The 57,671-nt window shown below is 43.6% G+C and carries 44 protein-coding genes and 2 other RNA genes (2 of these 46 running past the window's edge); 20 read left to right on the top strand and 26 right to left on the bottom strand.

Annotated features, from left to right (window positions below; translation table 11 throughout):
- On the bottom strand, positions 1 to 90 hold the 5' portion of the coding sequence (locus tag H6541_08030) for a response regulator (protein MCB9015728.1). Its footprint begins 3,447 nt before the window's first position; the window shows 90 of its 3,537 coding nt (coding positions 1-90); the start codon lies at positions 88 to 90; the stop codon falls past the left edge of the window.
- A 128-nt stretch (positions 91 to 218) separates the two neighbouring features.
- Here H6541_08030 and ssrA point away from each other — a divergent pair.
- Positions 219 to 590: a transfer-messenger RNA gene (gene ssrA / locus H6541_08035) on the top strand.
- A 100-nt stretch (positions 591 to 690) separates the two neighbouring features.
- Positions 691 to 1,869 (top strand): SAM-dependent methyltransferase, encoded by a 1,179-nt coding sequence (locus H6541_08040; protein MCB9015729.1) that lies wholly within the window; start codon positions 691 to 693, stop codon positions 1,867 to 1,869.
- An 88-nt stretch (positions 1,870 to 1,957) separates the two neighbouring features.
- Here the strand turns inward: H6541_08040 and H6541_08045 are convergent, their stop codons facing one another.
- From H6541_08045 to H6541_08085, 9 genes are all read right to left on the bottom strand, one after another.
- Positions 1,958 to 2,659, bottom strand: coding sequence for a DUF5020 family protein (locus H6541_08045; protein ID MCB9015730.1), 702 nt, complete (start codon positions 2,657 to 2,659; stop codon positions 1,958 to 1,960).
- Between the two features lie 206 nt (positions 2,660 to 2,865).
- Positions 2,866 to 3,342 (bottom strand): hypothetical protein, encoded by a 477-nt coding sequence (locus tag H6541_08050; GenBank protein ID MCB9015731.1) that lies wholly within the window; start codon positions 3,340 to 3,342, stop codon positions 2,866 to 2,868.
- A complete protein-coding gene (locus H6541_08055; protein ID MCB9015732.1) occupies positions 3,339 to 3,563 on the bottom strand; it encodes a DUF3820 family protein in 225 nt (74 codons plus the stop codon). The genes H6541_08050 and H6541_08055 overlap by 4 nt, the downstream gene beginning before the upstream one ends.
- Before the next feature lie 80 nt (positions 3,564 to 3,643).
- Positions 3,644 to 4,192, bottom strand: a complete 549-nt coding sequence (locus H6541_08060) for a cysteine hydrolase (GenBank protein MCB9015733.1) — start codon at positions 4,190 to 4,192, stop codon at positions 3,644 to 3,646.
- Between the two features lie 67 nt (positions 4,193 to 4,259).
- Positions 4,260 to 5,693, bottom strand: coding sequence for a glycoside hydrolase family 125 protein (locus tag H6541_08065; protein MCB9015734.1), 1,434 nt, complete (start codon positions 5,691 to 5,693; stop codon positions 4,260 to 4,262).
- A gap of 36 nt (positions 5,694 to 5,729) precedes the next feature.
- Positions 5,730 to 7,595 (bottom strand): alpha-amylase family protein, encoded by a 1,866-nt coding sequence (locus H6541_08070; protein MCB9015735.1) that lies wholly within the window; start codon positions 7,593 to 7,595, stop codon positions 5,730 to 5,732.
- A gap of 278 nt (positions 7,596 to 7,873) precedes the next feature.
- Positions 7,874 to 9,928 (bottom strand): TonB-dependent receptor, encoded by a 2,055-nt coding sequence (locus tag H6541_08075; protein MCB9015736.1) that lies wholly within the window; start codon positions 9,926 to 9,928, stop codon positions 7,874 to 7,876.
- A gap of 168 nt (positions 9,929 to 10,096) precedes the next feature.
- Positions 10,097 to 11,344, bottom strand: coding sequence for a glyceraldehyde-3-phosphate dehydrogenase (locus H6541_08080; protein MCB9015737.1), 1,248 nt, complete (start codon positions 11,342 to 11,344; stop codon positions 10,097 to 10,099).
- A gap of 56 nt (positions 11,345 to 11,400) precedes the next feature.
- A complete protein-coding gene (locus H6541_08085; GenBank protein ID MCB9015738.1) occupies positions 11,401 to 15,498 on the bottom strand; it encodes a pyruvate phosphate dikinase in 4,098 nt (1,365 codons plus the stop codon).
- Positions 15,499 to 15,698: 200 nt separating this feature from the next.
- Here H6541_08085 and H6541_08090 point away from each other — a divergent pair, with 200 nt between their 5' ends.
- The 4 genes from H6541_08090 (at position 15,699) to H6541_08105 (ending at position 19,746) form a co-directional block, all read left to right on the top strand.
- A complete protein-coding gene (locus tag H6541_08090; protein MCB9015739.1) occupies positions 15,699 to 16,316 on the top strand; it encodes a DedA family protein in 618 nt (205 codons plus the stop codon).
- A gap of 185 nt (positions 16,317 to 16,501) precedes the next feature.
- Positions 16,502 to 17,161, top strand: a complete 660-nt coding sequence (locus tag H6541_08095) for an oxidoreductase (GenBank protein ID MCB9015740.1) — start codon at positions 16,502 to 16,504, stop codon at positions 17,159 to 17,161.
- A 3-nt stretch (positions 17,162 to 17,164) separates the two neighbouring features.
- Positions 17,165 to 18,229, top strand: coding sequence for a 23S rRNA (adenine(2503)-C(2))-methyltransferase RlmN (gene rlmN, locus H6541_08100; protein ID MCB9015741.1), 1,065 nt, complete (start codon positions 17,165 to 17,167; stop codon positions 18,227 to 18,229).
- Positions 18,230 to 18,408: 179 nt separating this feature from the next.
- The gene (locus H6541_08105; protein ID MCB9015742.1) at positions 18,409 to 19,746 is read left to right on the top strand and encodes an MATE family efflux transporter; all 1,338 of its coding nucleotides are present in this window, start codon (positions 18,409 to 18,411) and stop codon (positions 19,744 to 19,746) included.
- A 47-nt stretch (positions 19,747 to 19,793) separates the two neighbouring features.
- On the opposite strand, the gene H6541_08110 is transcribed toward H6541_08105, so the two are convergent.
- From H6541_08110 to H6541_08145, 8 genes are all read right to left on the bottom strand, one after another.
- Positions 19,794 to 20,219 carry a phage tail protein gene (locus H6541_08110; GenBank protein ID MCB9015743.1) on the bottom strand — a complete coding sequence of 142 codons (426 nt, stop codon included), beginning with the start codon at positions 20,217 to 20,219 and terminating at the stop codon, positions 19,794 to 19,796.
- Positions 20,220 to 20,278: 59 nt separating this feature from the next.
- A complete protein-coding gene (locus tag H6541_08115) occupies positions 20,279 to 21,187 on the bottom strand; it encodes a hypothetical protein (protein ID MCB9015744.1) in 909 nt (302 codons plus the stop codon).
- A 187-nt stretch (positions 21,188 to 21,374) separates the two neighbouring features.
- Entirely contained in the window at positions 21,375 to 22,730 is a 1,356-nt protein-coding gene (locus H6541_08120; GenBank protein MCB9015745.1) for a DEAD/DEAH box helicase, read from the bottom strand.
- Between the two features lie 392 nt (positions 22,731 to 23,122).
- Positions 23,123 to 23,857, bottom strand: coding sequence for a rubrerythrin family protein (locus tag H6541_08125; GenBank protein ID MCB9015746.1), 735 nt, complete (start codon positions 23,855 to 23,857; stop codon positions 23,123 to 23,125).
- Positions 23,858 to 23,958: 101 nt separating this feature from the next.
- Positions 23,959 to 25,335 carry a HAMP domain-containing histidine kinase gene (locus tag H6541_08130; GenBank protein MCB9015747.1) on the bottom strand — a complete coding sequence of 459 codons (1,377 nt, stop codon included), beginning with the start codon at positions 25,333 to 25,335 and terminating at the stop codon, positions 23,959 to 23,961.
- Positions 25,332 to 26,009, bottom strand: a complete 678-nt coding sequence (locus tag H6541_08135) for a response regulator transcription factor (GenBank protein ID MCB9015748.1) — start codon at positions 26,007 to 26,009, stop codon at positions 25,332 to 25,334. The genes H6541_08130 and H6541_08135 overlap by 4 nt, the downstream gene beginning before the upstream one ends.
- A gap of 42 nt (positions 26,010 to 26,051) precedes the next feature.
- Positions 26,052 to 26,522 carry a DUF2231 domain-containing protein gene (locus H6541_08140; protein ID MCB9015749.1) on the bottom strand — a complete coding sequence of 157 codons (471 nt, stop codon included), beginning with the start codon at positions 26,520 to 26,522 and terminating at the stop codon, positions 26,052 to 26,054.
- A 163-nt stretch (positions 26,523 to 26,685) separates the two neighbouring features.
- Entirely contained in the window at positions 26,686 to 27,582 is an 897-nt protein-coding gene (locus H6541_08145; GenBank protein ID MCB9015750.1) for a hypothetical protein, read from the bottom strand.
- Positions 27,583 to 27,806: 224 nt separating this feature from the next.
- Here H6541_08145 and H6541_08150 point away from each other — a divergent pair, with 224 nt between their 5' ends.
- Both H6541_08150 and H6541_08155 read left to right on the top strand, forming a co-directional pair.
- Positions 27,807 to 29,924, top strand: a complete 2,118-nt coding sequence (locus tag H6541_08150; GenBank protein ID MCB9015751.1) for a S9 family peptidase — start codon at positions 27,807 to 27,809, stop codon at positions 29,922 to 29,924.
- Positions 29,925 to 30,000: 76 nt separating this feature from the next.
- On the top strand, positions 30,001 to 31,206 hold the full coding sequence (locus H6541_08155) for a hypothetical protein (protein MCB9015752.1): 1,206 nt from the start codon (positions 30,001 to 30,003) through the stop codon (positions 31,204 to 31,206).
- Position 31,207: 1 nt separating this feature from the next.
- On the opposite strand, the gene H6541_08160 is transcribed toward H6541_08155, so the two are convergent.
- Positions 31,208 to 32,401: a cytochrome-c peroxidase gene (locus tag H6541_08160; GenBank protein MCB9015753.1), complete on the bottom strand. Its 1,194-nt coding sequence runs from the start codon at positions 32,399 to 32,401 to the stop codon at positions 31,208 to 31,210.
- 277 nt (positions 32,402 to 32,678) lie between these two features.
- On the opposite strand from H6541_08160, the gene H6541_08165 reads away from it, so the two are divergent.
- The 11 genes from H6541_08165 to H6541_08215 all read left to right on the top strand — a co-directional run bounded on the left by H6541_08165 (position 32,679) and on the right by H6541_08215 (position 47,158).
- On the top strand, positions 32,679 to 33,791 hold the full coding sequence (locus H6541_08165) for a DUF2027 domain-containing protein (protein ID MCB9015754.1): 1,113 nt from the start codon (positions 32,679 to 32,681) through the stop codon (positions 33,789 to 33,791).
- Between the two features lie 105 nt (positions 33,792 to 33,896).
- Positions 33,897 to 34,294: RNase P RNA component class A (gene rnpB, locus H6541_08170), an RNA gene on the top strand.
- Positions 34,295 to 34,775: 481 nt separating this feature from the next.
- Entirely contained in the window at positions 34,776 to 35,792 is a 1,017-nt protein-coding gene (locus tag H6541_08175) for a tetratricopeptide repeat protein (GenBank protein ID MCB9015755.1), read from the top strand.
- A gap of 159 nt (positions 35,793 to 35,951) precedes the next feature.
- A complete protein-coding gene (locus tag H6541_08180; GenBank protein ID MCB9015756.1) occupies positions 35,952 to 36,863 on the top strand; it encodes a metallophosphoesterase in 912 nt (303 codons plus the stop codon).
- Positions 36,856 to 37,035, top strand: a complete 180-nt coding sequence (locus H6541_08185; GenBank protein ID MCB9015757.1) for a hypothetical protein — start codon at positions 36,856 to 36,858, stop codon at positions 37,033 to 37,035. Before H6541_08180 ends, H6541_08185 begins: the two co-directional genes overlap by 8 nt.
- A 278-nt stretch (positions 37,036 to 37,313) precedes the next feature.
- Complete coding sequence (locus H6541_08190) at positions 37,314 to 38,162, top strand: FkbM family methyltransferase (protein ID MCB9015758.1); 849 nt, start codon at positions 37,314 to 37,316, stop codon at positions 38,160 to 38,162.
- 223 nt (positions 38,163 to 38,385) lie between these two features.
- A complete protein-coding gene (locus tag H6541_08195) occupies positions 38,386 to 39,315 on the top strand; it encodes a T9SS type A sorting domain-containing protein (GenBank protein ID MCB9015759.1) in 930 nt (309 codons plus the stop codon).
- Between the two features lie 203 nt (positions 39,316 to 39,518).
- Positions 39,519 to 42,581, top strand: coding sequence for a tetratricopeptide repeat protein (locus H6541_08200; GenBank protein ID MCB9015760.1), 3,063 nt, complete (start codon positions 39,519 to 39,521; stop codon positions 42,579 to 42,581).
- Positions 42,582 to 42,661: 80 nt separating this feature from the next.
- The gene (locus H6541_08205) at positions 42,662 to 44,350 is read left to right on the top strand and encodes a hypothetical protein (GenBank protein MCB9015761.1); all 1,689 of its coding nucleotides are present in this window, start codon (positions 42,662 to 42,664) and stop codon (positions 44,348 to 44,350) included.
- Between the two features lie 156 nt (positions 44,351 to 44,506).
- Positions 44,507 to 46,489: a DNA topoisomerase (ATP-hydrolyzing) subunit B gene (gene gyrB / locus H6541_08210; GenBank protein ID MCB9015762.1), complete on the top strand. Its 1,983-nt coding sequence runs from the start codon at positions 44,507 to 44,509 to the stop codon at positions 46,487 to 46,489.
- 189 nt (positions 46,490 to 46,678) lie between these two features.
- Complete coding sequence (locus H6541_08215) at positions 46,679 to 47,158, top strand: hypothetical protein (GenBank protein ID MCB9015763.1); 480 nt, start codon at positions 46,679 to 46,681, stop codon at positions 47,156 to 47,158.
- A 112-nt stretch (positions 47,159 to 47,270) separates the two neighbouring features.
- On the opposite strand, the gene H6541_08220 is transcribed toward H6541_08215, so the two are convergent.
- From H6541_08220 to H6541_08240, 5 genes are all read right to left on the bottom strand, one after another.
- Positions 47,271 to 47,996 carry a prolyl oligopeptidase family serine peptidase gene (locus tag H6541_08220; GenBank protein ID MCB9015764.1) on the bottom strand — a complete coding sequence of 242 codons (726 nt, stop codon included), beginning with the start codon at positions 47,994 to 47,996 and terminating at the stop codon, positions 47,271 to 47,273.
- A gap of 42 nt (positions 47,997 to 48,038) precedes the next feature.
- Positions 48,039 to 49,988, bottom strand: a complete 1,950-nt coding sequence (locus H6541_08225) for a hypothetical protein (GenBank protein MCB9015765.1) — start codon at positions 49,986 to 49,988, stop codon at positions 48,039 to 48,041.
- Positions 49,989 to 50,241: 253 nt separating this feature from the next.
- Positions 50,242 to 51,654: a T9SS type A sorting domain-containing protein gene (locus H6541_08230; protein ID MCB9015766.1), complete on the bottom strand. Its 1,413-nt coding sequence runs from the start codon at positions 51,652 to 51,654 to the stop codon at positions 50,242 to 50,244.
- A gap of 280 nt (positions 51,655 to 51,934) precedes the next feature.
- Positions 51,935 to 52,189 (bottom strand): hypothetical protein, encoded by a 255-nt coding sequence (locus H6541_08235; protein MCB9015767.1) that lies wholly within the window; start codon positions 52,187 to 52,189, stop codon positions 51,935 to 51,937.
- Positions 52,190 to 52,228: 39 nt separating this feature from the next.
- Positions 52,229 to 54,655, bottom strand: coding sequence for a T9SS type A sorting domain-containing protein (locus H6541_08240; protein ID MCB9015768.1), 2,427 nt, complete (start codon positions 54,653 to 54,655; stop codon positions 52,229 to 52,231).
- Positions 54,656 to 55,089: 434 nt separating this feature from the next.
- Here H6541_08240 and H6541_08245 point away from each other — a divergent pair, with 434 nt between their 5' ends.
- Entirely contained in the window at positions 55,090 to 55,950 is an 861-nt protein-coding gene (locus H6541_08245; GenBank protein ID MCB9015769.1) for a YitT family protein, read from the top strand.
- A gap of 90 nt (positions 55,951 to 56,040) precedes the next feature.
- On the opposite strand, the gene H6541_08250 is transcribed toward H6541_08245, so the two are convergent.
- Together H6541_08250 and H6541_08255 are read right to left on the bottom strand one after the other, a co-directional pair.
- The gene (locus tag H6541_08250) at positions 56,041 to 56,391 is read right to left on the bottom strand and encodes an acylphosphatase (protein ID MCB9015770.1); all 351 of its coding nucleotides are present in this window, start codon (positions 56,389 to 56,391) and stop codon (positions 56,041 to 56,043) included.
- A 467-nt stretch (positions 56,392 to 56,858) separates the two neighbouring features.
- Positions 56,859 to 57,671: the end of a thioredoxin domain-containing protein gene (locus H6541_08255; protein MCB9015771.1), read on the bottom strand. Its footprint extends 1,194 nt past the window's final position; only the last 813 of its 2,007 coding nucleotides appear in the window; its start codon lies off the right edge, out of view; the stop codon is at positions 56,859 to 56,861.

Below are 57,671 nucleotides of genomic sequence, written 5' to 3' on the forward strand. Positions count from 1 at the left end.
AACAGATTTGACAAGTGAAGAAGGCAACCCTTCCTCCTCGGTAAACCTGGTAAGCCTGAGCGATTGAGCGGAGGCTTGAAAAGCAGACAATAACAGAATAAAAAATATAAAACAGAAGTTTCTCACAATAACTATATAACACGCGAGATTAACAACAATAAAAGTACAAAGTTTTGGCCAAGCATAGTAATTAATGCTTAATTTTGCAGATTGTAACCGGGGATGACCGGTTTTGACAGCAAGGAAGTGGTATTGTAAGCATGCCGGGCGTTGTAAGCGTGGCCCGTAAATCCCAACTTACACAGCCAATAACTGGCAACGATTACAATTACGCGTTAGCCGCTTAATCCAAGATTAAGCCGCTTTCTGCTCCCCGGGAAGCCTCGCGTGGCCGCGTCCCGTCAGGAGCATCACAAATGCCACGATAAGACAGGTAAGGCCCTGGTGCCTGTACGAAAACCAAAAGGAATAAGGAAATAGTTGGGCGGTTTTCTCCCTGCCTTTTCCCGACAATCAACTGAAAACTAAGCTTGTAGAAAGCACTATTGCTGCTTGTTTGGACGCGGGTTCGACTCCCGCCATCTCCACAAAAAGCCTGTAAATCAAAGATTTACAGGCTTTTTTAATGATTTATCAATTTCCCACCAAATGCTTGCGTACTTTTGCATTTTACTTATCAAATTAACCTCAATGTCTGCAACTGAAAACATGAGTGCTGTCGCACGCATCATTTCCGAAAATTTCGATACCGGCAACTTTATTAAACTTACACTTAGCAACAAACGAACCAAAAGCAATGATCTGGACAATGTATTTGTACGGCCGGTTATGATTAAGAATCAGGCATTACTATCCTTTGTTTTCAGGCACACCACCAAAGATGTAACCCGAAACCTTCAGGTTGATGCAGCTATTGAGGAAATCACCACTTTACTTAATACCCAGTTTTTTAATGCCGACATATTTACCACTCATGCCGATTATGTATTTATGAGCAACAAAAGAGGGAATTCCAAACTCCTGAAAAAACCAGCCTCGTCAGCTGAACTTCCGGTTTTCAGACACGACAAAATGAAACAACGCCTGATAACCGCCGAGCATAATATTTATTTGCGTGATCTCGGTGTTCTGACCTCTGAATGGAAAGTCAAAAATGACATGCAGGACAAATTCAGGCAGATTAACAAGTATGTTGAGATTATTGACGGTATCCTGAAAGGAGATGAAATAAAAGACAAATTTTCAATAGTTGACATGGGGTCCGGCAAAGGATATCTCACCTTTGCACTTTACGATTTTTTAAAGAATAAGCAGCAAAAGCATATCAGAATGACAGGCGTTGAATTAAGGCCCGATTTGGTTGAAAAATGCAACAAAATTGCCAAAGATGCTGCATTTACCGAACTCAGTTTTACAGAGGGCAGCATTGGAAAAGCCGAATTACCTGCTTTCGACATGATTATTGCTTTGCACGCCTGCGATACAGCCACCGATGAAGCCATTTACCGGGGAATATCGGCCCAAGCCCCGGTGATAGTATGCGCCCCCTGTTGCCATAAGCAAATCAGAAAACAGATAAATCCAGACAACATCCTGAAAGAGATTACCAGACATGGCATTCTGGAAGAGCGTCAGGCCGAAATGCTTACTGACACCATCAGAGCAATGATTATGGAAGCATATGGATATAAAACCAGGGTATTTGAATTTATTGCGACCGAACACACGCCCAAAAACGTTTTGATTGCAGGAACAAGAAAAAAGGCAGTTTTGGTTCCTGATGCTGAAGTATTAAACCGAATAGCTCAACTAAAAGCTCAGTTCGGAATTGAATATCACCACCTTGAACGCCTGCTGGGCATCGGATAATCAAAACGCAAAAAGACATAACAAACACTCCCTGACTTCTATCAGAAAAAGTCAGGGAGTTTTTTATTTTCAGGAAATCTGTTTACTATCAGAAAGTCCATTTTGCGCCGAGTGTGGGATTCAAACGAAAACCCTTTACCGCGCCAAAATTACACCCGATTTCAACCTCCGAACCGAGAGATATATTTTCGGTAAAATTATACCACAACTGAGGTTCTGACAGGAAAATGAACTTAGTTTCTTTTATCTGCTCGTTTTCAGCAAAAAAATTATCTTCCCTCCAGAAATCGGCAAAACCACTGAATGTCAGTTTGTTATTCAACATATTCATGTACCAGACTCCGGTTAGCTGAAAAGAAGCATCATGCTTATCGCGAATATATTTATACAACATCTGTATGGTAAAACCTCGCGAAAAATCAGCATTATTGTAGTTATATTCCAAACCACCAAGCCAGGCATCATTAATAGTATAAGCATTATTGGCTTCGCCTGCCACATACTGCCCAAAACCACCATTATACTCAACATGGGCTGCAAAAGGGCCTTTCCCCAGGTTGAGCGCACGTGCAATTTCCCAATAGGCCATGCTAACTCCTTTTACATCACCCACATTATAATCCATATCAACAAAGAAAAATGTACTTCCCCATTTATCGGATTTAAACATTTCTACAGTTGAAGTTGCATAACTGCGGTCCTTGCCGAAATCATAATGCAACTGCACATTTTGAGCATTCAGTAAACAAGACAGGAAAATCAACAGAATAATCAGGTAATTCTTTTTCATAGTTCGGTATTTGAATATAAAATTTTGAGGGTGCAAAAATAGTTGAATGTGGTGAAATTCAAACATATAATATTCTATTGACACCCAATAAGCCTGTACTTCCCTGTTTTTTAAACACTTAAAAACCCTACAATAATTCCCTGCAAAGAATCAGCAAATCAAATAAATAAAAGAAAAAAAAGATGGGCAATGCACCGATTCTCAGCTTACAACAGGCGATCAATCTCGGTTCGATAATCATACTGTAAATCTTCATGAAGGGATGCCACGGTTTTTTTTATTTTCAACAATTGATTCTGATAGAGGTTTTGCAGTGACGGCACACTTCTGAAATCAATGCCCGATTCGTTCAAACAGGAACAGAAAAAAATAAGCAATTCAGCTTCAATGCGTTTATTTCCGGCGTATCTGACATACTTATTCACATTTCTGAGAATTTTTCGAATGCTTTTGCGGATAAAAAAAACCTGAGAAGTATTGATTTCGGTGAATTGCTTCTTAATTTCATCCTTTACACGGTTTATAAAAGCCAATTCGTCATCAGCTTCGAAAAGCAGGTAAGCAAGCAACTCTTTATTATCCTTTTTGTAGCGGGCCAGTTTCAAACAAAGCTCCTGCAGTTGCTTTGATGAAAGATTTGCGAGTTCCTGTCTGATAAAATTCAGCGAAGCCGGTTTATTCATTTATGTTGCTGTTTAAGAGGCACCAGCAGATATTCGAGTCCATTAAGCTTTATTTCGTAAATAGTTTGCAGCAACATGCCAAGTTTCCCTTCCGGAAAGCCTTTGCGTTGAAACCATTCGAGATAAGACACAGGCAGGTTGCACAAAAAAGTGCCTTTGTATTTGCCAAAAGGCATTTTCATTTCGACCAGCTGAAGCAACAGCCGGGAATCTGGACCCATAAAATCAGGCATTGGAAACGGTGTTTAAAATTAAAATCCGATAAATGCAATATAATTAATGAATTACGCAGTTTACTGCATTATTGTTGCTGAAGGACAGTTTGGGTATCAACAACCTTCGCATAGGGGCGCAAGGAAGCAAGCGTTGAAAAGTGAACATCTTCCGCCTTTACCACCTTATCACCATAAGTAAGGTCTTTGGTGGCACAAGCATCCCCGACGACAGTGCAATCAAATCCGAAATCTGCGGCTGCCCGTGTGGCGGCTTCAAGACACATGTGTGTTTGCATTCCGCAAAGGACAAGTTTTGTCACCTTGTTATCGTGCAGATACTCAAGCAATCCGGTATGTAAGAAACTGTTTACTTCATTTTTTACAAACACTTTTTCACCGGGCAAAGGTTTCACATTTTCATGAATATCGCTTTGCGGGCCTTCGCCATGCTTAACATGAATAACCAAAAAACCTTTGTTCCTGAAAGCATCCAGCACAAGTGCCGCATTTTCACTTGCCTGAACCGGGTTTACCAAAGCCGAGGCTCCTCCCTCAAAATAAAAATCCTGGATATCGATGAGCAAAAGGGCTGTTTTTGCATCATCGGTCTGAGCATAAATAAATGCAGGAAACATCAGACAAAGCAGAACAATAATTTTTTTCATCATTTCAAAAATTCAGGGTTTAGAACTGGTCAAAACTTTAAGCAAGCAGATAGGGCTTTTCTGAAACAACTTTAAGGATCATCTCCCCAAAAATGGTATTGGCCCATGCAAACCACTTTCTTGTAAAGTCAGCGGGATTATTCCTATGAAATGACTCATGCATGAAACCAGTACCTGCGTGCGTTTCTTTCAGCATGGAGATGCAATATTTAATTTCTTCATCATCCTGACTGGTCAAGGCGCGCATAATATAGCTTAACGGCCAGATCATTTCCTTGCCGGTATGCGGCCCTCCCACTCCTTCATATTTTCCGCGTGCAAAATACGGGTTAAATGCGCTCAGCACCAATTTACGCGTATTCTGATAAATTTCATCCTCAGGATTCACACCGGCAATATAGGGCAATGAAATAAGGCTGGGCACATTGGCATCATCCATATGCAGAACGCTGCCATAACCATCAATCTCATAAGCGTAAACCTTCCCAAACTGAAAATGGTCAACAATGGCATATTTCAACAAGGCTGCATGTACCTCGCCGGCGAGAGCAAGACATTCATCAGCAAACACCTTATCAGCATAAATTGCATGGCTCATTTCGGCCAGTTGACGCAGCGATTGAACGGCAAAGAAATTAGAAGGCACCAAAAAAGGAAAAATTGTTCCATCGTCAGATGGCCTGAAAACAGAACAAATAAGCCCCACTGGCCTCACAGGATTACCAAAGCCATTGCCCTGGGCTGTATCGGTTGGTGAAGTAGTTTTCCGCCTGAACGAGTACGGCCCGACATTTTCCTTGCGCTGCTGCTCTTTAAAGGTTTTAACAATGAGCTTCATGGCTGAAAGCCAGTCGTTGTTAAACGGAGAAATATTATTGGAAACTTTCCAGTACTGATAAGCCAGCCTTATCACATAACACAATGAATCCACTTCCCATTTGCGTTCGTGAAGTTCGGGTTTCATATCAGTTTCATCTGATTCCCAATAAGAGCCCTCCTGCGCATAATTAAAGGCATTGGCATAAGGGTCGATAAGCACACACTTTGTTTGACGGTTTATTACACCCTGAATCAGCGCCGAGAGATGGGCATCGTCATTTACATAAGGAATATAAGGCCACACCTGGGCAGTAGAATCGCGCAACCACATGGCATCAATGTCGCCTGTAATTACAAAAGTATCAGGTGTTCCATTATTTGTAAAGTGCTTGATTGTTGTATCGAGGGTGTTGGGGAAACAATTTTCAAACATCCAGGCAATTTCGGGATCGGCAATCTTTGCTTTTGTCCGACTGATAGTTGCCTCAACAGCCTGACTGATAAAGCGACGGTTTTCCAATGAAGGACGCCGGCTAACAAAGGCCGGGTCGCCCATAAAAATACTTCCAGCCATTGAATCAAAAACATGGCTTACCGACAGACCTGCAACTGCAATGGTGCTTTTACGAATAAAATTTCTGCGCGAATTCATCAGGTTTACATTTTAAATCCATCAATAAGCAAAAGACTACTCCAATGACAAAATAAAAGACTCGAGAGGTTTTACAACCAAATTTATTTTCCCTGTTCCTCCCGACACCTTCAACTCAAATTCAGCAGTTTGGTAGAGTTGATCTTTAAGTTTATAGTTGCCATCTTTCAAATTCCAGTCCTGAATAAGCCCTGCAGGAATCTGAAGTTCATAAATATCGGTGATGGAATCTTTAAAATTGACAATCACCAGCAGTTTTTCATTGTCAGACCAGCGGGCGAAAGAGAAACATTTGTCGTAATATCCCGAAGTATTTGCCCTGTTATATGAATGAATTTCGCGGTAGTTTCCCATTAAGGCAGAGCTCTTTGCAGTAAAGCCAAGCAATCGTTGATAAAAATCGCGCAGCGCCTTTTCATCATCAGAAAGCAGACCTCCGTCAAAAGCACCATTGTTCATCCACCGTTGATGAGCAGGCACGCCCCAGTAATCGAAAATGGTGGTGCGGGTTGCACTTCCAAAGCCAGCGTTTCCGTCGCCGGGCTCACCCACTTCCTGTCCGAAATAAATCATGGTGGGCGCACTGCTAATGGTTGCACTAAGCACCATGGCAGGTTTCCCTTTGGCTGCATTTCCTGCAAAAGCAGGACTTGCCAGACGCTGCTCATCATGATTTTCGAGAAAATGAAGCATATGATGCTCAATATCAGCCAAACCGCTTTGAATAGCAGCCAGGTGGTCGGCCGAGCCATGCCCCTGAATAATATGTTTGAGCGTATCGTAAAGTTCAACTTTATCGTAGAGATAATCCATTTTACCCTTGCGGATATAATCGCGATAGAGAGATGGGTTATAAACTTCGGCCAGCAAGAAGGCATCAGGATTGGCATTTTTGATTGAGGCATTCAAAAAGCTCCAGAACTCAACCGGCACCATTTCGGCCATATCGAAACGAAAGCCGTCGACGCCAAACTGAAGCCAATACAAAGCTATATCGCGAAATTTAAGCCAACTGTCCGGCACGTCCTTATCCTTCCAGAAAGCAAAATGCTCAGCAACCGGTTTATCTTCAAATCCGGCAGGCAGCAAATCAAAATCATATGAACCATCAGGTTTTACCCCATAATTAATCTTGACCGTTTCATACCAGTCATAAAAGTGCGGCTGCGCCATTCTCGAGCCGTTTCCTGTCCATTTAGCAGGGTTTTCGTCAAATTTTCCATCAGCCAATGGGTGAACTTCTCCTCCCAGAGGCTTATATCCATCAAGTGGTTCAGGCACTCTGAACGGTTGACCCGGAATGTAATAGAAGTTGTTGTTGCGGGCATACTCCACTGAAGTATCATCCGAAGAGCCAAAGCCTGGATTTCCGGAAGGGTCGGACACCGAATGGTAACCCCGGGCCACATGATTGGGAACAATATCGATGATAACTTTCATCCCATGACGGTGTGTCCGTTCAATCAGCGCCCTGAATTCTTCAAGTCTTTTAGCAGGATCGACAGCCAAATCGGGATTAACATTATAATAATCCTTAACTGCATAAGGCGAACCGGCCCGGCCTTTTACCACATCAGGATCATCATTGCTGATACCATAAGCAGTATAATCGCGTATCAGTGCATGATGAGGAACACCGGTATACCAGATATGGGAAACGCCCAACGATTTGATTTCATCAAGCGCTTTATCAGTAAAATCATTGAATTTGCCTACGCCATTTTCCTCTATGGTTCCCCAGGGTTTATTTGTTGTGTTGGTATTCCCAAAAAGGCGGGTAAATACCTGATAAACCACTACTTTTTTATTCTCCATTGGTTTATTGTTACTTTTCTTTTCAACATTACACGACAGCAGAAGCACCGGCAGTATCACCAGCCACATCCTTTTTAACGATCTCATATATTTTACAGCTTGGAGTTTTCAGAATCGGGAAAATGAAACTCAAAGATATTGATTTATACCATTCACACCTTGTATTCAACCCAACATCGGCTGCACAACGCATAGCAATCTGCCACATCCGGCTATCAATCAATCACATAGCAGCAGATACAAATACAGTCTGAAAAAAACGCCGATATGACCAACACATAGCCAGGCGACTTCACAAAACGAAACGGGCCGGGTATGTGCTGGTCAATACCATGGTCAAGAACTTATTAAAAAAGTTTACAGCGTTAAAAGGCAAGTTTATACTTCACTCCGGCCACAATCCATCGGCCAGGCTGAGGTACATTGGCATGGTCAAACACTTCGCTATTAAGCACATTTGAGCCATCAATATAAATCTGAAATTGCTTCAGATTATAAAACACCTTAGCACTTACCAGCCAAACAGGCTTATAGGAAACTTCCTCCACAAAAGCGCCATTATCAAACGGCAGATAGCCACCTGCCCTGTCCTGCCATGAAGCTTTGAGCTCAAAACCACTATGATATGTAACACGATGATTAAGACTAAAATCGAGTTTATGCCGCAAATTATCAAGCACATAAAGCGAGGTGAATCCATCGCTCTTTTTATCTGATTCGAGCCAGGTATAATCTATACGGAAACGTTGGGCAATATTTGAAACAGCTGTATTCCGTCCGAATGGAAGTTCAATTCCCAACTCAACGCCGCTGATATTCACTTCGGTCAGGTTGAGGCTTCTCCATTTTTCGTCGCCCGGAAATTTAGCCCAGTCAATCATATTTCTACCCCAGCGACGAAAAACAGCCAATTCGAAATGCAGTCGGTTGACCATACCCTTTAATCCGGTTTCAAGTGAAATGGCCTCTTCGGGCTTTAAATCAGGATTTCCGATATTGGTGGGCCCGCTGTAAAACAAATCGGTAAAAGTGGGCAAACGTAAAGTACGATTGCCCGTTGCATACCAGCGTACATGAGTATTTACCTGGTAGCCTAAGTCAATACCCGGATAAAGGCTGACTCCGCCAGGGATTGACTGATTAAAATGCACCAGCATTCCGGCCGAAACAGAAAACTTTTGCAGGTAATATGCCTGTTCAGCCATCAGACTCAGACTTTCGCGCTGGTATGAACGGGTAAATTGCGCACCCGGCTCGCCAGGAACTGCCAAAGGTGCAGCCAGTTCATTGCCCAGCACATTACTAAAAATATGCTCAAAGCGATAATCAAGGCCTACAGAAGTTTTGCCTGATTGACCGGTTTTCAACCAGTTGAGTGAAGCGCCTGCCACATCGGTCATATGATAATTATGGCCTGAGTACCAGGAAGGAGCTTCGCTGCGAAACAGTTCAAACCTATCGTGATGTCTGCGCCAGTAAATGACAGGCTTGAGGTTGATTTTGCCGGAAGGCAAAAATTTTAGTGCCAGAAACTCCGAACGGGTTTGCTCAAACTGGTCAGGATACTTAGGCGTATAAAAGCTATTGGCACCAAAAGCCCTGACAGTGTAGCCACCCTGCAAATCGAACGAAGCATTTCCTGCTGGAATAAAACCGCGATAGTACAGATTGGCATTCTTAAAGTCAGTATTTCTGATGTAGCCATCACTTTGGGCAACATTGAGACCAACAAAGTGGTGTATTTTACCAGTGCCGGCAGCAAGTGAGGCTGAAGCACGGGCAAATCCGTACTGGCCGCCGCTCACAGAAACATTCAACTCGCGTTGAGCAGGCTCTCCTGTAATGATATTGATAACGCCATTGAAAGCATTGGGCCCGAAAATTCTGGCACCGGGCCCCTGCAACACCTCAATGCGCTGAATAGAAGAAAGGTCAACCGGAAGATTGAGGTTGTGATGACCTGTTTGCGGGTCACTGATGTTGACCCCATTGATAAGAATTAAAGTCTGATCGAAATTCCCGCCTCTGATGCTAACATCGGCCTGCATACCGAACGGCCCGCGCTGCCTGATATCGACTCCGCGCAGATGTTCGAGCAAACCGGCAACATCAGTTGCAGGCGCCTGCTCAATTTCGGCACGGGTGATAACCTGAACCACACGCATCAACTGCGACTGAACCACGGGGGCTCTTTGCGCGCTGACAACCACTTCGCTGAGCTCGAGCTCACTTTCGGTGGCGGTAGTCCGGCTGCTGTCGGGTTGCTCCTGGGTATAACCGGGCAACACCAGAATGGAATACGACAGACTTAACACGCCAATGCGAATGGTACGCCCCAGACTATTGAACACCGCATAAGATTTACGTGTCCATTGTCTGAAACATACAGCATTGATTTTGTTTAGCTGTAGTTTTTCCATTTTTAAATTTGGTTAAAGTTTTAATTGAGGGCGCAAAGGTAGGAAATGAAAACAAATCAGCTGAACAAAAATAGCAAATCAATACGCGGCATCTCACCTTACAATCAAAAACAGGGATGCAAATCCTGCATCCCTGTTCATTCAGCAACAATGATTAAAAAGCACTGATTACATCTTTTTGTCGACATACTCGGTTAATTTTCCGAGCATATTTACATAGCTTCCGAACTCATTATCGTACCATCCAAAAATTTTGGCGTGGCACACCGGAATCATCACATCCTGTGCAAGCTCAATACCAAAGTTTCGGAGTAAAGCCGGATTAAGCGCCATAAAACCGGTGCGTGTATGCGTTTCGACTCCCTCAATAACAACAGCAGCCTTGCGTCCGATAATATCAGCCGAAACATTTTGCTTTTCGCTGAACTCGAGCAAACCTTCAAGCGGGCCGTTGGCAGCCTGTTGGTAGATGCGGTTCAGAAATTCGCGGGTTACCACCGGATCGCCGATTTCGTTGAGTGGCGAATGGAAGGTAATGTTTAAAATAATCAGGCTGGCGGTATTGGTAGGAATACGCACTGAGTCGGCCATAAAGCCCACCCTTTGAATTTCGGGCAAGATCACTTCAAGGGCTTTGGCAGCACCAGTAGAGGTTATGATAATGTTGTTAAAAACCGATCGGCTTTTGCGCAGGTCAGAAGTACCGGCAGAAGGCACAGAATCGAGAATACTTTGTGTGCTTGTTGAAGCATGAATGGTAGACATGGACGCAGTAAGAATATTTGAAGTCTCAGCATTATCGAGCAGTGGCTTCATCATATGCGACAGTCCGGTAGTGGTACAACTGGCGGCAGAAATCACATGATGTTTTCTTACATCAAAATCGAGGTGATTGATACCATAAACCATCATAGAGGCATCGCCCGGCATTTTAAGGGTAGAATCCTTGATTTTGAAAGGGGCACTGGCAATGACCTTTTCGGCGCCAGCTTCCAGATGGCCACGCAGGCTTCCTTTGGCATGATCGGCAGGGATGGTAGGGTCAAGAAAAGCGCCGGTACAGTCCACAACCAGCCTAACGTTATGCTCCGCCCAGTTGATGTCACGCGGATTGCGGGCTGTAGTCAGAAACTGAACAGGCATACCGTCAATTTCAACCAGAAAGTTGGCGGCATCCACGACCTTGATTTCACATTTCTTGCCTGAGTAACCATAAAGAAATTTGGTTAAAGAGCCATAAGTAGAATCATTTTCGATGTTATGAATAAGTGAATCAAGACTTTTTCCAACACCTCTTCCCACATTCACTACTATACCGCCAAAATGTTTGTTGAGCAAATGATTCCATAATGTAAGTTTACCTATACGACCAGCTCCGTTGATACCCAGCAGGTTCCTTCCGTTTACTTTTTGCATAATCTCTGGTTTTTTATAAAATTTTAGCCACCTTCAAAAAGGCTGCAATATACGAATTACATGATTTCTGCCAGTTTTACGGGGTAATTCCCCATATAAAAATTACCAAGATTTCCGTCAATGGCAATTTTATCGCCTGAGCGGAGAATATGCCCGTTGATGGAGCAGGTTTTGTCCTTTTCATTAACCACCAGTTCGGTACAATTAACCACACATGTTTTGTCAAGCCTTACTGCTGTAACTGCAGCATGTGAGGTAGCGCCTCCCCTGGCTGTAATCAGTCCGTTGCAGGTAAAAATCATTCCTATATCGTCAGGCACGGTATCGGGCCGAATTAAAATCTTGTTATCGGGCAGGGTTTCAAACTTCTTCAGGTCATCCATGTCAAAGGCCAGAATACCATTCATAACGCCCTTGCCCAGGCCAATTCCACGGCCCAGCAATTTCATATCGCTCACTTTGCTTGTAAACACATAGGTCATATCAGGCTTTTTGATTTCCTGGTCGCGTGTTTGCAAAATAAACAGATCTTCCGGGTCTTCGCTTTCAAAGGTGAACTCAATTTCCTGATGACTGAATCCGTGTGTTTCGGTCAAATCTTCGGCGATTTGTCGCAGGCGATTATATATTTCGGGGAATGCACTCTGCAAAGAAACGCCTTTATCGCCAAACATTTTTTTGCGCTGACGTTCGGCCACCGGCCATGGATGAACCAATCCTGCAACAATATCCTCTCCCTGACTGCACAAGGTAAAATCGCCATATAAATGAATGCCGGGTTGTTCAAGATCCGGAGCATGGGTAAACAGCACACCGGTGCCAGAAGTACGATGCAGATTACCCAACACCATTTTCTGAACAATAACAGCAGTGCCCCATTCATCAGCAATCTGCAGGTAATCGCGGTAAACCTGTGCACGTTCGCTTGACCACGACTGCAACACATTTGAAATCACCTGTTTCAGCTGTTCATAAGGCTCGGCTTTAAAATGAATGCTGTGACGCTGCAAAATTTCCTTGTAAGCAAAGGCAATTTCGCGCATCTGAGCCGGTTTAAAATCAATTTTCTGACTGATACCATACCGGATTTTAAAATCAATCATCACCTGGTCAAACTCGTCGCGCGATACTCCATAGGCCATACCCCAGCTCTGCAAAAACCTGCGGTAGCAATCCCATGAAGTCCAGCCAAAGTTAGGCTGGCGGCTGAGCGCTTCTACTATATCATCATTCAGTCCCACATTCAGGTAAGTATTCATGGCACCGGGCATCGAAATAGCTGTACCCGACCTGACAGAGAGCATCAGCGGATTGGCCGGGTTGCCAAATTGCTGTCCGGTAAGTTTCTCAAGCCCGGCCACCTGACGGTTAATCATCTGGTCAAGCTCCTTATCGATATATGGGTTTTGCAAAATAGCTTCGCGACGCCTGAAAACTTCAGTTGTGATTACAAACCCCGGAGGGATAGGGAAGCCAAGCAAAAACAGCTTTTTAAGAAAATAAGCTTTTGAGCCAAGAAAAATCTGGTTATCCATTTCAGGGGTTTCGCGGTAGAGCGACGAAATAACCAAATCGGTATTGTATGACATGATGCTTCGGATGGTATCTTCAGGATAATCGTCAACCATTTGCCTGAAAGACCCCAGAATACGCGTTATAAACCCATCGAGTTGCTGCACCATAAATGCAGAAGAAAGCATTTCGCGGTAGAACTGCTCCGATTTTCTTACCAAAAACTGCTTGCCCCCTACCCCGTCTGACTTCATCTCATCGGGAAACAACTGAGGAATCACTACTTTAAGCTGCCGATCATAATTCCGGAGAAAATACTTACTGATAATTTCGCGAACGCTGCTTAACATAAACTGCAGGATGTTGATATACTGACCTACAGAAAAACTGGCAGAATTCAGACTGAACCTAAACATTTTCAGGTTTGAGTTATAACCCTGATCACTGATACCGTCAAGTTCAAGTCCTTCGCGGAATAGTTCAAGAACCAGATAAATCCTCCGGAGTGTTTTGGCCGTAATATAATCGAGGTTAATACTGCTGATAAGTTGCTCCATTAAACCAGCCGCTACTTTTTCGAGTCTGAAAATCAGGCCCAGGGCTTCAAATTTGGGTTCACGGTATTTTCCGTACATGCTGGGAATACCAATGGCAATATGCCGTTTGTGATAAATATCCTCCCATCCTTCGGTTTTCTCATCGTTCATAATAATGGTGTTCAGCCTTCGCATAAAATTAAACACCTGCCTTAACGAACGGTCGGGATTATTGCGTTCCAGCACACCCAGCAATCCATCAATATCAGTTTGATTAAAGAAACTGAATTTACGCAGCAGCATACCGAGATTCACTGTATTGAAAGAGTATTTTTCACGAAGCAACTCCATCAGCCTGAAGATATAATACAAGCGTTGCTTATCCAGGGTATTGTCAGAATTCAGTGCATCCAACTGTTTACGCAGCTTGTCAGATGGGATATTCATCAAATCTTCGGGTCCTGAATGTGTAGCCTGGCAAAGCTCAATCATCAATGCATTGATTCCAGTAAACCACATAGAGTCAAGCGACATACTGAGCTTTACGTCTTCAGGCAGTTTTTTGTCGAGCAAATCAGAGTTTCCGTCGTACCAGTACCGCATAATATTGCCGGTGAGCTCAATATGAGTATTGTTGCTTTCGGTATGCACCTGCTTGCGCAGAAAATGGATAAGCCTGTCGTTGCGGTGCGACAATTCATCCATTGCTGTGGTAACTTCGCGCAGTTCGCCTTCGGCTCCAATCTCATTAAAATAAACCGGAAAAATTCTTGCCAGTTGTTTGATATGTTTGAAAATTGGCCGGATATCGGAGTTAAGCAGGGCTGTTACATCGCGTTGAAACAGGTCGGTATCAGAAACAAATACCCCGCCAAGCCGCAAGTGAATAATGAGCGCCGACAACAAATCGCGGAAAGTAAGCGGCGAATATTCAATCAGCTCCATCCAAACGCGCACATTTTTAATGTGGTATTCGTTTACTGCCAGTTGCCAGTCTTTGCTGATATACATAACACCGGGCGAAATAAAGCCATGCCTGATGAGCAGTTTCTCAAAATGAGAAATATGGAAATCATTGTCAGTTCTGAAAATCTCTTTCCCCAGGGTAAGAATACAATCGAGAACAGTGCCCTGATTACTTTCTTTCAGGTCGCCAAAGAGCCTGAAAATATTGTCGAGAAATCCGAAAACCTCATCACTGGTGAGTTCATTTTTTATATTTCTCAGCAAATTATTAAAATCGCGGAGCAGCAGCTCTTTTTGATTTTGCATAGCTTCGAGGTGAAGCAGATAGAGCAGGTAAAAGAACTTTTCATGAAAGCGTTCGAAACCGTGATGCAGCTGCCTTACATGCAGCGAAATATCATTATATCCGGGAATGGCCAGCAAGTCATCCCAGGTTTTAGCTTCCTCAGCCTTTGATATCAAATCGTTAAACCAATCATTGTTGATTTCACCAAATTTGTCGCGGCTTTTGGCACTAAACAACTTCTTGCGTTCGGCCAGCCATTCATCAACTCTGGTGCTTGAATTCCAATAGGCCGAAGTGGCGATAAGTGTTTTGCGGGCCAGTTCAAATGCAGGCGCGCCGGTATGGCCGGGCCAGTTGGCATTGGCAAAAACACGTATGATAAATGTAGAATTTCTGATAACGGCAACCTGATGCTTTGCCATGGATTTATCAATTATCTCAACCGCTTTGGCGATCGCTTCAGCTCTTGAAGCCTGTGACTCCAGGAATTTTTCGATAATCTCAATCAGCGTATGAATGGCATCATCACCAATCGCTTCTTTCAAATCGCGGGCAAACAAACCCTCATAAAGATTCAGGATGGATTCCCAGGCAAAATCAGCCTGCTCATGTTTATCATAAAACCAGAAATCGCCCAGGCTGATGTTGCGCAGCTGGCCTGCCACAAACGCACTGTTTGAAAAGGGATGATTGTATTCATTCAGGCAATCGGTAACACGTGAATGAATGCTGTAATAATCAGCTGACAATTCTCTGAATTTCAAATGATCGGGAGGTATATTGATTTTCTCGGTCCATGTTTCGCGCAAGTTGGCAGCCAAAGCATCCGATTTTAGCATATTCTGTTGATCCATAAAAGCTTATTTTGGCGCTAATTTAACAATTATTCAAAACGGCACTAAGAATTGACCGAATAATGGACGGCCGGTATTTTTTGTCATCAAAAGCAATAATTTATGTAAGATTAAACAAATAAATCCTTCATCAGTTATTTTAAGTCATGGTTTTTTTAACCTAAATTTGCCCACCAAACCAAAACACTATGCTAGAATTTCTGCACTCAGTCATCGACTGGTACATGATGAATATCAGTTACCTGACCGTATTTTTATTAATGGCCATCGAAGGCTCATTTATTCCTTTCCCATCGGAAGTTGTTATACCTCCTGCCGCATGGAAAGCCGCTCAGGGCGATTTAAATGTTTATATGGTAGTAGTAGCCGGCACTGCAGGCGCGCTGGCAGGCTCGCTTATCAACTACTTTCTTTCTTATTACCTGGGAAGAAAAATTGTGTATGCTTTTGCCGACACCCGCGTGGCTCGTATGCTGCTGATAACGCCCGAAAAAGTTGAAAAAGCTGAACATTACTTTGTTAAACACGGTCGCAGTTCCACATTTATAGGAAGGCTGGTTCCAGGTGTTAGACAACTTATTTCAATTCCGGCCGGCCTTTCAAAAATGCCATTGAAAGATTTTATTGTGTATACACTGCTGGGAGCTGGCATCTGGAACATTATTCTGGCTGCGCTGGGATATTTCCTTTATTCACAAAAAGAACTGCTTGACCTATATTACAAAGAGCTTTCATACATCATGCTCGTGCTGGGCATTCTGTTTGTTGCTTACCTGATATTCAGCGGGATGCGCAAAAAAGCCAGCAAAGCAAGCTGATGAATTTAGAACATACAACATTTAATTTTGCAAAAAAAGACGCCGGAAATGGCGTCTTTTTGTTTGTATCAACCTCATTAAAAAACACCGTTTACCAACGAATTAAAGTCTCACAAACAAAGTCCCTTCTTATATGTTTACACAGATTTAACACCAGGCAACAGCCTGATTATGATCTTGAAAATATGAAACGTAAATTAAGCCTGAATAAAGTAAAAGTAAGCCGGCAAACAGAAATAGCGCCGGGTGTATTTGTTCTCTCCTTTCCACGTCCGTGGGATTTTGTTGCCGGGCAGGTGCTGGGCATTGGTGCACACGAAACTGACGAGGCACGCCTTTACAGCATTGCCAGCGGCGAACTCGACGATGAAGTTGACATTTTATACAACATCAATCCCGACGGGAAATTAACGCCCTGGCTGGCGAAGGTGAATACGGGCGACAATATATGGGTGAGCGAGCCATTTGGGTCATTCACCGGCACAGGGGAACCCGGCTGGTGGATTGCATCGGGCACAGGCATTGCCCCGTTCAGTGCCATGTTTCGTACAGGGTTAACCGCTGGCAAAAAACTGCTGCATGGCGGCCGCGACCTTCATTCTTTCTATTTCCATGAGAAATTTAAATCAACCTTCGGCGACAACTATGTGCGCTGCTGTTCAAGAGAAGAAGGCCCTGAAATATACCCGGGACGCCTTACCAAATACCTGAGCGAACAGGAACAACTTCCGGCCAACGAAAAGTATTATCTTTGCGGAAGCGCTGAAATGGTGGTCGAAGTACGCGACCTGTTGATTTCCAAAGGAATACCATTCAACAACATCATTTCGGAAATTTATTTTTAAAGAATGTCTGAAATAAAAGAATCTCTTTTTGGCAAAACACTTGCCGAGCTGACTGAAATATCAAAATCATTAGGACTGCCATCCTACACAGGCGGACAGATCGCTTATTGGCTATACAAAACTGACGTGGTTTCATTTGATGAAATGTCGAACATTTCGAAAAAATCAAGGGCCCTGCTTCAGCAGAACTTTGATTTTGGCGTAAAAGCCCCTATGAGCGTCAAGGAATCAGCTGATGGTACGAAGAAATATCTGTTCAGTGCTGGCAACGGAAAATTTATTGAAGCAGCCTACATCCCCGATGGCAAACGACACACGCTGTGCGTTTCGTCGCAAGTGGGATGTAAAATGGGGTGCTTGTTCTGCATGACAGGAAAACAAGGGTTTCAGGGCCATCTTTCGGCTGGCGAAATCCTCAATCAGTTGCGCAGCATTCCCGAACGCAAGCTGATGACCAATATTGTTTACATGGGCATGGGCGAGCCATTTGACAACCTGGAAGCTGTGATGAAAAGTCAGGAGATTCTCACAGCTGAATATGGATTTGCCATCAGTGTGCGAAAAGTAACCGTTTCAACCATCGGTATCATACCGGCTATGCGCGAGTTTCTTGAAAAAAGTAAATGCAACCTTGCCGTAAGTCTGCACACACCCTTCGACGACGAGCGCCGCAAACTAATGCCTATCCAAAACGTTTACCCGCTTAAAGAAGTTATTGCCACCATTCAGGAATTTGACATCGGAAAATACCGCCGGGTTTCTTTTGAATACATTATGTTTAAAGGGGTAAACGACACCCGAAGGCATGTAAACGAACTGGCGCGCATTCTCAACAAAGTCAAAAGCCGAATCAACCTTATCCGTTTTCACCCGATTCCCGATACACCTTTACTCAGCTCCGACGAGGCCACCATTCTTGACTTCCAGCAAGCACTCAATGACAAAGGCATTGTCACCACATTACGTGCATCGCGGGGACAGGATATTGAAGCTGCCTGCGGATTGCTTTCAACCAAAGAGCTGGTAAAAGCACAACGCGAAATGGAAGACAACAAGCCCAAAGCATAATTTTAAAAGTTAAATGCAGGAATCTGTGCCAATTTCTTGAGGATATTGACCCTTTTGCCAAGCCAAAGTGAGATTGAAAGTCCACACTCAGAAAACATTAGTATTGCTGTTTGCCTAAGCATGCAAGATCACAACGGTTTAACACATCAGTAAAACACCATTCTAACTATAACAGCGCAATGCACGATTTAACCGAGGGAAAACCCGGAAAACTGATATTACAATTTGCAACGCCAATGCTCATAGGCAATGTTTTTCAGCAACTATACAATGTTACTGACAGCATAATTGTGGGCAAATTTTTAGGCAAGGAAGCATTGGCTGCTGTAGGAGCCTCATTCCCGTTGATTTTTATGCTTATTTCATTTATAATAGGCATTGCGAGTGGCTCAACCATCATTATTGCGCAGTATTTCGGGGCAAAAGACATGGCCAGGGTGCGTAAGACCATTGACACCATGTACATCTTCCTGTTTTTTGCCTCTATCCTGATAGCCATTGTGGGTATGGTTTTTAGTGGCCCGATTTTCAGATTGATAAAACTGCCTGAAGAACTGATTCCGCATGCGGCACTATACATGAATGTGTACCTCTCAGGCATGATCTTCTTTTTTGGATTTAATGGCACAAGTGCCATTTTACGCGGGCTGGGCGATTCTAAGACCCCGCTTTATTTTCTGATTATCTCCACACTGGCCAATATTATTTTCGACCTTTTATTTATTGTAGTATTCAAATGGGGCATTGCAGGTGCCGCACTGGCCACTGTATTGTCGCAGGCAGGTGCATTCCTTACTACTGTCATTTACCTTAACCGCACTCATGAAGTAATTAATCTCTCGTGGCGTAAGCTGGATTGGGACCGCGATATATTCAAATCGAGTATTCGCATAGGTGTTCCAACCGGTTTTCAACAAACCTTTGTTTCATTGGGTATGCTGGCTTTGCTCAGAATAGTGAACGACTACGGCACCGATGCCGTGGCGGCATACAGCGTGGCCGGACGTATAGACGGCTTGGCTTCCTTGCCGGCCATGAACTTCGGACAAGCATTATCAACTTATACCGGACAAAATATCGGCGCCAATAAAACACCCAGGGTAAAACTGGGATTGGTGGCCACCCTCAACATTTCAACAGTGGTAGCTCTTGTTACATCTGCCCTGGTCATCATTTTCAGGGAACCTCTTATGGCCATGTTTACCAATGACCAAAGCGTGATAGATATTGGCGCCCGCTATCTGCTCATTGTGGGCGGATTTTATATTTTCTTTTCCAGCATGTTTGTTGTGGGCGGAGTTATGCGCGGAGCAGGCGACACTATTATTCCCATGTTTATTACACTTTTTTCCCTCTGGATTGTCCGGATTCCAATTGCCTGGTTTTTATCACATCGAATAGGCATTGACGGTATATGGTGGGCTGTGCCTATTGCATGGTTCTTTGGGATGAGCTTTTCATATATATACTACCGCACCGGCAAATGGAAAACCAAGGCAGTGGTTAAATATCGCTAAACTGTTCAATTGCCGGCATAGCCAGGCAAAGCCATCATTAAAAACAGTTAATCTACCACTACACCTTCGTGGGCAAGCTCAATTTCTTCAAAAACAACCTCCTGACCAGTTGCCGAAAGCCCTGCACTGTTAATCTTAACTATACGGGCATTGTAAACTATCCATGCATGAACTGACCGGCCGTTCTCATCCTTCAATAAAATTCTGACATGAAAAGGCTGAGGCAAAGCAACATTCATCCATAAATCAAAGTCATCGCGATGAACAGAAAACCCACGTTTAAAAAATAAATGCCCGCGCTGTTGCGACACAATTCTGCCCACAGGGCCTTCAGGAAAATAAAATCCGGCTTTATCTTTAAGATTGGCAGCAAGTCCTGACACTTCGCTGAAATAGCATATCCGGCCACCGAAACTAACTTCAAAACGCAGCGGAGGCCGACTCCCTGCAACTGTTCCCCTTGAGTTTTCCATATCCATAAAGCATACCAAAAGCCTAACAACTAAGCACTTACAATAGCCTAACCCTCTGTTTATTGGGGATGTTTGCGCCCCAGCCTTTCGTATTGGTTTGAAATGGCCAGAATAATTACTCCAAACAAAACAGCCACCAGAATTAAAATTACGCTAAGCAAACCTTCAATGCTAAATGACAATTTGATGAGGATAGTAGAAATAATAAAACCAGAATTTCTGATAACTCTGTGAAACTCATCCGTCAGTAAAAAAGAAATCAACAGCAAAAGCACATCTATTAAAATCAGCACTGTAAAAAACTCATCAAAAAACACTTTATTTACATCCTTGACCGAATAAACCAATTGGCTTATAGAGAAGAAACTCTGATAAAACCAGCTGCCCAAACTAAAAAAAGCCAAAAGCAGAAAAACCGGAATCAAAATCATGGCAATGATCTCTTTCAGCCTGATAAACCGTTTGACTTCAGGTGACAATTCCAAGGGTTTGCCCGACTCAATACACCTTCGCTCATTAAGTTTGTAAAAAATAAAAATCATAAAAAACAAAACAAGGGTGGCAGCCAAATCATAGGTAAACCTGAGGTCGCTGGCCACATTAAACCAATCGGGTGTAAATTCGAGTTGCGAAAGATCCTTAAAAACATTGCGGATAAGGATTAAGGTTATAATCTCATACTGCTTGCCAATGTAAAAAGTGGTTGATTTGGGAAGATAATACACCAACAGGTAAACCTCATAAATAAGAACAAAGGAAAAGGGAGTGTAAATTGCCGCAATGGGGTTGGTCAACAACCTGGAATATTCATCAAGTTGCAGAATATCAAAATCGTTGAGGAGCACGAGCATCAGATGCACGAAGAAACTGATAATGGCAACTGAAATAATCACTTCTTCGCCTTTCACTCTTACTTTTTCGGAAAGCAAGCCGGCATAAAGCATCTTATAAATCTTCGTACTGTTCATCAGTTCAGACTTGATGGCTATTATCAGCAAAAAACATATACCTTTCAGCCCGGAGTTTTTTCGGCAAGCGCTCAAAAAAGACCGGTAACAGCAAATATAGGAAAATAAAAAGAAAAAATGCCTGATAAAGGGACCAGGCAATTTCAGGAAATCAGCAAAGCACAAAAAGCATCAGTAAAGCAACTTATTACTTCCTTTTTTTACGTTTATTGAAGTTTTTGTCGCCTTTTGATTTGGGTTTTTTATACTTCTTTGCCAGCTCCCGCTTATAGGAACCACCCTGGTTGGTTTTTTTGTTTTTCTCTTTCTTTTCGTGAAAGGCAGCACCTGCTTCGGGGCTTTTGACAATCCGGTGAGGGCTGTTGAGCTCAATCTCCTTCGGGCGCTCTTCGGGTATTAATTTTGACGACACCTCAACCTCAGCCGGAAATTCCATGCGTGGAATTTCATAATTCATCAGTGCTTCAATGGCCAGTTTAGCATTTTCCTCCTTTGGGGTATAAAAAAGAATGGCCTTGCCCTGCTGTTCAGCCCGACCGGTTCGACCGATACGATGCATATAATTTTCGGGGTAAACCGGCGTATCAAAGTTAAAAACATGCGTTATTTTGTCTAAATCGAGGCCGCGGGCCATAACATCAGTAGTAACCAATATACGGTTGGCTCCTTTATCAAACTGCGCAATAGAAGCAAAACGATAATTTTGCGTTTTGTTGGAATGAATAATAGCGGTTTCAGAGCCACAATGCGGGCCCAAAGCCTCAAACAACCTGTCGGCATTGTGTTTTCCGGTAACAAAAACCAGCACTTTGCGAAATTCATTCTTATCTTTTAACAAATGCACCAGAAGGTTAACCTTGGTATAAAAGTTCTTTACTTCGTAGCACTGTTGCTGAATATTTTCGAGCGGTGTTCCGCTTAAAGCAATGGCAATGCGGGTTGGAACAACAAAAAAGTCATCAATCAGGGCATCCACTTCCTCAGTCATGGTTGCCGAAAACATTATATTTTGCCGGCGGGCAGGCAGCAGTTCCATAAGATTGGTCAACTGGATGCGAAACCCGAGGTCAAGCATGACATCAACTTCATCAATCACCAGTTTTTGAATACCGTTAAGCTGCAAAGCCCCACACATAACCAAATCATACAGACGACCCGGTGTGGCAATCAAAATATCAGTTCCCTGGGCAACTGCCAGCTTTTGGGTATTGATATTCACACCTCCATATACGCCGGTAATGCGCACATTCATATAAGTGGTGAGTGCCCGGGTTTGCTCTGCCACCTGCTGCACCAGTTCGCGGGTTGGTACAAGAATCAGCACCCGCGGATTCCATTGTTTTGAAAACTTCAGCTCATTTAAAACCGGAAGCAGATAAGCCATGGTTTTTCCTGTGCCGGTCTGGGCAATTCCCACCACATCCTTACCCGACAGGATTACCGGAAAAGATTCGGCCTGAATAGGTGTGGGTTTGTCAAACTCCAGCTCGGCAAGTGCATTGTTGAGTTGTTTCGACAGCCTGAAATTTTCGAAGGAATACATAAAAACAGTTTCAATGAAATAAAAAAAAATATCGGAGCATCAGTTACCACACAGGCTTTACCTACCCAAAAACATGCATCACTCTCTTCACCTTTACGATAAAGCCATGGTCTGAATCACAAATTATCAGCAGTAAACCGGCAAATATACTGACAGGGATTTACAGCAGAGATTAAAATGCAGGACGTTAAAAAAATTGCGTCAGCAAAAATTGCTTTCCCTGAGACTAAACCGGGAAGTACCGGTTTGGCAAGCCGCTGCAAAATTAGAATAATAATTTTAAATCTCTGATTAAAATAAAGCAACTGAAAATCAAACTGAAGCACATTGTCAAATACAAAAAACCCCGGAATATCCCGGGGCTTTCGCACTATCACACACACTATCACTAATCAAAGGCTTGCAATTTTCACAAACTTTTCCCCCGATGTCATTGAAATACCACAACGTTCAGGAGCTGCCGACTCATAAGTATTGCCACAAGTAGGACATACAAAATAAACAGAAGGCAATGATTTAACATTATTTGCATCCAGGGCAGCCAATGCCTTTTCGTAGAATACTTTATGCTTTTGCTCGGTTTTATAGGCATAGTTTAAGCTCATGAGCGACATTTGATTACCTGCAGCATTGGCATTGGTAATAAACTGAGGATACATAGTTTTCACTTCATACCCTTCACCTGCTATGGCATCCTGCAAATTCTCCTTTGTCGATTTTACAACAAACTCAGGTGCAATATCAGGCACCGTAACTCCGCTCTCTTTGAGCACAGCTTTGTGGTTGCTTGCATGAATTTTTTCGGAGGCCGATGCTGCCTTAAAAAGCATGGCAATCTGGTGATAACCTTCCTCCTCGGCTTTTTTACTATAAGCTGCATATTTGGCACTTGCAGTAGTTTCCCCCTTAAATGCATCAAGCATATTTTCAACATTGAGGGCTGAAGCATCTTTGGTATTCAGTTTTGAAGCATCAACCTGGCCTGATTCCTCATTTTCAAGGGCAATTTCCTGGTTTTCTGCTGCTGGTTGTTGCATATTGCTACTGGCAGTTGAGTTGCTGTTGCATGAAGTAAAAACACCTGACGATGCCATTGCAGCCATTAGAATTAAAGTTATTCTTTTCATTTTTTATCTGTTTTTAGGGTTTCATTTTTTATTGACGAGACAAAGGTATAACGGGTCACCTTCAGGCATCCTTAGGTAATTCTTAAGATTTGCTTAATAAATCAGACTGGAAACTGAAGAAAGAAAATACTACCTGTTCGCGGATTGCTTTCGGCACGAAGGGAGATCCCCTGGATATCAGCCAGTTTCTTTACAATGGAAAGCCCCAACCCATTGCCGCCAATTTGTGAATTTCTGGATTCATCGGCACGGAAAAAGCGGTTAAAGACAAAAGGAAGACTTTCAGAAGAAATGCCAATACCATCATCTTCAATTGATAAAATTCGTGTATCGTCATTCCACAACACCACAACACTTCCGCCGGGCTTACTGTATTTTAAGGCATTGCCAACGATATTATCAACCATAATTTCAATAAAAACGCGATCTCCTGTCACAAAAGCAGGTTGACTAACTTGAAAAAAAAGATTGATTTGAAGATTCGCAGCGATCAACTGCCACTTATTCTCCAGCGCAGCCACCATCTCAGCCAGGTTTACTCGTTCATTTTTTGCCACGGCCACGCCTGAGTCAATTCTGGCAAGTTGCAATAGCTGTTCGAGCAGGGCATCCAGCCTGTCGACCTGAGCAATAATTTCAGTGGCTTTAGCCTCATACACTTTGGGCTCGCGGGGCTTGCGCAGCATCACTTCAAGCGTTCCGCGAATAGCGGCAAGCGGTGTTCTGATTTCATGTGAAGCATCACCGGTAAACTGCCTTTGCTGAAGTATACTGGATTCGATGCGCGACAGTAATTCATTAATAGTGATCGTTAAATCATACAGCTCATCACGATGTTCAGGCAACACCAATCGGGTGGCAATATTTGAATACCCTATTCCTGAAGCTATTTTGATAAGCTGATGTACCGGTCGGATAGATTTGGAAGCAGCCAGAGATGAAGCCACAAACTGCACCATCAGCAAAAATGGAAATGAAATCAGCAAAACCAGCAAAAGGTGATTAAGAATAACATAAGACTCCTGCTGTGAAACGGCAATGGTTAGTTGCGCAATAACTATGCCCGACTCATTTGTAACCGGAAACTGCCCCAACCGTATTCGCTGCCCATTGATTTCGCCATTATAAAAAACAGCATCCTTAACACCAGGATTATATGCAAACCTGTCTTTAAGCAAATTTGCTGAATGAAAAATTACCTTGCCCTTTGCATCAATAATCTGGAGGAATGTAGGGCTCACTTCAACCTGATTATGCTCTGCCTCGTCCCATTCCGGCATTCGGTTGATCACTACTGAGTCCTGCTGGAAATAAAGATTACTGAACACCTCCTCCTTTTCTGTAAGAATATCATTGTCGAGATGATCGTAAGAAGTTTTATAAACCACAAAGTATACAACAATAAATACCATCGCTGTGGTAATGGCCATAGCCAGGGTATTGTATAGTGCTATCCGGTTTTTAAATCTGAGAGTCATTGGCTGTCATCTATTTTATAGCCTACACCTCTAACGGTAGTTATCAGGGATGGTTTCCCAGCAGAATCAAGCTTTTTGCGAAGTGCATTGATATAAACATCAATCACAGAATTGTCATAATCAAAGTGCAAATCCCACACTTTTTCAATAATACGGGTACGACGACAAACCTTCCCTTTATTTCTTAGCAATAATTCAAGTAAAGCAAATTCCTTTTGTGTAAGGTCAATCATTCTCCCATTCTGAACAACGCTATGCTTTTCCACATTCATCTCAATGCCTGCGGCTTTAAAAACCACCGTTTCCGTTTCATTCACCCTCATCAAAACCCGGATACGTGCCAGAAGTTCTTCAAACGAAAAAGGCTTTCTGATATAATCATTTGCACCTGATTCGAGGCCAAAAACAGCATCGTCAACCGTATCCTTAGCCGTTAAAAAGACAACAGGAACTTTTTTATTTTCCTTCCGGATATTCCGGCAAACCTCAATACCACTTATTCCCGGCAACATCCAGTCGAGAAGTATGACATCATATTCATCAATATTATCAAGGGCAAGCTGAAGGCCAGCTTTTCCATTATCAGCAAGATCAACAGCAAAACCTTCTTCTGTTAACCCATCGCGTAAAAAGCCTGAAATGGAGGGTTCATCTTCAACAATGAGTATCCGCATAATTAGTAAAGAGCTTATTATATTCAAAGATACAAATTGCAGTTATTCTTCGCCTGATGTTTCACCAAAATCGGGCAGGGCCAATTGCACACCTGCTCCATGGCTGTAAACCAGTTGCCCCCCAAGGTATCCGGTACGAGCAACTGCTCCTGATAATGCAAGAAACAGAACCAATCCGGTAATCCTGGCCCATTTCCGGCTTTCTTTAAAATATAGCATCCCTGCTCTGAAAAAAGCAGTAATTATAGCAAGCCATAAGGTTATGGTAGCCGCTTGTTCATGTAGTTCAAGCGGGTTTTTAAGCGGCCCTTCTTCAATACCCGAGCCGGCGGCATTTCCGCTTATATAGGCCACCACCGCGCCCAGCGCCCCTAATATCAATAAATAAAATGCAGCCTTGCTGAAAAATTCCTTTTTACTGAAAAATGAAATCAATTCCGAAAGAAAGCCTGCAAGAATAAGGGCCACCGGAAAATGAATAACCATCGCATGAATATGAGTTGCTGAAATCATAACTTTTCTTTTTTTATGCAAAGATGATATGATTCGCATTAAAATAGGGTAAGAGTTTTCTTAAGATTATCTTAAGATTCACCTCTTACCCCAATTTCAATAATTTATCTGAATAAAACTAAAAGCAGTCTGCAGGACATAGTTCCTGATGACAACTTCCTCCCTATTCAAAATAGGTGTATTCATATCTTAGCTGATAGTGTTGCCCTGGGCGGCGTAAAGTATTTTCCATCCAGACTTCAGAGCCTGTAAGACGGCCATCGGCATTAAACTGCCTTTCAATACGGGTCAGGCGGGTGCCGTCTTCGGCTGTTTCTTCGTGTACGGTATTGTTTCCGGCATCGTCGTATTCGAGCGTGGTTATGGTCTTGCCGGCCACGGTTTCTTCTTCAATGCGGGCTGTGTGACCGTTTTCACCCTGTGTAATGATTTGCCTGGAAACCAAACGGCCGCGGGCATCATAGCGTTTTTCGGTACTAATCACCCCTTCATCATCGTATAAAGTAACCAGCCTGGTTTCTTCACCTCCCAAAAAGCTTAGCTCAACCGTTTCTTCAGGAGTGCCATCCTCGCTATAGGTAAATGTTTTGGAAATTTCCAAATCGCCATACTCATTCCACGACTCCTCGCGCACCAGTTTATCCTGCTCATAAACCCATAGCTGCTTTTCGCCTTCTTCACCATCGCTGTCGGTTAGTTGCCTTAAAACCAGCTTTCCCTCATCATTGTATGTGTAGCGTATTTCATCGGGTTCACCGTCAAGGTAATGCCTGTATTCAACAGACATCCGCCCTTGTTCATCGAAGCTGCGCGTGGTACGTTCAGCAATTTCGCCAGCCATTTCCAGTATTTCTTCAACCGGCTTTCCATCCTTATATACAATCAGTACCCGCTCTTCGGCTTCCCCCTCAATATCGTAGGTAATTCGTTCAATCTCCTGTCCGTCTTCATTCATAATAACCCGGCTCACCTGTACATCTCCCAGCATTTCCGGATCATCAGGATCAGTAATAATTAAATTGTTGCGATAAAGATCAATCTGTTTTAACTTCTTTTCCATGGCACTGATTCAGTTTTTATAATGCGTTTGCAAAGGAAATAAAAACATTGCAAACCCTTACCGCTCTGTAATACTAATTTTCATCAGAAGCGGAATTGCCAACCGGTATAACACAATATCAGCGTAAAGCAGTCCGGTCATCTCACTTTTTAAGATATTTATAAAACCCAAATGATTAAATTTGTAACCTCCAACAGGCGCAATCGCAAACCAACATTCACACAATGAAAAAGATAACACTATTCCTGATGATGACCATACTATTTACCAATGGATACAGCCAACAGAAAAAAATCACCTATCCGAAAGCCAAAAAAACAGATGTAACTGACCTCTATTTTGGCACAGCGGTAGCCGATCCATACCGATGGCTTGAGGACGACAACTCGAAAGAGACTGCCCAATGGGTAAAAGCAGAAAACAAGGTTACGGAAACTTATCTGCAGCAAATTCCTTTTCGCGAAGAGATAAAAAACCGCCTCACCACACTGTGGAATTATCCGAAATACGGTGTGCCATTTCGCAAGGGCAATTATTATTTCTTTTCCAAAAACAATGGCATTCAAAATCAGAGTGTGCTTTACATACAGCAAGGGCTGAACGGTGAACCCCGCGTTTTTCTCGATCCAAATGCCCTTTCGGCTGATGGCACCACCGCCCTGGCCACCTACAAAGCCTCGGCAGACGGCAGCTATTTTGCCTATGCCATTGCCAAAGCCGGCTCCGACTGGAATGAAATTTACGTAATGGAAACTTCTACCGGTCAGCTACTGAGCGACAAGTTGGAGTGGGTTAAGTTCTCAGATATCGCCTGGAAGGATAAAGGATTTTATTACAGCCGTTACGACAAACCGGGCGAAGGCGGTGAATTATCATCGAAAAATGAGTTTAAAAAGGTTTATTACCACAAAGTGGGTGATGACCAAAGTAAGGATCAGCTGATTTATGAGAATAAACTTGAACCGCTGAGAAGTTATGGTGCACAAACCACCTCCGACGAAGATTTTCTGGCCATATTTGAAACAGAAAGCACCAGTGGCAACGCGCTTTATATCAAAGACCTGCGTAAAAAAGAGAGCAGTTTTATCAAAATAGCCGACGGATTTCGCTATGATTATGAAATTGTGACCAATTATGGTGAGAGGTTTATCATCAGAACCAATGACGGGGCTCCCCGGTACAGGCTTATAGCAGTTGAGTTGAGCAATCCGGGAAGAGAAGCCTGGGAAACGGTGGTACCTGAACAGGCCGAAGTGCTACAATCAGCCTATCCGGGTGGAGGCATGCTTATTTGCCAGTATATGAAAGATGCCACTTCCAAAGCCAGTGTTTATCATGCTGACGGAAGTCTGATGCACGAAATTGCGCTTCCCGAACCAGGCACCATCAACGATTTTGAAAGCGCCCGTGAAGATGGGCAGGCATTCTTTTCATTCACCTCATTCACTTCGCCTTCAACCATTTACAAGTATGACATAGCCTCCAACCGCTCTGAAGTTTTTCATCAGTCAGCACTTGGGTTCAACACCGAGGGGATAGTTTCGGAACAGGTATTCTACACCAGTAAAGACGGTACCCGTATTCCCATGTTTTTGGTTCATCGTGCCGACATACAGATGGATGGCAACAATCCGGTTTACCTTTACGGATATGGCGGCTTTAATGTAAGCCTTACTCCCGGTTTCAGCGTGAGCCGGATGTTGTTTATTGAAAATGGCGGAATATTTGCCATGCCTAATCTGAGAGGTGGCGGCGAATATGGCGAAGAGTGGCACCGCGCTGGCACCAAACTGCAAAAACAAAATGTATTTGACGATTTTATTGCCGCAGCAGAATATCTGATTGAGCAAAAATATACCAACCCCCAAAAGCTGGCCATTGCCGGAGGTTCTAACGGAGGTCTGCTGGTAGGAGCCTGCATGACACAGCGCCCTGAACTTTTTGCCGTGGCTCTGCCTGCCGTTGGCGTAATGGATATGCTGCGCTTTCACAAATTCACTATTGGCTGGGCATGGACCGAAGATTACGGCTCGAGCGAAAATGAGGAACAATTCCGCTATCTGCTGGGCTATTCGCCACTGCACAACCTCAGGCCCAACACCTGCTACCCTGCTACAATGGTCACCACTGGCGACCATGACGACCGCGTTGTACCGGCTCATTCCTTCAAATTTGCCGCTACATTGCAGGAAAGCCAGGCCTGCAACAAGCCTGTTCTTATCCGCATTGAAACCAAAGCCGGACATGGCGCCGGCAAGCCCGTTTCGAAAATGATTGAAGAAGCTACCGACATGTGGGCCTTTACCATGTACAATTTAGGCATGAAACCTACGTTTAAGTAAACGGCAAAAACTCCGGAATTAAAACAAAGCCCCGGACTGCGTGCGGGGCTTTTTACTTAAAAACAAACGCTTACCAATGAGACTCAACAACCTACTCACCTCCACTACCTTACTTATTTTCTTATTCGCATTTGCTACCCCCCTCACTTCTCCGGTATGTGCACAGGAAGCACTGGTACAATCACAGCCGGAGCAATCAGGCATGCGGGCCAGCGACAGTGTGGCTATTCTGCAATACATGTTAAACGACTTGCAGCACACCAAATCAGCGCTTGAATCAGAAAAAGCAGAATTGCATGATCGCAATTTGCAGCTCGAAGCAATGATTGAACAACTCAAAAAGCAGCAGTTGACCCTCCATACATACAACGACTCACTTAATCAGCAGATTTCCGGACTGGGTCATCAGTTGCATCAGAAAAGCGAAATGCTCGAGAGTCAATTGAAGCTGCAAAAAGAAAAAGAACAATTGTTTGCCGAAAAAGAACTGCTGTATAAAGAAGCCATCAACAGTTCAATGATTGACAAAGTTAAACTTGAAGGCCAGATTTCAACCAAAGACTCGCGTCTTGAAGGAAAAGAGCGCGAAATATCGCTGCTGCAGCTGAACATTGATGAGAAGAACCGCGACATCGAGAACCGCAATTCAGAAATCAACAAAATAGTATCGGAAAAAGCCCACACCGAGCGTAAAGCCGATTCGTTGCGCAACAGCTTATCATCGGCCGAAAAAAACCTGATGCTTACCACCGAACAGCTGAAATATGCCGAAATAAAACTTAAAGACTGCGAAAACCGTTACTCAACAGTAACCAATAAGAAGAAAAAAACCAAGGTTGTACAAGGTTTTGCCATCAAAAACTACCGTACCCCCGACTTTGCACTGGCGCCTAAAGATGCCAACAATCCATCGGTTTATGTCATCAGCAACAAAAACACCAGCAACATTGAGTTTGACTATGTAACCGGCGCCAGTATTATGCTGAAAGATCTGTCGAAGCCCAACGGCAGCCTCACCTATGATGTAGGGTTTTTCCTGGGCTTCGGCGGCAATAATCTGTTTAAAAACTTTTACCTGGGGCCAAACTTCAAACTTTTTGACTTACTGCACATTAACATTGGCGCCAATGTGGCCGAGTATGAAGCATTGAAAGAAGGGTTTAATGTAGGCGATGTGCTGCAGCCTGGCATTTCAATACCCACCACCAAAGAATGGAAAATCAATGGTTATATAGGCTTTACGTTCGACCTGGAGCTGATTACCATGATTGGGAAAAGGTAATTTAAGGCTGGGAATAAAAGCGGCCTGCCACCTGCTGATATGTAGACCCATCGGGAAAAACAGCCGGCGGACTATACTCAGGATTGGTCAGAAATGTATCATCCTGCAAACTCAGGATAAATGCTTTAAGTTCGGCCTTTTCGGTGGCAGTGAGTTGAATACCGCCTTCAGCCACATGATGCATCAACGGATTTACATAAGGCGACATTTTTACCTGATGTGAATAAAAATTAATCACATCGTCAAGGGTCTGAAAACGCCCGTCGTGCATATAAGGGCCCATCAGTGCAATATTGCGCAGGGTGGTTGCCTTATATGCTCCTTTGTCAGTAGCTATGCCGGTGACTGCATATCTGTCGCGCGCATCGTCAAACTCCGTATCCTTGCCATTGTTGTAAAATAAATTGGTAGTAAACAGCGGATTGCCACTGCTGCCATGACAGTGAAAGCAATCGGCCCCCTCTTCGGTGTTGAACAGAATAAAACCATTCAGCTCCTGCTGCGTAAGCTGCTCTTCGCCCCTCATATAACGATCAAACTTCGAATTGGCCGAAATCAGGGTTCTCACAAACTGGGCAATTGCCCGGTTGATGTTTTCCATGGTTACCTGTTTTGAACCAAATGCTTTTTCAAACAGCCCGGGATAACCACTTATTTGCTGTATCAAGGCTTTGGTGCGATTGGTATCGCCACACATTTCATGCGGGGCCACAACGCCCATCCACACCAAATCTTCGAGGCGGCGTTTCGATACATCAGGATTATCGCGCCTGACAAAACCATTCCACAAATAACCATTGGGATTCCACACCAGATTGATAAGTGGCAAAGCAACATGAGGGGTAGAAATTCCGGTGAGCCCGAAAGTACGGCCTCCGGCAAACACCGGATGCTGAATACCCGGCTCAAAACTGTTGGCCTGCACATGGCAACTGCCGCAACTCATCAGCGAATCGGCCTGCGTGCGCCCCGACAAACGGCCATCGTAAAACAGAAAACGGCCCAGCCTGACACCTTCTTCTGTCAAAGGATTTTCGGCAGGAATATGAAGTTGCGTAGGAAAAAATTCAGGCACTACCAGCTTATAAGGCGTTGGCTTTGATGGCTCAGAATCCTTTTCACCACACGACACCACCATCAGCAACAGCAAAACCGAAACAGCAAGCTTAAGAAAATGACAACAAAATAGCTTCATTATGACGAATTTAACCGACTCTAAAATTACACAATTCTGCGGTTTAACATTCAAAAAACCGGCCTGAAAGTGCAGTCACAACCATTAAAAACAATGGCCTTCATTGATGGGAGGACATTTTTTAATAAACCACCGCCACAAAGCAAACGTTTAAATTCATACAATCGTATGGCACCAGGTAGCTTCCCCCCTTTAAAATGCTTAACTTTGCATCGTAAAGAAAACTACCGGGAACCCGTTCTGCCAGTCAGGACCCAATAACAAATAACACTATAAGATGGATTTTAAACCAGGAGATAAAGTACGATTTTTGAATGAACAGGGCGGTGGCATTGTCACCCGCATCCTCAGCAACACAATGGTAAATGTTGCCATTGAAGAAGGATTTGAAGTGCCGGTAATGGCCCACGAACTGATTAAAATTGAGCCCCAGGGTGCAGCCGACCGGTTTTTCGACCGCCAGATAAAGGTGGATTATCCGGCACACCTGCAAACCCCTGTTGCGCAACCTGCACAAGCCCAACCAGCCGAATCGGCTGATGAAACTGACGACCGCATCACTTACCTCTATCGCCAGTCAGGCGCCGGAATTATTGAAGGCATCTACCTCGCTTTTGTTCCGAAAGACCAAAAATGGCTAATTTCGGGCAACCTCGAAATTTATATTGTCAATAACACTGGATACGAAGCCCTTTATACTTTTTCGCTTGCCGAAGATGGGAAAGGCTATGCAGGAGTTGATTACGATGTAATTCCGGCTTATTCCAAAATTCATATTGAAACCATCACGCGCGAAGATTTGGAAAGCTGGGCTGACGGTATCGTTCAGGTATTGTTCTATAAAAACGAAATCAGCCCGGTGCTGAGCCCCCTGCATGCTGCTTTTAAAATTAAGCCCGTGCGCTTTTACAAAGAAAACAGTTACCAGGATTTCCGGCTTATCGGACATAAATCGGTGGTGGTCAACCTGGGCGATTTGGCTGGTCAGGTTGTGATTCCAGCCTCAGAAGCAGCCCTAAAATCGGGCATGGACCCGGCTGCACAGCAGAAATTATCAGCCTTAACACCACAGGCCTTGATTGACAAACACCGCATATCAGCTACCGAAGCTGAGGTTGATTTGCACATCTCAGCACTCAAGGATGATTACTCCGACTTATCAAACAACGACATTCTGAACTACCAAATCAGTTATTTCACCAAAATGCTCGAAAGCGCCATTGCTCACAATTATGTAAAAATCACCTTTATACATGGCATTGGCAACGGCACATTGAAGTCGGCCATTATTTCGCACATAGGCGATTACGAAAATCTTGAGCTCCGCAACGCTCCGTTTGCCCAATACGGCAATGGCGCCATTGATATCTACATCAGACAAAACAACTGACAGGAACAAGCCTGATTTTTTGCCGGCACCTAACTTTTATGAGCTTATTGCATTGTCGTTCAATATTTCTATATCTTTGCAGCAACTTAGGTCTCATAACGGAAACTAACAATGTGTTCTGTCGCTTTTGGCCTTAACAACCAAAAGAGGAAAGTCGGGGCAATACAGGGCGCCATACTTCCTAACAGGAAGGTTCCGCTGCCGGCGGAAACAGCAAGTGCCACAGAAAATAACCGTCCCGCTTTTGCGGGATAAGGGTGAAAATGTGGGGTAAGAGCCCACGGTTCGGGTTGGTGACAACCCGAGCGGGTAAACCTTATGGATTGAAAGACCAAATATACCGGATAGTTACACCGCAAGGTTTAACAAAAGGCTGCCCGCCTTTTTCCGGGGGGTAGGTCGTTAAAGCCTTATGGCAACATAAGGACGAGATAAATGACAGAAGGCCGGCGCAGTTTAGGCTGCGTCAGTTACAGAACCCCGCTTACAGCATTGTACGGCATCCGTTTTTTCTGAATAAAATATCCCTGCCAACGCGGGGATATTTTATTTTAACCAGTTTCTCTTCTGCCATCGGAGATTAAAACACCTGCACCGGCATTTAAAATCGCGGACATCTCCCGGCAAATGATGGATACCAATATAACTGCATCCCGCGTAAATGCTCCCACACAATACCCTCAGCTACTTTCAGCGCCACCTGCCCCGGGTTCCCGCAGCTGATTTGTTGATACAATCGACCGGATTACAGGTGCGGTGCACTGGGGTGTAAATGTTGTTACCTGAGAGTGTTTAATGAACAACAAAAAAAATAGAAAATAAATAAAACCCGACAAACAGATTTGATATTTTATAAAATCCTATATTAGCACGGACTTTCAAGACACGTAGATAAACGAATTGAGCTATACAGATATGGTGAAATATGCGCAAGACTGAGGGTATATAATCGTTTCATTCCATTATAAACAATACTACATAGATATGAAAAAACAAATTTTGATTTTTGGATTATTTTTGATTCCCACGTTGATTTATTCTCAGATAAACATCGATAGTTTGATTCAGACTGGTATTCAATATCATGAAAATGGGCAATTTGATAAAGCTATTGAAGCTTACAAAACTGCGCTTGAAATCGAGCCTAACTCACCCTTAATTAATTATGAGATTGCAATGACTTACATGTATGCAAAAGATTATAAAAACTCGATAATACATTGTGACAAAGTGATTGAATTGAACGATAAATACCTATTGCAGGCATACATTACAAAAGGGTCATCTCTTGATTATTTAGGAGAAACCAAGAAATCAATAAAGCTTTTTGAAGCCGGAATTAAAAAATTTGGAGCTCATCACTTATTATATTACAACTTAGGATACAACTATTATAACTTGAAAGAATATGATAAAGCAGAGGAAGCTTTAATAAACGCAATAGAAATTAAATCCGACCATGCAAGCAGTCATTTACTCTTAGGATATTTGATGACTGATAAGAATCAGAAGGTTCAAAGTCTGCTTTGTTTGCACTATTTTCTATTCCTGGAGCCAAATTCCGAGAGAGCAAAAACTGCTTACAATTTAATACAAAAACAATTTAGTGGAAATGTCGGGAGAGACGAAGATAATCCGAGCCAGATTAATATTATTCTAGACCCAAATCAATTAGAAACAGAATTCGGCGCAGCAGGCATGATGATTTCTATGCTAGAAGCTTCGAAAAGCCTTGAGGAAAACAAAGGTAAAAGTGGAGATGAATTATTTATTGAGAACACTACTTCTTTTTTCAAAATACTTGGAGAACTTAAAAAGAAAAAGAATACAGGATTGTGGTGGGATTTTTATGTTCCGCTATTCTATGATATTGCTAAATCAGAACATATTGACACATATTGCTACTATATTAGTCAATCATCAAATGATACAGCCTTGGAATGGCTGAGAGAAAATGACAAAAGGATTGATGATTTTAACAGATGGCTGAGTGAACAATAGCCGACATAGTACACGCAAAATAAAACCGAAATGGTCAATGGTTTGCGGGGGCCTGGTTCTCGCTTAAGCTTTTTGCACTTCAGATATGAATTCTGCCTGCAAACCCAGCGATTTTATATTAGCAACCCTTAAACAACATCATAAGAAAACCCGCTAAATATGACAGATCTGATTGGCGACATTCACGGACACGCAGACAAACTCGAAGAATTACTGCTGAAACTGGGTTATGCAAAAAACAACGGAGCTTACGCTCACCCCGACAGAAAAGTTGTTTTTGTTGGCGACTATATTGACCGGGGGCCAAAAATCAGAGAAACACTACAAATAGTGAAAGCCATGGTGGACAATGAGAATGCCATTGCTTTAATGGGAAATCATGAATACAACGCACTGTGTTTCCATTTTCAGAAAACCACCGGCGGACACCTTAGAAAACATCTGATAAAAAATATCATTCAGCATTTTGAAACAATTAAACAGTTTCAAAACCGACAGCAGGAGTACGAAGACTATCTGGAATGGTTTAAAACCCTGCCACTATATTACGAAACTGACAAATTCAAAGCAGTGCACGCTTGTTGGGCCAACAACACCATCAATTATTTAAGAAAAACTTTAGTCAACGACAGATTGACCGACGAACTCATTTATCAATCGGTCAAGAAAGGTACTGAGTTAAACGAAGCCATAGACCAGACTTTAAAAGGCAAAGAAATAAAAATACCGGAAGGAATTTCCTTTATAGACAAAGACGGCACCAAAAGAACAGAAATACGGATAAAATGGTGGGAAGACCCCTCGGCAATGACATACAGATCTATAAGTGTTGTACCCATCGAAAATTTACCTGAACAACCCGTTGCATTATCCGAATTAAAATCATTTGACTTTTACCGTGACCGCGATAAAAATGTATTCTTCGGACATTATTGGCTCAAAGGAGAGCCTTCATTATACAAGAAAAATATCTGTTGTTTAGATTACAGCATTGCAAAAGGGGGCAAACTCGTTGCATATCGTCTCAACGGAGAGGAAAATCTGGACAGCAAAAACCTGACCTATGTCTGATAACATAGCATCACTTCACAGGTATCCGGCACAATACGTAGAAGCTGGTGCAGTCAAACGCAATACGTCAACATCGTTATCAGCGCGAAACGAAAATCGGTGGTTTAAAAATGCAAGTATGATGGAGAAAAAAGCAAAAATCACAGTTCAAAAACCCCGCCGAATCCTTTAAATCATTCCGCTGCACGGGCTTTAAAAACATTTTAAATATTGCTTAAACACCTATAATCCGACCTTAAACACTAAAATGATTTTCAATAAAACTAAAAAAAACAATGCGAATTCCTGAAAATTGATTATATTTAAGGTTGAAAGTCTGAAAGGCCGCCCATCATTTACTTCAAAGGGCTGGCACTGCAAACCCCTCTCTTCTATCATTACTACGCTTACCCCCGAATGGCAGACGTTTCGTACTGCAACACTTCAATTTGAATCAATAACATGAATAATATGAAGATGAAACGAAACGATTTAATCTATGACATTGGCATGCACAAAGGGGAGGATAGCGCGTACTATTTAAAAAAAGGGTTTCATGTCGTTGCCATTGAAGCCAATCCGCAGCTGGTTGAACTGTGCTCGAAAAAGTTTGCCGGGGAAATCAAAAACAGGCAACTGACGATTATTAACGGTGCGATTTCAGATGCTGCAGGCTCCGGCAACAAATTTGTCCCCTTTTACATCAACCGCCAATGTTCAGAATGGGGAACCACTGTAAACTCATGGGTAAAAAGGAATGAAAACCGGGGCACTTCAAGCGAAAAAATAGAGGTGCCGGTCATAGATTTTAGCAAGGTTTTACAAAGCTACGGCATTCCTTATTACATGAAGATAGACATTGAGGGCATGGACACCCTTTGCTTGCAAACGCTGCTAAACTTTAATGAAAAACCAGATTTCATATCGATTGAATCTGACAAAGTTTCTTTTCAAAAATTAAAGGATGAAATTGCCCTGTTTAACAAACTGGGATACAACAAATTTAAGGCTGTTAACCAGTCGGCCGTTGAAAGATTGAAAGAGCCCCTTAACACACACGAAGGAAACTTTTTAAACTATAAATTCTCTTATGGTTCATCGGGCCCGTTTGGCCGAGATTTGCCCGATAAATGGGTGAAAAACAGATGGATCATACTGCAGTACAGGCTTATTTTTCTGGGGTACAAATATTATGGCGACCATAGCAAAGTAAAAAAGAAACTGGCTTTCAGGATATTGTATAAAATTCTTCAAAAAATAGTAAGACAACCAATACCAGGCTGGTATGACACGCATGCGAAACATGCTTCAGTAGAATAAACATTAAATTCAGCGAAACCCCGCCCGGAGTTATGCTTGTAAGCATTAAGAAGCTTGGCAGTTCAATACACTATAGCCAGCGATACAGAGCAGCTTAGAACTAAACCGGGCACTGCACATCCAATTAAATACGATTTGATAACCAGTAAAACCAAAAGCCAACAGGATTTTGGCTAAATTTGTAAAACGTAAACCTGCAGTGGCCATATAAAAACAATGATCTATGAAAAAAAAATACACCCCTCTCATTATCAGCATATTTCTCAGCTTGCTACTCACAAACACCCTTACCTTAACAAGCAGGGCACAAAATCCGATACCCAACCCTGATTTTGAAGATTGGACAGATGGCGAACCCGACGGGTGGAACAGCATCAACCAAAACATACTGGGCACCGACTTTATATGCATTACCCGCGACCAAACCAATGCCCAAAGCGGTACTTCAAGCATCAAAATTGAAACAATTACCGAAAATGTATTTGTGGTTGGCCCGGTTACACTGCCCGGCATTGTATCATTAGGCGAAATTGTACTGGATGTGCTCAATCAAACCGGCACTGTTGAAGGCGGTGTTCCTATCGACACCCAGCCTCAGATATTGAACGGTTATTTCCGCTATCAGCCGGCCGAAGGCGACGTTTGCCTGATGGGCATCGGACTGTTTAAATGGAATGGCACTACCCGCGACACCATTGGTTTTTCATACGGCATTTTCAGCGACACGGTAAATGAATGGCAGGCTTTTGCTTTGCCAATAGAATACCTGATGTGGGAAGTGCCTGACACCATGAATATTATGTTCTTCTCATCAAACATACTCAACAGCACCATAATTTCTGGCAGCAAGCTATGGATAGACAATCTTTCACTCACCTATGGCCCTGTTTCGGTTCAAAATCAATGGCCGTCCGAAAAGCCTGAAATCACCTTCCACAACACACATACATCACTCATGGCCCATAATTTGCCAGCCGGTAACGGCACTTTTTCAGTAATTAGCCTCGATGGTTCGGTTGTAAAGCTTGAAAACAAACCTGCCATATCAGGAAGGGCAGAAATTAACATCGGCAATTTACCCGCAGGCATTTACATTGCCCGCTATATTTCGGCAGACGGCATTCAGAAAACGGCCAAATTTATGCACCGCTAATGCAGCTCAAAGCCTGACTTTACATTACACTTCTTATAAATTACTACCGAAACAGCTACTCTGTCTGATTTGGCATAATAAGCCATGCATGCCGGCGTTATTGAAGCATAAGTTTTCAAACGCACCGTGTTGATAAATCAATCTGAAATGCCTGTTTGCACGGAAAATATCAGGCTAACTTTAAGCCCTAAACTGAACATTGCATGAAAAGATCCATTCTGGTCATACTCACCTCATTATCATTGGCTGGTTATTCGCCAGTCATTGCCCAGCACACAGTCTCAAATCAGCATCCGCAGGTCGATAAAAGCAGTGCAACCGACCTGTTTGCCAAAGAAAAATATGGCGCAGCGCGGCAGGTTTATGCCGGAATTATACCATCAGAAATGTTGCTGGTGGCTTACGACGCCGAAAAAGAATACGGCATAGCAGCCAGTGCTGCCGAAATGCAACATGGCGATGCGGCCTACCTGCTCAACAAATTTCTGAGCGATTATCCTGAAAACACCCGCACCAACCGCGCATGGTTTCAACTGGGCAATCTGAACTTCCGCAACAATAAATACAGCGACGCCCTGAGTGCTTATGACAAGGTAAATACCTATGACATGAACACCGAAGAAAATGCCGAATACACTTTTAAAAAAGGCTACTGTTACTTTAAGAAAAACGACTTTGATCAGGCGGCAGAACTGTTTTACGGCATTAAGGATCAGCAGACCAAATACACCGGGCCGGCAACCTATTACTATGCACATATCATGTATGCCAGCGGAAAGTATGAAACCGCACTCAGAGATTTTGAAAAGCTCAGAGACGATGAAACATTTAAAAAAGTCATCCCTTACTACATCATTCAGATATATTACCTGCAGGGCCGTTATGACGAAATGCTTGAAATGTCGCAACCTTATCTGAAAGGCCAGCGCAACAAGCGTACCAACGAAATACTCCGCTTGGCTGCTGATGTAAATTACCGCAAGGGGAATTATGCCAAAGCCATTGAGCTGATGGAGGAATACCGCAAAATAAACCGAAACAAAGCCAGCCGGGAAGAAAGTTATGCACTTGGTTTTTCATACTACAAGACCATGGATTATGCAAAGGCAATCCCTGAATTTCAAACAGTTGCCACCGGCGAAGACAGCCTGGCACAAAATGCATATTACCATCTGGGCGATTGCTATCTGAAAACAGATCAGAAACAGTTTGCATCCAATTCCTTTTTATCGGCCTGGAAAGTGCCCGTTAAATCAGACCTTGCCGAAGACGCTCTTTTCAACTATGCCAAACTGAGCATCGAGCTTTCATACAATCCTTACAACGAAGCCATCAAAGCCCTGCAGCAGTATCTGACCGAATATCCGGATTCGCCCAGACGCGACGAAGCCTACACTTATCTGGCCAACCTTTACATGGTTACCAAAAACTATAAAGAAGCCCTGCTTACCCTCGAAAACATCAAAAAACGCAACAACAGCCAGAATGCGATATATCAAAAAATAAGCTACTTCAGAGGAATAGAGCTTTTTAACGACAACCAGTATTTTGATGCCATCGGACAGTTCAAAAATGCACTCGGCAACAAAAATGACAACTACATAACAGCCAGTGCCACCTTCTGGACCGGAGAATCGTACTATCGTTTAAACCAATATGACATCGCCGCCAATTATTACAACAACTTTCTGAAAACACCCGGCGCCGAAAAGCACAGTGCATTTTCATCAGTCAATTACAATCTGGGCTATGCTGCATTTAAGCAGAAAAAATACGGTGAAGCACGCACTGCCTTTGCCAAATATCTGGAAGGGCATCCTGCTGATCCCAAAATGCTCAACGACGCCCGCCTGAGATTGGGCGATTGTTACTTTATGGGCAAACAATACCCTGAGGCTATTCAGCAATACGATTTGGCTATTGGCGCCCGCGCCGCTGATGCCGACTATGCGCTTTATCAGAAAGCAGTAGCAGTGGGAGTTACCGGCAACCTGAACCAGAAACTCGCATCGCTGCAAAAGCTGGTGGCCGACTACCCCAAATCGCCTTATAGCGACGACGCCAGATACGAAACCGGTCGCACCCTTGTGACGCTCAACCGCAATGAAGAAGCGCTGGCCGCCTTCCAAAAGCTTATCAAAGACTTCCCCAAAAGCAGCCTGGTAAAAAATGCATCGCTTAACAGCGGACTTATTTACTACAATACCAACCGCGACCAACTGGCACTTGAAACCTTCAAAAAAGTAGTAAAAGACTATCCGGCAACACCTGAGGCCCGCGAAGCCCTGGCGGTGATCCGCAATATTTATGTCGATTTAAACCAGGTTGACAGTTATGTTTCTTATGCAGCCGACATCCCATTTGCCAACGTAAGCGTGGCCGAACAGGACTCACTTACATACACCGCCGTGGAAAACCGCTATATGAGTGGCGACTGCGAAAAAGCACTTCCGGGGTTTATCTCTTACATTCAGAAATTTGCCAATGGAAGTTTTATTGTAAATGCCCATTTTTACAAGGCCGACTGCGAATCGCGTTCAGGCAAATATGCCGAAGCGCTTAAAAGCTATGAATTTATTCTGAGCCGTCCGCGCAACCGCTTTACAGAAAATGCCGCTTTAAAGGGAGCCGGTATCCTTTACCGGATGAAAGACTATGCAGGAGCGCTGAACATGTACCAGCGACTTGAAGAAAACGCCGAAAACAAAGCCAATATTACCGAAGCAATCACCGGCCAGATGCGCTGCAACTATCAAACCGGCAATTATGGCCAGGCCATTCAATATGCACAGCGCACCCTCACACAGGAGCGCCTCACCCCTGCCCTTGAAGCTGAAACGCAGCTAATCATCGGAAAATCGGCCCGGGCACTTCAACGCACCGATCTGGCCAAAAGTTCATTTGAGGAAACCCTCAAACTTTCGCAGGGCGAGGCCGGCGCTGAAGCACTGTACAACCTGGCTGAAATGAACTTCCAGGAAAAGGATTACAAAACAAGCGAAACCAGAATTTTCAGGCTCACCGGCGACTTCTCGTCATACGACTACTGGGTAGCCAAATCGTTTATCCTGCTTTCCGATATTTACCTGAATACCGGAAATACTTTTCAGGCCAAACAAACCTTGCAGAGCATTATTGACAACTACCAGGGTGAAGATTTGAAGAAAATAGCCACCGACAAACTGCAGGCCATTAACCTTCAGGAAAATGCCGGACAACAGGACAAGAAAGTATTCGACGACGAAGAAGGCATCATCATCAAATAAACCTGACACATTACAACCTGACAGGCCTGCAATCTAAACAGGCAGAGAACGATTAAAAGCCTTTAAAAACTGAACAGACTATGAGAATCCTCCACCGCATTTTATATCAAAACACCACTTTCCTCCTTTGCATGACGCTTGTTGCCGCACTTGCAGCACAAGTCACAGCCCAGGAAATTGAAGAACAGGTAACCGTAACAGCTGCTTTTGAGCCAAGTATTCCGGATGCCAGCAAGCTCAGCATCAATCCTTCATCAAACGAAACCGAAGTGCCCTTGCCTGTAATGACTTACGACATACAGGCCCGCCCCATGGAAACCAGCCTGCAACCTGATGACATCAGTGCCGTAAAACTGGTTGGTGAGCCACAAAAAAAGCTCTACCGCAACTATGCCCGCATCGGTTTTGGAAATTACACCACTCCTTTGGCTGAATTTTATGCCAATTCATTGCGGTCGAAAAGCTATTCAATGGGCATGTATTTCAAGCATTTCTCATCCTCAGGGGTCATCAAAGACTATCCCAAAAGCAGCAACAGCCTGAACATCGTCCGCTTGAACGGTGAAAAATATTTTGACGAACACACCCTCAGTGCACAACTTGGTTACAGACGCAATGTTGTTTACCAATACGGGTTTAAGCCAACTGATTTTGAAACGTTTATCAATGAAGATGATTTAAAACAGCGCTTCAGCAGAATCAATGGCAGTGTCGGATTCAAATCAAACTACAGCGAAAAAGACAAACTTAACCATGAGATTGATCTTTCGCTGAGCAATGTTTCCGATTTATTTAACACTCGCGAGTCAGCACTGAACATCAGCGGAAAAGCCAGTAAGCGCTTCGAGCTGCTCGATTTCACCGACTCTCAGATGCTGGGACTTGAAACCGACATAAACATAACTCATTACAAAGACAGCACCCTGAAGCAAAACAGCACAATGGTGGTTGTAAAGCCATACATCAGCACCACTTTTGAGGAATACAGCCTTAAATTAGGCCTGAATCTGACCGTACAGGGCGACTCGGTATCAAAAGTGCACCTGTTTCCGATGGCAGAAGGCAGCATCAGGATAATTGATGATGCGCTTGTTGTGCAGGCTGGCATTACCGGCAACCTGCAGCGCAAGGGATTCAACACCCTGAGCGACATCAATCCATTCATACAGTCGGTACTGCCGCTCAAATACACACGCGAACGATTCGCTTTTTATGCAGCCATCAGGGGCCGCGTAGGCAAAGCCATCAATCTCCATGGCTCTGTTCGCTCTTCAAGCCTCGAAAATGAAGTATTTTTTGTCAACGACTTTAGCCGGATACCCTACAACCAATTTACGCTGGTGTATGACAAAGCCAATCTCTTTACCAGCCGGCTTGAAGCTGAATACAACGAATCGGGCAGAATCAATATCAAAGCCTGGGCGCAGTATGACTCCTGGAAAATGAACCTTGAAGCAAAACCATGGCACAAGCCGGCGCTCAAAACAGGAGGTGAAATCAGATACAATATGCAGGATAAAATTACTGCCCGTGCCGGAATTGAGCTATTTGGCAAACAATATGCAAAAACTTTCGGAACAGAAGGCGAGGTCGTTGCAAGGCAACTTGACGGATATGCCGACATCAGCCTGGGGCTTGAATACCGCTACACCAAACTTCTTTCGGCCTTCCTCCAGTTCAACAATATACTCGGAACCCGCTACTACCAGTGGAATAACTACCCGGGATACAGATTCAATCTGCTTGGCGGAATAAGCTATTCATTTTAAACCACATATCACACGCATATCAGCACAGGGCCTGCCGTTGTAAGCAGGCCCTTTTTGTTAATAACTTCCCTCCTCATTACCTTTACAGTTAAAGTAAAACCTATTAAAAAAAACCTTACCTTTGCCTACTATCAAATAAATACTATCAATCTGAATATGAGCGAATTAAATAAACCAGCCGAAGCCAATGAAAACGGGAATGGCAACGGAAACTACACCGCAGATAACATACAGGTACTTGAAGGACTCGAAGCAGTGCGTAAACGTCCCTCCATGTATATTGGAGACACCGGCTCAAGAGGCTTGCACCATCTTGTTTATGAAGTAGTTGACAACTCTATTGACGAGGCTCTTGCAGGTTATTGCAACGACATTTCGGTTTTTATTCACCCCGACAACTCCATTACTGTAAAAGACAACGGCCGTGGAATACCCACCGATATGCATGAAAAAGAGAAGCGTTCGGCGCTGGAAGTTGTCATGACGGTGCTGCATGCCGGCGGCAAATTCGACAAAGGCTCATACAAGGTATCCGGAGGATTGCATGGTGTAGGGGTTTCCTGCGTCAATGCGCTTTCGTCCATGCTGAAAGTAAACGTTGAACGCGAAGGCCAGCTGTTCGAACAGGAATATTCCATTGGAAAACCCCTTTACCCGGTAAGAGTTGCCGGCACCTCCGACAGAACAGGCACCACCGTTCATTTTAAACCCGACGCCAGTATCTTTACAACAGAGGTATATGATTATGAAATTCTCTCATCGCGTTTGCGCGAACTCGCATTTCTGAACAAAGGCATCCGCCTTTCAATAACTGACGAGCGCAACACCGACGAAAACGGAGATTTTGTTTATTCTACATTCTTCTCTGAAAAGGGACTGCTCGATTTTATCGAGTACCTGGATGGCATGCGCGAAAAGCTTATGCCCGACCCTATTTATATAGAAGGCGAAAAAAATGACATCCCGGTTGAAATCTCTCTGCAGTACAACACTTCGTTCAGCGAAAACATACACTCATACGTTAATAACATCAACACCCACGAAGGAGGAACACACCTTTCGGGATTCCGCAGGGCATTGACCAGAACGCTCAAGAGTTATGCCGATAAGTCAGGCATGCTGGCCAAACTGAAATTTGACATCAATGGTGATGACTTCCGCGAAGGTTTAACAGCCATCATTTCGGTAAAAGTTCAGGAACCTCAGTTTGAAGGGCAGACCAAAACCAAGCTGGGCAACAACGAAGTAATGGGAGCTGTTGACACCCTGGTTTCCGAATTGCTTAATTACTACCTTGAAGAACATCCCAAAGAAGCCCGCACCATTGTCAACAAGGTTATTTTGGCCGCCACTGCCCGACATGCAGCCCGCAAAGCCCGCGAACTGGTACAGCGTAAAAATGTTCTCTCAGGCTCAGGATTGCCAGGAAAACTGGCCGACTGCTCCGAAAAAGATCCGGCACTCTGCGAAATATACCTGGTGGAGGGTGATTCGGCCGGTGGAACAGCCAAACAAGGCCGCGACCGCAAATTTCAGGCTATTCTCCCTCTCAGGGGAAAAATCCTGAATGTTGAAAAAGCCATGCAGCATAAGATTTTTGACAATGAGGAAATCAAAAATATGTTTACCGCCCTTGGAGTAACCATTGGCACCGAAGACGACAGCAAGGCACTTAACCTTTCGAAACTGCGTTATCACAAGGTCGTAATCATGACCGATGCCGATGTGGACGGAAGCCACATTGCCACCCTTATTCTCACCTTCTTCTTCAGATATATGAAGGAAATGATTGAAAGCGGATATGTTTACATTGCCACACCCCCGCTTTACCTCATTAAAAAAGGGAACAACGAACGCTACTGCTGGACCGAAGAAGAGCGAATTGCCATCTCGGCCGAACTGGCTGGCGCAGGAAAAGAAAGCAGCGTGCATGTTCAGCGTTACAAAGGTTTGGGAGAAATGAATGCCGAGCAGTTATGGCTCACAACCATGAATCCTGAGTTCCGCACCCTCAGGCAGGTGACCATCGAAAATGGAACCGAAGCCGACCGTATTTTCTCCATGCTGATGGGTGATGAGGTGCCACCCCGCCGCGATTTTATTGAAAAGAACGCTAAATACGCCAGAATTGACGTGTAAAACCGACTTTGATGATGATAGCCGGCAAAAGTTGCCGGCTTTTTTTTTGATGTAAAACACTGATTCCCTGCCCGGGAAATTACGGTTTTCAAATCAAGCTAAAAATCCAAAGCCGCCAACTCAATTTTGGTCTGGATTTTGCGTTTACAAAACACCCCACAAATATAAATTAACAATAAAACAGACAAGATGAAAATTAAAACTTTGCTATTTGCCGCCATGCTGTTGTCAATGGCAAGCCTGAGCCAGGCTCAGAATTACAGTACAGCAGCCGGACTGAGACTGGGTTACTTTAATGGCCTCACCATAAAACACTTTATTTCAGGAACCAATGCACTGGAGGGAATTGCCTCCTTCCGCTGGGGCGGATTTGCCGTTACAGGGCTTTATGAATGGCAAAAACCTGTAAAGGGAGCCGACAACCTCGACTATTTCCTGGGACTGGGAGGCCATATTGGCTTTTGGGACAATAACAAATACTACTGGTACGATGCTGATCGCAATGGCTCCTTTGCTATTATTGGCGTTGACTTTATTGCCGGACTTGAATACACGTTTCCGGGCGTACCTTTCAATGTAGGATTGGACTGGAAACCAGCCTTTAACCTGATTGGCGACACCCACTGGTGGGGCGATGGCGTAGCATTATCAGTAAGATATACTTTCTGATGCCTGGATAATCTTCCCGAAAACAGCAATGCCCGGAATGAATGATTCCGGGCATTGTTGTTTTTATCAGGCAGCATTCATTCATCTGATGCAAATCCAATACAGCTGCTCATTATTTACGCTTTTGCGACAGAAACCAATCATACAATTCAGGGTTGTTGTATGTTTCAGTCCAGCTATCATGGTTAGCCAACGGATAAATGGTAAACCGGGCTTCGTTGCCACAAGCTTTCAAATCCTTTATCATTCTGGCTGTTTCATTGATGAGCACCACATCGTCAGCCGCACCATGAAACGCCCATATGGGCATATTTTTGAGCTCGCAGGCCCTTTCATTATAATTCCGGTTTACCCTACCGCAAACGGGGGCAATGGCGGCAAAATAATCGGGGTGAGCCATAGCCAAATCCCAGGTGGCCCAGCCTCCCATACTCAAACCGGTAACATAAACCCTGGTTTCATCAATACGATACCGCGAAGCAATATGTTTGATAAGAGCAAACAATGTTTCAGTATCCCAGTCAGTCCTGTCGGGACATTGTGGCGAAAGCACCACAAACGGAAATTTCCTGCCTTCATTGATAAGTCTGGGAGGCCCGTGCACTTTAACCTTCTCGAGGTCGGAGCCCCGCTCGCCCGAACCATGCAGAAAAACCAGCAAGGGCCATTGCTTTCCGGGTTCCTCATCAAATCCGTCAGGCAAATAAAGCAGGTATTCTGATGACACCGTTTTGATTACATTCCCCTGGAAAGAGCCTTCGCTTTGAACAAGAGACTGAGCACCTGCCGAACCAGCGCCCAACAATAACAAACACAGCAACAATTTCAGATTTTTCATTCTTGTAAATTTTAAAACCAGACAAAAAAAATACTTAGTACTTTAATCGTAAAACTGCCACGAAACCCCAAAATGAATACCACGATCAGGCATTGGATAACCAGGCACCTGTATGTAATTGTAACCCATCAGGCCACTATTTACATGTTTGGCAATCAAATACATGCGAGCGCGTTTTACCCTTACGTTCACGAAGGCATCCATATAAGGATAATCGCCTGTTTCGGTCTGACGCTGAAGGTAATATGAACGTAAAGCCGGCATATAAGCATCGCCATAAAAGGCCGAATTATACATAACTGACAGGCCGGTTTGTAAATGAAGGGCCCTTTTAAACAACACAACTGTATGGTATACCGACAGCCGGCCAGCGAGCTCAGGCAAATGAATCACATCTTCATCAGAAGCATTCTGCCAAACAGCAAAGGCATTCAAATCAAAGCTTCCCAATTTAAAAGCAGCCTGCCCCCACGCCTGACTTACACTTATGTTACCGTCTGCACGTGCAGGTTTAGCTTCCTCATTCAAATAAACCCATCCGCCCAGGTTATAAAAGTTAAAACCTGCCTTCAGGTTATGCCGCTCATACATGGCTTTTCCACTTACAATGGTTTGCTGGCCAAATGAATTTTCCCATCTGAAATGATTGGAATAATGGAACTGGTAAAGAAAATCGGGTTGCAGTGCATTGACTTCAAGCCCTGCGGAGATATTTCCCCAGGATGTAGAATTGTCATACGCCGGAAAAGTAAGCTTTCCGCTTAAGCCCTTGTCACCATTGAACGGCGCGCCCTGACTCAACCACACATAGCCTTCGGCACGGGCATACCCAAAAGCATTGGCTGCCAGATAGGCATAAGGCGTTAATCTGCTGTATTTTTTCGAAATAGTATCGTTGCGGTAAACACTGAAAGCATGCTCAATGCCGGCTCGCAATACAATAGCCTTGTCAGACCCGCGGGCTTTTCCTATGCCGCCTTCAAAAGCAAAATCGTTCACAAATTCATGATAGTACAATGAATCATAAGTACTTACTGAATCAGCAAAAATATCAGTATAAAAACCGGAAGCAGGATCTCCATCGGTGTATAAGAGCGAATTACGGGTATAGGTAAAGGTATGGCGAAAGAAATTGCTCCTTTGCGGATTGTACAGATGGCGCATTGTATCAGCTACAGCCCTGAATCTCAGGGTATCTTTTTCAATTGTATCGGTTCTCATGGCAAACGGGTTGCGCCCCAGATAATAAAACTGCCTGATAAACACTCCACTTTCTTTCACCTGGTTATCGGCATCGCTCAGGTTAATTCCAATTCGCTGCCTGTCAGTTTCAATGTTATCCGTAAAGAGGCTGTCGTAAGTAATTCCGCCATTTTCGCGCCATTTAAAACGACTGTTGCGATAGTTGGCCAGCACCACATACCTTTCGTTATCACTCACAAACTGCCCCTGAACAGCTACCGAAGCGTTGTCGGACTTTTGCCGGTTATAAATCCCTATCGAGTTAACAATGCGCAAATCAATACCCAGGGTAATACCCCGTGAAATATTCTGGGCATGTGTAACATTAAAAAGCTGCTCTTTGCCTTTACCGAAAGTATAAAAGATTTTGGTATAAGGTGTGCGCAACCGATAATAGGGAATATTCTGGTTGCTCAGCAAATAGAGACCATACACCGATGGCGCAAAGCGGAACCCGCTGCCGGCAGAAGGATTAAATATCAATGATTTGTAAGCCAGGCCTGTATTCCCGTTGACAGCGTTCAGCAAATCGGCCGATTCGGTAGGAATATAAAATTCATTGCCGGTAAGAAGGGTATCGGACAAGCGCACAATTTTCTCGCCCGGAAATCTCTGATGAAGTGTTACGGCATACACCGAAGCTGAATCAGGCGAAAGCACAAAACTGGATGCTTCTTTATTGCCCTGTGCATGAGCCAGCCCGAAAGAAGCCAGTAGAAACAGAAGAAGTAATGTTGAGTTTAACCGCATTTGACAGATGCTGAAGTAATGTGCAAAGATAGGATTTAATAGATTTGACTGCCATGTAATTGAGGAAGAGAAAAAGGGAATAAATCATAATGACAGCCGGAAAACACCTGCAGCGCCATAGAAGAGCAACAAATAAAATATAAAACCGGTCTTGCTTTCCTGATGCACTTATTTAACTTTTGTTTTAATAAGACACCGAAACCGAGACCGGCAATAGGCTGAATGCCCGAAAAAATAAGTAATAACCTGAATATTAAATCTTTACAAACCGACCTTCCAGCAAAGCATCGGCTTTACGCAAACGAATGAAATATATTCCGGGTTGTAAATGACTTACATTAAGTGAATGACCAATGGTACCTGAGAGTTGCAACACTACCTGCCCGGTAGTATTACAAATCACAACCGAATCATAAAAATCAGCAGGCATTCCTTTGAATGAGAGTTCATCCTTAACGGGATTTGGATAGCACATTACGCCTGTTTTTACAGGATTTTCATCAACAGCGGCCGAGCCTGGCTCAAACAACCACAAGAAGGCTTCGGTAAATGCACCACGCCAGAGCGCTTCGTTGTGCTGTCCGCCTTCAATCACTTTATTGAAAATCTCTTCCTGTCTGAATCCTGCTTTTATCAATGAATCGTTCATATGAAGCATATCGGGAACAACACCTTCGCCTTCGTCAGTTCCACAAAGCTGATACAGTCGCATATCATATTGTTTGCCGGCTGTTTGGGTAAAAGCCCACACGCTATCGCTAAACCAGTAGGATGGCGAAAAAATTCCGGCTTTGCTAAACACTTGCTGATAACTAAGCGCCCCAAAATGAGATATCAGGCCACCGAGTGAGCTACCCATAATGGCAGTATTATCACGGTCAGGCAAGGTGCGGTAATTGGCATCTATATATGGTTTAAGCGTTTCAACAATAAACTGCATATATTTCTCACCTTCTCCTCCGCCGTAATCAGCATTTACCCAGGGAGTATACTCTTCAATACGTGAAAGGCCTCCATTATCAATACCAACAACAATGGGCACTTTGTGACCCTGCGCTGCCAACGCGTTGAGCGCTTCGTCCACTTCCCACTCACCGGCAAAAGAGGTCATGGCATCAAACAAATTCTGCCCATCATGCATATACATTACCGGATAGTTTATCCCTGAAGTTTCATAATCGGGCGGAAAGTAAAGCCAGATACGGCGATTGCGGTTAAATTGAGGCATCGCAAAATTCTCATCCATCACCTCCACATTTTCAGCCGCTGTTGATACCGCACCTCCGGTATGATCAGCCCAGTTTTGAATGGTAACACGAACTGTATCAACACTTCCGAAAGTAAAAGTGCGGTTTATAATTTCTTGTCCATTTTCACCTTTCTCAACAGTTTCCCATGAACCACGTGTAAACTTGTATTCAACAACCGTTCCGGCAGGTTGTGCAGCCAGTGTAATAGCCAGCTTGCCTTGACTGTTGCGCGAAAGAACATATGCAGGATTTCCGGGATTCCATTCGTTAATACTGCCTGCCAGGTAAACAAATTCACCATGAGGCGTATAGGTTGGAAAACTCTCCACAATAACAGTAACCTGAGCCATTGACGACAGGCCCAGCAATGCAACCATTGCTAAAACAGAAAAAATAGATTTACGAAAGTTCATCATTGATATGTAATTTTTGACGTGCAATGTTAGGGATTTTTGCTGAAACCATTGTGATGATTGGCATATAAAAAACATTACACACAAAAACCAATCCCCGAAGGAAGTCAAATCGGCCGCCATTCTGATGGATGACAGATGCCGTTTGAAGGCATTTAAATAGCTGCAAAACAAGGGAACTATCCCTCGCAGCTCAAATAAAAAACTCCGGGAAACACACGATTTTCCGGAGTTGTAACAACGTCAGGCCCCCAAAAACAGCCCGATGATCAAGCTTTTTCTATCAGGAAAACTTACCATTATTGTAAGTATTGTACACTTTCTTGCCGGCATAAGCAGCGCCCAACCCAATGAGGATTGCAACACCACTGCCCACAGGAGCAGTTCCACCTTCATCGCCGGGCGCCTGATTGCCTGTAGCGCCATGTCCGCCATCGGGCGGAGCCGGAGGAACGCTCTGACCATAAATTGAACAATGCAACATCATCAACATCATCAATACAAGAAGCAGTTTTACCTTTTGAACTATATTTTTCATATCCTCAATTTTTTAATTTCATAAAATAATTAAACCCGATTACCTGACAACCACTTTGTGGCTTGAAAGCTGTGAACCGGTATTTACGGCAACAATATAAATTCCACTATGCAGCGAACCAGTGTTTATAGAAGTAAGCGTTTCGGCGGCAGCCTTCCCCTGAAGCACAAGCTGACCGGTAAGACTATAAACCTTGACCTGTGCCGGGCTTTTTTGCTGCAAAGCAATACAAATTTGCCCGTGAGCGGAGTATACAAAAGGCAAAGCTGCTGCACCAGGTTCATCAACACCTACACTACTGAATTTCAACACAAAACGATTGGCATCATCAGCCGGAGTAGCATAAAATGTATATGCCTGCTGTGCAGTCAGATTCAACTGACTTCCGGCAATTTTATCTTCCAGAAAAACAGTCTGATTTTGCCAATCACCTGTTAAAGCCTGAACAGCAATCTGATAATTACCTTCCTCAGGAATGTATAAACCAATCGGGAAGTTAAGCTCACCGCCTGTTGAAGGCACGGTATTTACCGAAGTCTGTACCCTGTCGGCAGTATATGCGTACACTTGCGGTATGGCCGGATTGTAAGAAAACATTTTCACGGCATCAAATCTATCACGTTCAAATTCACTTTCATCGGAGAGCCTGATAACTGCTTCATCATAATTAGCCTCTCTGCTAAGCCTTACAACCATCTGACTTGCAAAACCGGTATTTTTATAGAAAGAACCTCCATGTGCCCGCATGGCATTGGTAAAAGTAAACGGCTGATTATTCTGATCCTGTTTGGCCAGCACAAAAAATCCCTGACTGCAACCGATATAGGCATTTTCAAGGGCACCATCAATGGCTTCATAACCTTCGCCTCCTGCCTTGCCGGGATTATAAGCGTAAGCAAAATTATCCTGAAATTGCCCACGGTTAGCCAGGTGCCAGTCAATGCCTGACGGATAAGGATTTCCCATCAGGTTGGCGCCCTTGTAGTTACCTGTAGCACTATATTTCAGATTAAAAGTTATATTGCCGTTGTTAAGCCCTCCTGTAAAACTCTTGGTATCGGGCAAGGCATAAGCCACCAGATATCCGCTGCCCGGAATAAAAGCAGTAAGGTTATTAGCCGTAACTTTCTGATTGAGCCACATTTCAGAAGGTTCATCCCAGGCGTAAAAGTCATAGCTTGTTCCTGTGGGTATAAAGTTGTCCGCAATCGCCTGATTGGCAACCGGAGAAGCCAGTAAATGCCAGTTATTGGTTGTGCCGGGAATAACACAATGAGCCGTAGCCTGCACATTATTGACAGCATGTATGAATGAAGCACCACTTTCTAAAACCAAACCTGCAGATCCTGCGTTATTGGTAAGGGAACCGTTGATATTTGCCCGACATGAGGAACCGACTGTCAATGACATACCACTAGGAATAACCAGTGTTGTTCCCTCAGCCGTTACCAACTCAGAGGCCACTACAGTATTCAGGCCAAGCGTTTTACTGCCTGAACCGGAAAGTATCAGGCTGTGATACTGACCAATGCTTGTTGCGGTGGCTCCACCTGTTAACACGGCCAGGGTTTGGTTACCCGCTTTCGAATATTCCACTTCGCCGTTAAACCAAACTTCATTCATGGCAATGTTGGGAGATGTCCCTGCCAGAATCAATTTACCGTTAACAATCAATGCACCGCCATAACTAGAAGAAGTCCTTCTAAAAACAGCATTAGAGCTACCCGAAACCAATGATTCTATGATTGCCCCAATGCTGATGGTTACATCGCCTGTTCCAGTAGTGCCATTATCCACACTGATACTGTTTTCACCAACATATAGTTTACCCGAACTTATCAGCCAGGATGAAGCCTTAAGGCTGGTTTCCATGGTAGCAGTTTGCCCGCTGTTAAATGCTATTTCAATGGCAAAAGTTGTCGTTGACGCAGTATTGGTAGCCGCCCATTCACCAGAAACAAGAATGCTTCTGCTATTGCCAATAAATTTAATCCGGCCTCCACTGCCTTCGGTAATAACTATAGGCTTACTGGGAATAGATGAACTTATGGAAATTTCAAATTGTGCAGTTGAATTAACATCCGTGTTGACATTACTAAAATAACAACTAAGCTTACCACTTATTTCCAATGTATTGGATGCCAGAGCGACCTGCGCATCATCGCCGGTTGTAGCTGAGGTTGTCCCTGTGCTGATAAAAAGGCTTTTGCAACTTCCGTTAGCTGTAAGCGTGGCAACATGCCCCGACTGGACATAAACATCATTATCAGGCCCGGGAACCACTGTTGCAGCTACCCACTTATCCCCATCCCAAACCTGCCAGTTGTCAATAACATTCCAGTTAACGGCAGCAGCTGCCGTACGATAATCGCCCGAAGTATTACCTCTGGCAAATACAGAAACAAATAAAGTCATGGCCATTGCCAGAAATACCGGCAGGCCCTTCCATTGCATTTTGAATTTCATAAATTTAAATTTAATATGAACTGATATCATCATTGAGTATAATCTTTGGTAACAAGTAAAAATCAACGAATGCCGCAACACGGGTTGCAACGAGCTATCCTATTCGATTCATTCAAATTGCCTTATAGTGCGGGAAGAGAATATAGCTGTGTAATTTTCTGTTATTCAATTATATTTGTATGCCAATTCATTATCAATTGCATCAAATAATAAAATATTTACATTTAATTAAGCATAAAATTACACGATTTCAATCAAGGCAACATTCAATACAATGTCAAAGATAATAACTTCCATTTAACCAATCAACATCTATAATATTTTTTTTATGTTAAATTATCCTGCAAAAATCAGCTTTATACTGCATCATATCATTTTCACATTTAGCATAAGACATTGTAAAGGCCTAATTTTGCACTCAAAATAACTAATTAATGAAAAAGCCTGTTTCAATTTTATCAGAGTTACGCACTTATCTCATCATTACCTTTGGACTATTCATGATGGCATTGGGCTGGACCGGGTTTCTTATACCCAACCAGATACTCGGCGGAGGGGTAAGCGGCATTTCCACACTTATTTACTGGTCAACCGGGCTGCCGGTAGGTGTATCGGTTTTGGTTATCAACGCCATTTTGCTGTTGATGGCGGTCAGGGTGCTGGGCGTTGGATTCGGCATTAAAACCGTATATTCAGTGGTTGTTCTTTCAGGGCTATTTACGCTGCTGCAGCATTACATCAAAGACCCTTTTGTCACCGATAAATTCCTGGCCGCCATCGTTGGCTCATCCATGAGCGGAGCTGCCATGGGCATCATCTTTACACAGGGAGGCAGTACAGGCGGAACAGATATTGTTGCGCTGATGATAAACAAATATCACAATCTGAGTCCCGGAAAAATCATTCTTTACATAGATGTATTTATCATCTCCAGCTCACTGCTTATTTTCAGAAGCATAGAAACACTTGTTTACGGATTTGTGGTGATGGCTGTCGCCAGCTATGTTATTGACCTTATTATCACGGGTTCCAAACAATCGGTACAGATTTTTGTCTTTACCAGACATCCGCAGGTTATTGCCGACCGCATTGGCAAAGAAATGGGACGGGGAGTAACTTTTATCAAAGGCACAGGCTGGTACACCAAAACCGAAAATGACATATTGATGGTAATTGTACGAAAAATGGACTCAACGCAGGTGCTGAATATAGTAAAACAGGAAGATCCCACCGCGTTTCTTTCCCTCAATACAGTCATGGGCGTTTATGGAAAAGGGTTCGATACCATAAAATAACCAACCACTATCTGTTTAAATTAAAACAGGCATGCCACTGAAAATTAAATAAAAAAAAGACAGCACCCCAAAGGAAAAGGGTCCTCAGAACTAAAAGCCAAAAATTCCAAAACGCAGGCTTTTGCGAGGCTTGGCATTTAGCTGAGTTTCGCCAGAGAGCTTGGCCGATTGTATAATTTCGAAATACTTGCAATTCAACACCTTATCGGGCACAGATAAAACACTGACCACTTCACAAAAGGGAGTTCCCTGACGCAGGATATGGATGTATTTTTGCAGGATATGCTGATTGGCTTCGGCGTGTATCACCACCCCTGTTTGATGAGACAAATAGGCAATAGTTCCCCTGACACCCATCTCCTTCCCCTTTCTGAGAGCATAGAAACGAAACCCGGCATGCCGGGCTCCCACACTGATGACAATTTTTACAGCTTTTCTCATTTTGTTTCCTTTCTGCAGTCCAACCGCTTCGACAATGTTCCCCTTTCAGAAAAACCGATAAGTAAAGCCAGCTTCCCCTAACCAAGCCAGGCTATTGACATGAAATGTTATATGCAGCTATAAATGAAACCTTAAAAACAAGGCCAATTATCCGGAGTCATTTTTTATCCTCTGCAGGGGGTGTGAAATGGCGCGGATAAATATCCACGGGTCAGAGAGTAGGATAAGGACATGAAAAGAATAAACTTTGCCGGACAAGAACACAAAGATAGCAATTGAATAGCACAAAATCAATGGGTTAAAATACTGATTTTACAACAGTTTCAGCCAAACTGCACTTGCAAAGCAATAAACCAGCGATAAACGGGCAAAAAAACCATGAATCATTCAGGAGCAAACCCGATAAAAACAAGAGTTATGATTCTTAACCGATAGCCATCCATACATAGCTAACAGGGCAAATGAGCCTACATAATCAAATCAACCACTGAACTTACCGGCGCCTCGCAGGTATTGTTGCGACATTTAAAAATAAGATTCTGGCCTGATTTAAATCTGCCGCTGAAAACAGGCAGTGCTGATTGATTGTCAGCAGCAGCAATGATCACACCGGGATAATAGCGCCGGTTAATAAGCAGGGCATTTTTCAAAGCATCGGGCCCGCTGATAACCAATGAGGTATTTCCGGAAGCAAGAACCGCGGCCTGAGAAGCCCAACAGGCGTAAGCCGAAGGTTGCTGAAGCATGCGTTCCTGCATATTCACCATCATACGGACAGCCTTATCATGAAACGCCTGATTATCAAAATAATGAGCCAGAGCCAGTAAAACACCCGCCATCACAGCATTAGCCGAAGGTTCTACACCGTCAGTAGTTTCCATCATTCTTACAACAGGCGCTTCAGCATTGTTCAAACCTTCACCTGAAAACCAGTAAAGCGGAAGGCTGTTATCAGAGAACAACGCCTCGGCCTGCTCTACCAGTTGCCCTGCCCTGAAAAGCCATTTTTCATCAAAGGTAATCTGATACAAGGCAATAAAAGCATCAGCTGTAAAAGCATAATCATCAAGAAAACCATCGATAGCCGGACTTCCATGGTTATACGAGCGGAACAGCTTTTGCCCGTTAAGTGCAAGCTTTTCAAAAATAAATTCACCGGCTTTTACAGCTGCTTCCTGCCATATTGGATTGGCGCCGGCTTTCACAGCATCAACCAAACCCTTTACCATCATTGCATTCCACGAAGTCAGTATTTTGGTATCGGTAGCAGGGCGTTGACG

This window comes from Lentimicrobiaceae bacterium (genome assembly GCA_020636745.1).
Taxonomy (GTDB): domain Bacteria; phylum Bacteroidota; class Bacteroidia; order Bacteroidales; family Lentimicrobiaceae; genus Lentimicrobium.

What these genes read in the sequence shown, in the direction of transcription:
- H6541_08130 (MCB9015747.1), bottom strand. Translation starts at nt 25,335, where the DNA reads ATGACTCTCAGATTTAAAAACCGGATAGCACTATACAATACCCTGGCT.
- H6541_08050 (MCB9015731.1), bottom strand. Translation starts at nt 3,342, where the DNA reads ATGAATAAACCGGCTTCGCTGAATTTTATCAGACAGGAACTCGCAAAT.
- H6541_08135 (MCB9015748.1), bottom strand. Translation starts at nt 26,009, where the DNA reads ATGCGGATACTCATTGTTGAAGATGAACCCTCCATTTCAGGCTTTTTA.
- H6541_08085 (MCB9015738.1), bottom strand. Translation starts at nt 15,498, where the DNA reads ATGGATCAACAGAATATGCTAAAATCGGATGCTTTGGCTGCCAACTTG.
- gyrB (MCB9015762.1), top strand. Translation starts at nt 44,507, where the DNA reads ATGAGCGAATTAAATAAACCAGCCGAAGCCAATGAAAACGGGAATGGC.
- H6541_08045 (MCB9015730.1), bottom strand. Translation starts at nt 2,659, where the DNA reads ATGAAAAAGAATTACCTGATTATTCTGTTGATTTTCCTGTCTTGTTTA.
- H6541_08235 (MCB9015767.1), bottom strand. Translation starts at nt 52,189, where the DNA reads ATGAAAAATATAGTTCAAAAGGTAAAACTGCTTCTTGTATTGATGATG.
- H6541_08215 (MCB9015763.1), top strand. Translation starts at nt 46,679, where the DNA reads ATGAAAATTAAAACTTTGCTATTTGCCGCCATGCTGTTGTCAATGGCA.
- H6541_08175 (MCB9015755.1), top strand. Translation starts at nt 34,776, where the DNA reads ATGAAAAAACAAATTTTGATTTTTGGATTATTTTTGATTCCCACGTTG.
- H6541_08065 (MCB9015734.1), bottom strand. Translation starts at nt 5,693, where the DNA reads ATGAATTCGCGCAGAAATTTTATTCGTAAAAGCACCATTGCAGTTGCA.
- H6541_08115 (MCB9015744.1), bottom strand. Translation starts at nt 21,187, where the DNA reads ATGAACAGTACGAAGATTTATAAGATGCTTTATGCCGGCTTGCTTTCC.
- H6541_08240 (MCB9015768.1), bottom strand. Translation starts at nt 54,655, where the DNA reads ATGAAATTCAAAATGCAATGGAAGGGCCTGCCGGTATTTCTGGCAATG.
- H6541_08220 (MCB9015764.1), bottom strand. Translation starts at nt 47,996, where the DNA reads ATGAAAAATCTGAAATTGTTGCTGTGTTTGTTATTGTTGGGCGCTGGT.
- H6541_08160 (MCB9015753.1), bottom strand. Translation starts at nt 32,401, where the DNA reads ATGAAGCTATTTTGTTGTCATTTTCTTAAGCTTGCTGTTTCGGTTTTG.
- H6541_08185 (MCB9015757.1), top strand. Translation starts at nt 36,856, where the DNA reads ATGTCTGATAACATAGCATCACTTCACAGGTATCCGGCACAATACGTA.
- H6541_08205 (MCB9015761.1), top strand. Translation starts at nt 42,662, where the DNA reads ATGAGAATCCTCCACCGCATTTTATATCAAAACACCACTTTCCTCCTT.
- H6541_08075 (MCB9015736.1), bottom strand. Translation starts at nt 9,928, where the DNA reads ATGGAAAAACTACAGCTAAACAAAATCAATGCTGTATGTTTCAGACAA.
- H6541_08190 (MCB9015758.1), top strand. Translation starts at nt 37,314, where the DNA reads ATGAAGATGAAACGAAACGATTTAATCTATGACATTGGCATGCACAAA.
- H6541_08165 (MCB9015754.1), top strand. Translation starts at nt 32,679, where the DNA reads ATGGATTTTAAACCAGGAGATAAAGTACGATTTTTGAATGAACAGGGC.
- H6541_08155 (MCB9015752.1), top strand. Translation starts at nt 30,001, where the DNA reads ATGAGACTCAACAACCTACTCACCTCCACTACCTTACTTATTTTCTTA.
- H6541_08140 (MCB9015749.1), bottom strand. Translation starts at nt 26,522, where the DNA reads ATGATTTCAGCAACTCATATTCATGCGATGGTTATTCATTTTCCGGTG.
- H6541_08080 (MCB9015737.1), bottom strand. Translation starts at nt 11,344, where the DNA reads ATGCAAAAAGTAAACGGAAGGAACCTGCTGGGTATCAACGGAGCTGGT.
- H6541_08110 (MCB9015743.1), bottom strand. Translation starts at nt 20,219, where the DNA reads ATGGAAAACTCAAGGGGAACAGTTGCAGGGAGTCGGCCTCCGCTGCGT.
- H6541_08040 (MCB9015729.1), top strand. Translation starts at nt 691, where the DNA reads ATGTCTGCAACTGAAAACATGAGTGCTGTCGCACGCATCATTTCCGAA.
- H6541_08120 (MCB9015745.1), bottom strand. Translation starts at nt 22,730, where the DNA reads ATGTATTCCTTCGAAAATTTCAGGCTGTCGAAACAACTCAACAATGCA.
- H6541_08095 (MCB9015740.1), top strand. Translation starts at nt 16,502, where the DNA reads ATGAAACGTAAATTAAGCCTGAATAAAGTAAAAGTAAGCCGGCAAACA.
- H6541_08055 (MCB9015732.1), bottom strand. Translation starts at nt 3,563, where the DNA reads ATGGGTCCAGATTCCCGGCTGTTGCTTCAGCTGGTCGAAATGAAAATG.
- H6541_08125 (MCB9015746.1), bottom strand. Translation starts at nt 23,857, where the DNA reads ATGAAAAGAATAACTTTAATTCTAATGGCTGCAATGGCATCGTCAGGT.
- H6541_08150 (MCB9015751.1), top strand. Translation starts at nt 27,807, where the DNA reads ATGAAAAAGATAACACTATTCCTGATGATGACCATACTATTTACCAAT.
- H6541_08245 (MCB9015769.1), top strand. Translation starts at nt 55,090, where the DNA reads ATGAAAAAGCCTGTTTCAATTTTATCAGAGTTACGCACTTATCTCATC.
- H6541_08250 (MCB9015770.1), bottom strand. Translation starts at nt 56,391, where the DNA reads ATGAGAAAAGCTGTAAAAATTGTCATCAGTGTGGGAGCCCGGCATGCC.
- H6541_08195 (MCB9015759.1), top strand. Translation starts at nt 38,386, where the DNA reads ATGAAAAAAAAATACACCCCTCTCATTATCAGCATATTTCTCAGCTTG.
- H6541_08105 (MCB9015742.1), top strand. Translation starts at nt 18,409, where the DNA reads ATGCACGATTTAACCGAGGGAAAACCCGGAAAACTGATATTACAATTT.
- H6541_08230 (MCB9015766.1), bottom strand. Translation starts at nt 51,654, where the DNA reads ATGATGAACTTTCGTAAATCTATTTTTTCTGTTTTAGCAATGGTTGCA.
- H6541_08225 (MCB9015765.1), bottom strand. Translation starts at nt 49,988, where the DNA reads ATGCGGTTAAACTCAACATTACTTCTTCTGTTTCTACTGGCTTCTTTC.
- rlmN (MCB9015741.1), top strand. Translation starts at nt 17,165, where the DNA reads ATGTCTGAAATAAAAGAATCTCTTTTTGGCAAAACACTTGCCGAGCTG.
- H6541_08200 (MCB9015760.1), top strand. Translation starts at nt 39,519, where the DNA reads ATGAAAAGATCCATTCTGGTCATACTCACCTCATTATCATTGGCTGGT.
- H6541_08145 (MCB9015750.1), bottom strand. Translation starts at nt 27,582, where the DNA reads ATGGAAAAGAAGTTAAAACAGATTGATCTTTATCGCAACAATTTAATT.
- H6541_08180 (MCB9015756.1), top strand. Translation starts at nt 35,952, where the DNA reads ATGACAGATCTGATTGGCGACATTCACGGACACGCAGACAAACTCGAA.
- H6541_08070 (MCB9015735.1), bottom strand. Translation starts at nt 7,595, where the DNA reads ATGAGATCGTTAAAAAGGATGTGGCTGGTGATACTGCCGGTGCTTCTG.
- H6541_08060 (MCB9015733.1), bottom strand. Translation starts at nt 4,192, where the DNA reads ATGTTTCCTGCATTTATTTATGCTCAGACCGATGATGCAAAAACAGCC.